Below are 55,611 nucleotides of genomic sequence, written 5' to 3' on the forward strand. Positions count from 1 at the left end.
ACGTCGCCGACCGCGAAGCCATGCACGCCTGGGCCGACCAGGTGGTGCTCGACCACGGCCGCGTCAACCTGATCTTCAACAACGCCGGCGTCGCCCACGCCGGCACTGTCGAAGGCAGCGACTACGCCGAGTACGAATGGATCATGAACATCAACTTCTGGGGCGTGATGCACGGCACCAAAGCCTTCCTGCCGCACATCAAGGCCACCGGCGAAGGCCACGTGGTCAACGTCTCCAGCGTGTTCGGCCTGTTCGCCCAGCCGGGCATGAGCGCCTACAACGCCACCAAGTTCGCCGTGCGCGGCTTCACCGAAGCCCTGCGCCAGGAGCTGGACATGGAAGGCTGCGGCGTCTCCGCCAGCTGCGTGCACCCCGGCGGCATCAAGACCAACATCGCCAAGACCGCGCGCATGAACGCCAGCCTCGCCCGCGTCACCGGCCAGGAGGCCGACCAGGCCCGCAAGCAGTTCAACGACCAGCTGCTGCGCACCACCCCCGACAAGGCCGCCTCGGTGATCCTGCGCGGCGTGCTGCGCGACAGCCGACGCATCCTCATCGGCGCCGACGCCTGGGCCCTGGACGGCATGCAGCGCCTGCTGCCGACCCTCTACCAGCGCCTGGTCACCACCTCCATGCGCCTGGCCGCCCGCTTCGCCCCCAAGCCCCGCAACCGCGAGCGGGAGGCGCAGAACCTGGCTGACTGATGCCCCACGGCTGCTGGGGCAGCAATGCCCTGAACGCCAAACGAGCGCCCACAAAAAAGGGAGGCCCAAGGCCTCCCTTCTTCATTCACCGCACGCTCAGAGGGCGGCGATGGCAGCCGCGTAGTTCGGCTCGTCGGCGATCTCGGCGACCAGCTCGCTGTGCAGCACCTTGTCGTTCTCGTCCAGCACCACCACGGCGCGGGCGGCGACGCCGGCCAGAGGGCCGTTGGAGATGGCCACGCCGTAGTCCTTGAGGAACTGGGCGCCGCGCATGGTGGACAGGTTGATCACGTTCTCCAGGCCTTCGGCACCGCAGAAGCGGCTCTGGGCGAACGGCAGGTCAGCGGAAATGCACAGCACCACAGTGTTGGCCAGCTTGCTGGCTTCCGCGTTGAACTTGCGCACGGAGGTGGCGCAGGTCGGGGTGTCCACGCTCGGGAAGATGTTCAGCACCTTGCGCTTGCCGGCCAGGCTGGCCAGGGTCACGTCGGCCAGGTTGCTGCCAACCAGGCTGAACGCCGGCGCCTGGGCGCCCTTGGCCGGCAGTTGGCCGTCGACGGAAACCGGGTTGCCCTTGAGGGTTACTTGAGCCATTTGGATTGTCCTTCTTAGTGATGGGTTGTACGGCACAGCAAGTTGGAGGCCGCAGGATAATGAATTCCGACCGGCAAGTCAGACTTTCGATCACCCACGGCCATGGCGCAGGCTCCCGCGCGGCTCAGGTGGCCTCGCGGAGCACATCCAGCAGCGGTTGCAGGGAGTAGCCCAGGCGCGGCGCCAGGGCTTCGGCGCGGGCCCGGAGGGCCACCTGGTCGAGGCGCTGGTCCAGGTCAGCCGGGATGATCAGCACCACGTTGCCCTCCTTCACCGGGCACTCCCAGTAATGACGGTGGAACAGCCCGCGCAGCAGCGCCGCCCCCAGCGGGCGGCCGTCGTCGCCGGCCCACTGGTTGATCACCAGCCAGCCGCCCGGGTTGAGGCGCTTCTGGCAGTCCTCCAGGAAGCGCCAGGCCAGGTGGCCGACGCCCGGGCCGGTGTCGGTGTAGAGGTCGACGAAGATCAGGTCGGCCGTCTCGGTCGTCGGCAGCAGCTCCAGGGCATCGCCGATCCGCACCGTCAGGCGCGGGTCGTCGTCCAGCCCCAGATACTCCATGGCCAGGCGCGGCACGTCCGGGCGCAGCTCCACCACTTCCACGTCGTCCAGCGGCAGGAACTTCATGCACGCCTGGGTCAGGGTGCCGGCGCCCAGGCCGAGGAACAGCGCGCTCTCCGGCGCCTCATGGCACAGCGCCCCCACCAGCATGGCGCGGGTGTAGTCGTACTCCAGCCAGCTGGGGTCGGCGGTGAAGACACAGCTCTGCTCCACCGCCTCGCCGAATTCGAGGAAGCGGTAGTCGCCCACTTCCAGTACCCGGATCACGCCGAAGGCATCGTGCACCTCGGCGAGCAATCGCTCCTCGCGCATCCCCTCTCCTCACGCCCCGTGACAATTCGCACCAGGGTCGCGCCACAACGGCGCCGTTTGCCATTGAAGCGAAGTGCACGCACCTCGCCATAATCCGTCCAGGCCAAGGCCCGGCAAAAAAGCCCGAGAAGAATACCAGCCAAGAGGTGCTTTCCCCATGTACGCCATCATCGGCGCCGGCCCCGCCGGCCTGAGCGCGGCCCGCCAGCTGCAACGCCACGGCATTCCCTTCGTCGGCTTCGAGCAGCACCAGGACGTCGGCGGGCTCTGGGACATCGACAACCCCCACAGCACGCTCTATGAGTCGGCGCACCTGATCTCCTCGAAGCGCACCACCGAGTTCAGCGAATTCCCCATGGCCGACGACGTGGCGCCCTACCCGCACCACCGCGAGATGCGCCGCTACTTCCATGACTACGCGCGGCACTTCGACCTGCATGGGCACTACCAGTTCGGCACCACGGTGGAACGCATCGAGCCCCAGGGCGAAGGCTGGCGCGTACGCACCCGCCAGGCGGGCCAGGCACGGGAGTGGCAGGTGGACGGGGTGCTGATCGCCAGCGGCACGCTGCACACCCCCAACCAGCCGCCGCTGCCGGGCCACTTCGCCGGCGAGCAGCTGCATTCGGCGCAGTACCGCTCGGCGGCGGTATTCGAGGGCAAGCGCGTGCTGGTGATCGGCTGCGGCAACTCCGCCTGCGACATCGCCGTGGACGCAGTGCACCGCGCCCGCTCGGTGGACCTCTCGGTACGCCGGGGCTACTACTTCCTGCCCAAATTCCTGCTCGGCCGGCCCATCGACACCTTCGGCGGCGCAGTGAAGCTGCCACGCCCGCTCAAGCAACGCCTCGACGCCGCCCTGGTGCGCGCGCTGATCGGCAAGCCCTCGGACTACGGCCTGCCCGACCCGGACTACCGGCTCTACGAGGCGCACCCGGTGGTGAACTCCCTGGTACTGCACCACCTCGGCCATGGCGACATCCGTGCGCGTCCCGACGTGCAGGCGGTCGAAGGCCACGGCGTCACCTTCAGCGACGGCCAGCGGGGCGACTACGACCTCATCCTGCAAGCCACCGGCTACCGCCTGGACTACCCCTTCATCAGCCGCGACGCGCTGAACTGGCGCGAGGACGCCGACGCGCCGGCGCTGTACCTGAACATCTTCCATCCCCGTTACGACAACCTGTTCATGCTCGGCATGGTCGAGGCCTCCGGCCTCGGCTGGCAGGGCCGCGCGGAGCAGGCCGAGCTGGTGGCGCTGTTCATCCGCCAGCGCCAGGCCGGCGCCGCCTCCGCCGAACACCTGGCCCGGACCAAGGCCGAGCGGGCCAGCCAGCGCGTGGACGGCGGCTACGCCTACCTGCCCCTGGCGCGCATGGCCTACTACGTACACAAGGACAGCTACCGCGCCGCCCTGCGCCAGCACATCGACGCCCTGCGCCGCGACCTGGCCGATGCCCCGCAAGGGCGACACGCCCCGGCCTGATCGCGGGCCGGCGGGGCTTTCGGTTACCATTCGCCATCGCCCCGCCCGCCCCTTTCGAGCCCTCGATGAACGACACCTCGCGCCACGCCCCCTGGAGCCCGGACAGCTGGAGAACCCGGCCCATCCTGCAACAACCCGTCTACCCCGATGCCACCCGCCTGGCCCAGGTCGAGCAGACCCTGGCCAGCTACCCGCCGCTGGTGTTCGCCGGCGAGGCCCGCGAACTGCGCCGGCAGTTCGCCGAGGTCACCGAAGGGCGCGCCTTCCTGCTGCAGGGTGGCGACTGCGCCGAGAGCTTCGCCGAGTTCTCCGCCGCGAAGATCCGCGACACCTTCAAGGTGCTGCTGCAGATGGCCATCGTCATGACCTTCGCCGCCGGCTGCCCGGTGGTGAAGGTGGGGCGCATGGCCGGCCAGTTCGCCAAGCCGCGCTCGGCCAATGACGAGACCATCGGTGGCGTCACCCTGCCCGCCTACCGGGGCGACATCGTCAACGGCATCGGCTTCGACGAAGCCAGCCGCATCCCCGACCCGGAACGCCTGCTGCAGGCCTACCACCAGTCCACCGCCAGCCTGAACCTGCTGCGCGCCTTCGCCCAGGGCGGCTTCGCCGATGTGCACCAGGTGCACCAGTGGAACCTCGACTTCATCGCCAACTCGGCGCTGACGGAGAAGTACAGCCAGCTCGCCGACCGCATCGACGAGACTCTCGCCTTCATGCGCGCCTGCGGCCTGGACAGCGCCCCGCAACTGCGCGAAGCGAGCTTCTTCACCGCCCACGAAGCACTGCTGCTGAACTACGAACAGGCCTTCGTGCGCCGCGACAGCCTCACCGGCGGCTGGTACGACTGCTCCGCCCACATGCTCTGGATCGGTGACCGCACCCGTCAGCTGGACGGTGCCCACGTCGAGTTCCTGCGCGGCGTCGGCAACCCCATCGGCGTCAAGGTCGGCCCGAGCATGCCGAGCGAAGACCTGATCCGCCTGATCGACATCCTCAACCCGGACAACGACCCAGGCCGCCTCAACCTCATCGTGCGCATGGGCGCCGAGAAGGTCGGCGAGCACCTGCCGCGGCTGATCCGCACCGTGCAGGCCGAAGGCCGCAAGGTGCTGTGGAGTTCGGATCCGATGCACGGCAACACCATCAAGGCCTCCAGCGGCTACAAGACCCGCGACTTCGCCATCATCCTTTCCGAGGTCAAGCAGTTCTTCCAGGTGCACCAGGCCGAAGGCAGCCATGCCGGCGGCATCCACATCGAGATGACCGGGCAGAACGTCACCGAGTGCATCGGCGGCGCCCGCCCCATCACCGAAGACGGCCTCTCCGACCGCTACCACACCCACTGCGACCCGCGCCTGAACGCCGACCAGTCCCTGGAACTGGCCTTCCTCATCGCCGAGACGCTGAAGCAGATCAGGCGGTAACGGCTGGCAGTCACCCATGAAAAAGCCCGGCCTGAGCCGGGCTTTTTCACATCAGCGCCTCGTGCCGGCTCAGGCCAGCTCGGCCACCACGGCGGCCAGGGCCTGGGCCGGGTCGGCGGCCTGGCTGATGGGGCGGCCGATCACCAGGTAGTCGGAACCGGCGTCCAGCGCCTGGCGCGGGGTGAGGATGCGACGCTGGTCGTCCTGGGCACTGCCCGCCGGGCGGATGCCGGGGGTGACCAGTTGCAGCGACGGGTGCGCCGCCTTGAGGGCCGGTGCCTCCTGGGCCGAGCAGACCAGGCCGTCCATGCCGGCCTTCTGCGCCAGGGCTGCCAGGCGCAGCACCTGCTCCTGGGGCTCGATGTCCAGGCCGATGCCGGCCAGGTCCTCGCGCTCCATGCTGGTCAGCACGGTGACGCCGATCAGCAGCGGGGTCGGGCCATTGAACTTGTCCAGGGTCTCGCGGCAGGCCGCCATCATGCGCAGGCCGCCGGAGCAGTGCACGTTGACCATCCACACGCCCATCTCGGCAGCGGCCTTGACGGCCATGGCGGTGGTGTTGGGGATGTCGTGGAACTTGAGGTCGAGGAACACCTCGAAGCCGCGCTCGCGCAGGGTGGCAACGATGTCCGAAGCGCAGCTGGTGAACAGCTCCTTGCCCACCTTCACACGGCACAGCGTCGGGTCGAGCTGGTCGGCCAGCTTCAACGCGGCTTCGCGGGTGGGGAAATCGAGGGCGACGATGATGGGCGTCTGGCAGGCGGACATGGGCGGGCTCTCTGGCAAGTCAAAACGGCGCGCATTGTAGCGGAAGCCCGTGCCCGCTGCTGCTCCGGTGATCGCCGTCGACTAGAGATGGTCGAGGGCGAAGGCGGTCATGAAGCCGGCCAGGGTGATCAGCCCGGTCCAGGCGTGGGTGCTCTCGAAGGCTTCGGGGATCAGCGTGTCCACCAGCATGCAGAGCACCGCACCAGCGGAGAACGCCAGGGCGAAGCCGAGCCAGACCGGCGACAGGTCACTCATCAGCCCTGGCCCAGCCATGGCCGCCAGGCCCGACAGCAGCACGATGCTGCCCCACAGGCCGAACACGAACCCCGCGCCGCGCTGCTCCTCGCGCAGGCCGGCGGCACTGGCCAGGCCCTCCGGCAGGTTGGAGAGGAAGATCGCCACCAGCATCAGCAGGCTGACCTGCCCGCCATCCAGCAGGCCAAGCCCGAGACCGAGGGATTCGGGAATGCCGTCGAGGAAGGCGCCCACCGCGATCAACAGCGCCGCCATGGAACTGGCGCCGCCGTTGCGGGCACGATGATGCGCCTCCCAGCGGTCCAGCCACTGGCTGGCCAGGACGAACAGCACGCCCCCCGCCACCATCCCGCCCAGGGTCGCACCCAGCCCGCCCAGGCGCTCGGCCTCGGGAATCTGCCCGAAGCACAGGGCGGCGATGAGCACCCCGCTGCCATAGGCCATGATCGACGCCGTCACCTTCGGCGGCAGGGTCACCCAGTAGCCGATGGCGGCGCCCAGCAACAGGCTGCTGGCGGCGAGCCAGCCCCAGAAGCCGGCGAGCAGGGTGGTTGAAAGCTCCATGGATCATCCTTCTATCGGAGTGCGGTAACGCGTGAGGCGCCCATAACTACCCCATCCGCCGCAGGAAAGCAGCCCACGGCGGAATGATTCGGCCTCGCGAGCGGCGCCTTTCGTATCAAGCCCGATACAAAGCCGACACGCCCAGGACACGCCACTGCGCGAGCCTCACGCCGCGTTGGCCGGCCCACGCCCGGCGGAGTAGCATGAGCGCCAGCCGACCCAGCCCCGAGCCGACGCCCCTCCCATAGCAACCGGGGCCCGGCGCCCCGCCAGATGGCAGCCCTTCCATGCACAACCCGCCCAACACACCTGCCGAGACCCGCCGCTGGAGCACCCGCGCCCTGCTGGTGGACGACGACGTGCCGATCCGCGACCTGCTCTGCGACTACCTGGCCCGCTTCAACATCGAAGCGGTGGGCGTGGCCGACGGCCAGGCCATGCGCGAGACGCTGGCCGCCGAACCGTTCGACGTGGTGGTGCTGGACCTGATGCTGCCCGGTGAAGACGGCCTCTCCCTGTGCCGCTGGCTGCGCAGCGAGTCGGACATCCCGATCCTCATGCTCACCGCCCGCTGCGAACCCACCGACCGCATCATCGGCCTGGAACTGGGCGCCGATGACTACATGGCCAAGCCGTTCGAGCCCCGCGAACTGGTGGCGCGCATCCAGACCGTCCTGCGCCGCGTGCGCGACGACCGCGAAGGCCTGCGCGCCGACCAGCGCGCCAGCATCCGCTTCGACGCCTGGCGCCTCAACGGCGTGCTGCGCCAGCTGCATTCCCCCGAGGGGCTGGTGGTGCCACTGTCCAACGCCGAATTCCGCCTGCTCTGGGTGTTCCTCGAACGTCCGCGCCGTGTGCTCAGCCGCGAACAACTGCTGGATGCCGCCCGGGGTCGTTCCATCGAGGCCTTCGACCGCAGCATCGACCTGCTGGTCTCGCGCCTGCGACAGAAGCTAGGGGATGACCCCAAGTCCCCGCGCCTGATCAAGACCGTACGCGGCGAAGGCTACCTGTTCGACGCCCGGGAGATCGGCTGATGCGCAAGGCCGACACGCTGTTCGCCCGGCTGTTCGGCCTGTTCCTGGCGGCCATCGTGCTCGCCCACCTGCTGGCCTTCCTCTGGTTCAGCCAGTACGGCAAGCCCCCCGGCCGCGACGGCCCGCCTCCCCCGCCGCCACCCGGTGCCACCCACACCCAAGGCCCGCCGCCACGCCCACCGATGTTCGGCGGCCCCTGGGTGCCGCTGACCTTCCAGTTCGTCTGCCTGATCGGCGCCGCCTGGTACGGCGCACGTCTGCTGTCACGCCCCATCCGCCGCCTGGCCAACGCCGCCGACCGCCTCAGCGAAGACCTGGAAAGCCCCGCGCTCTCCGAAAGCGGCCCCTGGGAAACCCGCCAGGCCGCCCACGCCTTCAACCGCATGCAGGCGCGCATCCGCGAACAGGTGGCCCAACGCAGCCGCATGCTCGCCGCGGTGTCCCACGACCTGCGCACGCCCATTGCACGGGTCAAGTTGCGGGTCGAACAGGTGGAGGATGCCAACCTGCGCGGGCGCATCGAGCAGGACCTGGGCGAGATGATCGCCATGCTCGACGCCACCCTCAGCTACCTGCACCAGCAACGCACCGACGAATCGCTGCAGATGTTCGACCTCCAGGCCCTGGTGGAATCCATGGCCGAGGATGCCCAGGACCGGGGCGCCGACGTGCGCGTCGAAGGCCGCTGCTCGCCCCTGCGTGCCCAGCCCATGGCCCTGCGCTCGTGCCTCAGCAACCTGGTGGAGAACGCCCTGCGCTACGCCGGCCACGCGGTCATCCGCCTGGAGGACAGCCCGGCCGAAGTCCGTGTGAAGGTCAGCGATCACGGCCCCGGCATCGCCCCCGAGCAGCGCGAGGCGGTGTTCGAACCCTTCTTCCGCCTGGAAGGCTCGCGCAACCGCAGCTCCGGGGGCGTCGGCCTGGGGCTGACCATCGCCCGCGAAGCCGCGCGTCGCCAGGGCGGCGAGCTGACCCTGGGGGAAAACCCCGGCGGCGGCCTGCTGGCCACCCTGCGCATCCCCCGTCACTGAGCCCAGCCGCGCTGTCGCAACGCCGATACAAAGCGCACACACCGCCGACACGCCCGCCCCTGAGCCTGGGAGAACCGGAGGACCCTCTTCCGGTCGTGCCATCCCTCTCACAGGAGTGATCCCATGATCAGTGGCGTCAGTGGTTACTCGGGCTACAGCAGCTACGGCAGCTATGGCTCGACGCTCAGCGCGCGGAGCACCGCCAGCGGCAACGCCGGCAGTTGCGCCCCGAGCCAGGGCAACAAGGTGCAGGAAAAGCTCTTCAGCCTGCTGGACAGCAACGGCGACGGCAGCGTCGCCAAGGACGAGCTGAACACGGCGCTGGACAGCGCCAAGGAAAGCGACAGCAGCCTCACCATCGACATCGATGACCTGTTCAGCCAGCTGGATGCCAACGGCGACGGCTCCATCAGCCAGGACGAGACCGCCGCCCTCGCCCCGCCACCTCCCCCGCCGGGCGGTGGTGGAGGCCCGATGGGCACCGGTGGCGGCAAGCCGGAAGACCTGTTCGGCGAGCTGGATACCGACGGCAACGGCAGCATCAGCCAGGACGAGCTGACCAGCGCCCTGGGCGAGAACAGCGATGTGGACAGCAGCGAACTGTTCGCCGCCCTGGACAGCGACGACGACGGCAGCCTGAGCGTCGAGGAAAGCGCCGCCCTGGCGCCCCCACCGCCGCCCCCGCCAGGCGGCATGGGTGGCCCGCGCGGTGCGGGCGGCGACAGCGAGGAACTGTTCGGCCAACTGGATGCCGACGGCAATGGCAGCGTCAGCCAGGATGAGCTCAACGCGCTGTTCGGCCAGTCCGGCAGCCGTCCCAGCGACAGCAGCGCCACCAGCAGCAGCGACCAGGATGTCTACGCCAAGCTGGTGGCCTCCCTGCTCAAGCAGTACGAGAGCAGCACCACCGCCTACACCACCCGCGTGGGCAGCCAGCTGTCCACGGCGGCCTGAGCCGGCGACAAAAAAGGCCGGCCCCTTTCGGGAGCCGGCCTTCTGGCACTGCAGCGTGGGTTACTCCTGCGGAGCGGCCTCTTCGGCCTCGCCTTCGCCCATGCCTTCCATACCCTCCATACCTTCCATGCCCTCCATGCCGCCCATCTCGGGCTGGGCACCCAGGGCACCGCCCAGGCCGCCTGCCATGGCCATGGCCATGCCGGCGAACTCTTCCACGGTCATCTTCTTGCCGTTGAAGTCCACCTGGCCGTCGGCGTAGTGCAGGCGGGAGCGGATGGTCTCGCCTTCCAGCGCCACCAGGTTGGTGGACAGCAGCATGCCGCTGGCCATCTCGGTGGTCATGGAGGCCTGCTGGGCGATCAGCTCCTGGTCTTCCTCGCCATCCAGCGCGGCTTTCAGGCTGACGATGTCGCTGATCATCGGTTTGGACAGGCTCAGTTCCATGTCCAGGCCCGTGACGATCTCGCGGGCCACCTGGTCAGGCGCCTGCTCGAAGGAGCTGGGCTTGGCCAGTTGCACGCCCAGGCTCAGGCGGCTTTCGCCGTTGGCGGTCTTGAAGCTGAACTTGTCCAGGGCGATGGCCGGCTTGGCGTCGAGCATGCGCACCAGGTCGGCCTGGGCCTGCTTCTGCTGGGCTTCGTCGAGGGCATCCAGGTTGGGCTCGGCGCCGGCGCCGGCCTTTTCCACCACGCTGGCGTACAGCTCGGACAGGGACTTGAGCGCGGCAGCGTCGATGTTCTTCACGCTCCACACCATCTCGGTGTTGCCCACCGGCTTGTCCTTGTAGCGAACGCCGGCGGCGAAGGTCAGGCTGCCTTCGATGTTGCTGCCGTTGGCACGGGTGTCCTGGCGCTGGGACAGGTCATCCAGGGTCACCGTCGGCTCGCCGTCGATGAGGATGCGGGTGGTCTTCAACACCAGATCACCCTTGCCGACGTACAGGCCGGACTCGGTGCGGGACTGGTCGCTGTCCAGACTCAGGCCCTTCATTTCCACCTGTACCGGCTGGCCGGTTTCGGAGGTGGAGTCGAAGCGCAGGCTGTCCATGCTGCCCACGGCGGCCACACGCTCGCCACCGGCGCTGCTGCGCAGGTCCAGGCGCAGGCCGGAGAAGGCCAGGTGGGTCTTCTCGTCGAGCTGGGTATCCAGCGGCTTGAGTTCGAGGCTGCCGGAAACGGCACGGTCGTAGCCGATGGCGGCGCTGCCGACCAGCGGCGAGGCGCCCTTGGCGGCGTCGAACCAGCCCTGCACCAGCGGGCTCGGGGCCAGCTCATAGGTGCTGGCGGCCATCACCGGGGCCAGCTCGAAGCGCTTGAGGCGGTTCAGCGGGAAGGGACCGTGGTCGATGTGGTCGACAAACAGCAGCTCGGACTCGCCGATGACCAGGCGGTAACGGGCAGTGCTGCTGAACAGGCCCTGCTCCAGGGAGACCAGCTCGGCACGGGCGCTGACGCCCAGGGACGGTGCGGCCTGCTGCAGCTGCTCGTTGGCTTCCTTGATGGAGGTGTCCAGCACGCCGGGCAGTTGCTTGCCGGTGTACCAGGCGCCAGCGGTGCTGACGACGGCAACGGCAACGGCCGCGCCAATTACGATTCCTGCGGATTTCTTCATGGTCGACTCGCGGATGATCCTTGTAGTGGGGCTGCTTCCCTGCATCCGCAAGCGGTGCCATGGACCGGCGGGGCGGAAAAAAGCGGCACAAGGCTATCACCTCGCGCCGCTTTCCTGGCAGTTCCCCCGTGATTCTGTGAGGTGGTGCTCAGCTCTCGGGGTCTCGCTCCGTGTGGGTCTGAGGCGCGCCGATCCAGTCGGAGATGAGGCTGTAGGCCACGGCCAGCAGGGTCGGCCCGAGGAAAAGGCCCATGAAGCCGAAGGCCAGGATGCCGCCGAACACCCCCAGCAGCACCACCACCAGCGGCAGATTGCCGCCCCGGCTGATCAGGTAGGGCTTGAGCACGTTGTCCACGCCGCTGATGACGAAGAAGCCCCAGATCGCCAGGAACACGCCATAACCGTACTCGCCGTGCCAGAACAGCCAGGCGGCGGCCGGCACCCAGACCAGCGGCGGCCCCATGGGAATGAGGCTGAGGGCGAAGGTCACCAGGCCCAGCACGATGGCCCCGGGCACACCGGCGATCCAGAAGCCGATCAGCGCCAGCAGGCCCTGGGCGGCGGCGGTGCCGATCACGCCGTTGACCACCCGCTGTACCGTGCCCGCCACCAGCTCCAGGTAGTGCGGCGCGCGATCACCGATCAGGCGCCCCAGGGCCTGCTCGGCGAACAGCGCCATGCGCGGGCCGTCGCGGTAGAAGAAGAACACCAGCACCAGGCTCAGGGCCAGTTCCAGCATGCCGCGGCCGATCTGCGCGCTGCGCGCCAGCAGCCAGTTCCCGGCCTCTCCCATGTAGGGCTTGAGGCTGCTGAAGAAGGCCGCGCCCTGCTCGTCCACCCGCGCCCACAGGGCCACCAGGCGGTCACCCACCATGGGCAATTGCCCCAGCCACTCCGGCGGCTGGGGCAGGCCCTCGACCTGCACGTTCTTGACGAACTCGGTGGCGTCGCGCACGTGGTCCGCGAGGTTGAAGCCCAGCCACACCAGCGGCACCGCCACCAGCACCATCCAGCCGGCACTGAGGATGGCGGCGGCCGTGGCGGTGCGGCCGTTCAGCAGACGGGTCAGCAGGCGCATCAGCGGCCAGCTGGCGAAGGCCAGCACGGCGGCCCAGAACAGCGCCGACCAGAACGGCGCCAGCACCCAGATACACGCAGCCAGCAAGGTGAGCAGGAGGATCTGCACCAGCAGGCGGTCGTTGTTCAGCATGAAGTCACTCCGATTGACGCGCGCGTGGCGCCGAGCCGGCGCCATGAACGAAGAAAAGCATGGACGGTGAAGCTCAGCGCAGCCACTCCAGGTGCAGGCCGGCCTCGCGGGACGCCCCCAGCTCCAGGCGAGCCGCACGCACGCCCTGTCCCACCAGCGCCTCGCGCCAGGCTTCCGCACCGGCCCCGCCGAGACTGACCCGCAGGGTGCTGTCCAGGTTCAATCCGCGGGCCAGCAACGTGGCCCAGGCCTCGCTGGGCACGGCCGGAAGCGTCGGCAAGTGCAGCTCGCCGCTGCTCTTCAGCTCGCGCAGCAGGGTCGCCGGCGTGGGCAGCAGCTCGCCCAGGGGGGCGGCGGCATCCAGTTGCTCGGCATGCAGGTAGGCGCGGCGGTTGCCACGGGTGATGGCGTACACCGCCAGCAGGCTGTCCTGGCTGGGCTCGACAAGGCGCACCAGCAGGTAGGCCTGCTGGTCGTCCGGCCCGTAGAGCCGGGCGTTGCCGAACACGGTGTTGGCCCACAGGCTGCTGGAGCCGCAGTCGCGGCCCTGGCACCAGTAGAGCGGGATGGCGCCCTTCTCCATCAGGTCGACACGGGCGCGGTCGAAGGCCTCGGCCGAGCTGTGCCCGCTGGGCAGCTGATAGGTCACCGAGGTCTGCCGGCCCTGGGCATCCACCCGCTGTTCCATGCGCAGCTGGTTGCTGATGCGGCGGATCGGCCCCTGGGGGTAGAAGCGCTCCTGATCGGGCGCTTCCTTGAAGTCGACGATCTCGGCATGGGGGAAGCGCGGCAGCGCCGTGAGGTCATGGCTCTCGGGCAGGTCGGCGGCCTGCAGCGGGGCCGCCAGGGCCAGGCCCAGGCACAAGGGAAGAAAACGCATGGGCGACCTCAGCGCATCAGCATCGACTGGGCGGATTTCACCACGTTTTCAGCCGAGGCCTGACGCGGCGGCACCGCCAGGCCGCGCTGCACCGCCGGGCGCGCCTCGATGGCGGCCAGCCAGCGCTGCAGGTGCACGAGCCCCTCCACCGACACGCCGGCCCAGTCGTGCAGGCGCACCCAGGGGAAGGTGGCGATGTCGGCGATGCTGTAGTCGCCGGCCAGGTACTCCACCAGCGCCAGGCGCGAGTCGAGCACCTCGTAGAGGCGGCGGGTCTCGTGCTGGTAGCGGTCGATGGCCGGCTGGATGACTTCGGGGAAGTAGCGGAAGAAGGCATTGGCCTGTCCCTGCATGGGACCGACGCCGCCCATCTGGAACATCAGCCACTGCATCACCAGGGAACGGCCCTTGGGGTCGGCGGGCATCAGCTGGCCGGTCTTCTCCGCCAGGTAGACGAGGATGGCGCCGGACTCGAAGACCGGGAAATCACCGTTGTCGCGGTCGACGATGGCCGGGATGCGGCCGTTGGGGTTGATCGCCAGGAAGTCCGGCGCCTTCTGCTCCTTGCGCTCGAAGGACAGCGCAGTCACCCGGTACGGCAGCCCCAGTTCCTCCAGGGCGATGGAGACCTTGTGGCCGTTGGGGGTGGCAGCAGTGTAGAGGTCGATCATCCGGTCTCTCCTTGAAAATGGGGCCCAGCCTTCCCGCTTGCCCCATTCAAGTCAAGGCGCGGCGAAGAAGGGATTGAAACAGTCTGCTACGGCCTGGGCACCGGCCTCGTCGTTGAGGTGCAGGTGATGGCCGCCCGGCCGATGGTGCACCTCGAAGGGTAGCCCTTGCAGCAACTGCGCGATGCGCGGCTCGGCAGCCATCTGCCCGCCCTCGGCCAGCACCAGGCAGGTGGGGCACTGCACGGCGCGGAGGAACTGCTGGGCATGGGCGAAGGTCAGGCGCATCGGCGATGGCAGGGTCAGGCGCATGTCGGTGCGCCAGGTGTAGCCGCCCGGCACCGGCATCAGGCCGCGTTCGGCCAGCAGCTCGGCAGCCTCGCGGCTCACCGCCACCACGCCCTTCATGCGGGCCTGCACGGCACGGTCGATGTCGGCGTAGACCGGCTTGCGCTTGCCCTGCAGAGCCAGCCGTGCCCGCAGCGCCTCGCCCAGGCGGGCCGGCGCGCCATCGGCTTCGCCGGTGTAGGGGATCAGGCCATCGATCAGCGCCAGGCGCTCCACCCGCTCCGGCAGCGATGCCGCCACCAGCATGGACACGATGGCCCCGAGGGAGTGGCCCATCAGCGAGAAACGCGCCCAGCCCAGTTGCTCGGCCACGTGCAGCACGTCCTCGGCGTACTCCCACATCTGGTAGCTGGAGCCGGCCGAGTAATGCCCGGAATGCCCGTGCCCGGCCAGGTCCAGGGCGACGATGCGCAGGCCCTTGAGCTTCGGTGCCAGGCGCGCATAGGTCATGGCGTTGTCCAGCCAGCCGTGCAGGGCCAGCACCGGCTGGCCATCCTCGGGGCCGAACAGGTGCGCGGCCAGTTCCACATGGGGCAGGCTCAGGCGGATTTCTTCGACGTGCGCGCTCATGCGGACTCCTGGCGGGCGGCCTGGCCGTCCCAGCGCTTGAACAGGGTACGGAGCAGCGTCGCCGTGTCGTGCGGGCGCTCCAGCGGGAACATGTGGCCGCCCGGCAGCGACAGGTACTCGCCCTTCGGCACCCGGCGCACCAGGCGCGCGTGGTGCGGCATCACCACCCGGCTGTGGCGCCCGCGCACCACCGCCAGCGGCACCTGCAGCTGCTGCGGCCGGCCGGGGCTGCTGTGGGGCACGCTGCGGTAGATGCGGATCTCGGTCTCCGGGTCGAACTTCAGCCGCAGCCCGCCGGCGGTCTCGGTGAAGCCGTGGCGCACGTAGGCGTCCAGGCAGTCCGGGTCGAAGTGGCGGAACAGCGTCTTGCCGGCGAAGTAGCGGCGCGCCTCCTCCGGGTCGGCGAATTCCTCGCGACGCCCGAGGGTGCGCCCGGCCGGGGTGATGCGGTCGATGAAGCCGAAGCGCTTGGCGGCGCGGATGACCATCCTGTCGGCCAGGGTCAGCACCGGCGAATCGAGCATCGCCACCCCGCGGTACAGCTCCGGCCGGCGCAGCGCCGCGTGGTAGTGCAGCACCCCGCCGAGGGAATGGCCGACGCCCCAGACCGGCTCGGCCTGGGCCTCCAGGTGGTGGATGAGTTCGTCCACCAGGTTTTCCCAGTTGTCGTTCACCGGGAAGCGCGGATCGTGCCCGTGCTGCTCCAGGTGCAGCACGCGGTAGTCCGGTGCCAGCGCGTCGAACAGCTTGGCGTAGGTGGCGGACGGAAAGCCGTTGGCATGGGCGAAGAAAAGGGTCTGGGTCATGGCGGCGGCTCGTGGCGGAACTGTCGGGGATTTTCCGGCAGGCCACCCCACCCGGCAATGACTCTCACGCACGGTGATGACGGCGCTATGGCCAGGGGCAAGGTGGTTTCAGCCACGCCCGCGCAGGCGGGCCGGCGGTGCGCCGTAGGTGCGGCGGAACAGGCGGGAGAAATGCGCCTGGTCATAGAAGCCCAGGCGCAGCGCCACGTCCGACAGCGGCTCCCCCGCCAGCACCAGCGGCAGGGCGCGGGCCAGACGCAACTGGGTCAGCCACTGCAGCGGCGGCAACCCGCAATGACGCTGGAAGCGCCGCAGCACCTGCCAGGGGCTCAGCCCGCAGAAGGCCGCCAATTCCTCCAGGGAGGGCGGCGCATCCAGCCGGGACTCCAGCCACTCCCGCAGGCGCCGCCAGGTATCCCCATCGAAGCCACCGGCCGGGTCCTCCACGCGCAGGCTCGAGCCCAGTTGCAGCAGGCAGGCCATGGCCTGCCACAGGGCTTGCTCCTGGGCCAGCCGCGAATCCCCGAGCAGGCTGTCATGGGCGGCCAGCAGGTGCGCCTGCAACGCCGGGTGGCGCAGGGTCGCGCCGAGCAGCCGGGGCGTGCCACGGCGGTCGTCGCTCAAGGCGCGGCTGGCCTGCTCCAGCCAATGCGGCTCGAAGGCCAGCACGCGAATGCGGTAGCCCTCCGCGTCCAGGCTGGCGCCGTCGTGGATCTGCTCCGGCGCCATCAGCAGCACATCGCCCTGCCCCGCCAGCTGGCGCTCGCCCTGGTAAACGAAGCGCTGCCGCCCCTCCAGCAGCAGGCCCACGTGGTACTCCAGGTGGAAATGCCGGGGGAAGGCGAAGCGGTGGTATTCGGCGTCGATCAGGCGGATGCCGGGCAGGCCGCCGACGATATGGCTGGTGCGTTCCATGCGCGCCACTCTAGCGCGCCGCCCCCTGTCCTGGCTTGGACGAAATTGCAGCCGCGCTCAATGCGCCGACGAGCCAGCCAGGCGCACACCGAAGGCGATCAGCACGCCCCCGGTGAGCCGGTCCAGCGCGCGGATCACCGCCGCCCGGCGCAGGAACCGCCCCAGCGGCACCGTGGCGGCGATGAGCACGGCGAACCAGATCAGCGTCAGCACCACGTGCAGCCCGGCGAGGAAGAAGGAATAGCCCGCCACGCTGGCGCCGGCGGGCACGAACTGCGGCAGGAAGGTGACGTAGAACACCCCGACCTTGGGGTTGAGCAGGTTGGTCAGGAAGCCCCGCCAGAACGCCGCCCCTTGGCCACCCGAGCCTGCATCCGTGTCCTCGTCCAGGGCCTGGCGCGGGCGCAGCAGCAGCCCGGCTCCCAGCCACAGCAGGTAGGCCGCCCCGGCCAGCTTGACCGCTGTGTAGGCCAGCTCCGAGGCCTGCAGCAGCGCCCCCAGCCCCAGGGACACCGCCGCGCCCCAGAGCAGGCAACCCAGGCCGATTCCCAGGGACGCCATCACCGCCGGGCGCCGGCCCTGGGCAGTGGCGGCACGCAACACGATGGCGGTGTCCACGCCGGGGGTGAGGGTCAGCAGGGTGGCGGCCGCGACGAAGGCGAGCAGCAGGGGCAGGTCGATCATGGTTCCGTGGCCTGGGCGGGAGTCGGAGGGCGGCTCGCCACTCTATGCCGGGCGACGAGACGCGGTCAAAACGGCCCGCCCGATACGACAACGCCGGCACCAGGCAGGGCCTGGCACCGGCGTGTCGGGGTTCGCCGGGCTCAGTCGGCCAGCGCGGCGCCGGCCAGGTTCGAGGCCGCACTGCGGCTGCGGGTGGCCAGGCAGTAGTACAGCGGGCAGGTCACCACCAGGCCCACCAGCCAGGAGAGGTCGGCGCCCTCCACCAGGTTGGCGTAGGGGCCGGCGTAGAGCGAGGTGTTGGCGAAGGGCAGCTGCACGATGATGCCGATGAAGTAGGCAATGATCGCGTGCGGGTTGAAGCGCCCGTAGATGCCACCGTCCGGGCTGAAGATCGAAGCGATGTCGTAGCGGCCGCGCTTGATCAGGTAGAAGTCGATCAGGTTGATCGACGCCCAGGGCACCAGCACCAGCAGCAGCGCCAGCACCAGGCCGATGAAGCGCGAGATGAAGTCGGCCGAGGCCCCCAGCGCCACCACGCAGCAGCCGGCGAGTATCACCGCCGACAGCGCCACACGCACCGGGATGCTCGGCGTCCAGCGGCCGGCGAAGGTCTGGATCGAGGTGACGATGGACAGCACCGCGCCATAAAGATTGAGGGCGTTGTGGCTGATGATGTTGAGCAGGAACAGCACCATCAGGATCGGCCCCAGCCAGCCGGTGGCCTGCTTCACCGCCGCCATCGCCTCGGTACCCTCGGGAGTGGCCAGTGCCGCCACCAGGCCGAAGGCGAACGACAGGATGGTGCCCAGGGTCGCCCCCAGGTAGGTGGCCATGAACGGCCGGGCGATGCCCACCTCCACCGGCAGGTAGCGGGAATAGTCCGAGGTGTAGGGCGAGAAGCTGATCTGCCAGATGATCCCCAGCGACAGGGTCGCGATCCAGCCGGCAAGGTTGAAGCCGCCACGGGTGAAGAAATCCGCCGGCAGGTCATGGGCAAAGATGTAGGCGAAGCCGGCCAGCAACGCCGAGCCCATCACCCAGGTACCGATGCGGTTGAGGGTGTGGATGAAGCGGTAGCCGATCACCCCGATGGCGGTGGCGCTCAGCGCACCGATCAGGATGCTGGCCGGCACCGGGACCGACGGGGCGATACCGACGATGGACTTGCCCGCCAGGACGATGTTGGAAATGAAGAAGCCGACGTAGATCAGCGCGGCGAAGAACACGATCAGCAGGGCCCCGTAGCGCCCGAACTGGCCGCGGCTCTGCACCATCTGCGGAATCCCCAGCTGCGGCCCCTGGGCCGAGGCCAGGGCGATCACCACGCCACCGATCAGGTGCCCGAGGACGACCGCGAGCATCCCCCAGAACAGGTTGAGGTGGAACACCTGGACCACCATGGCGCCGGTAACGATGGGCAACGGCGCGATGTTGGTGCTGAACCACAGGGTGAACAGATCGCGCGCCTTCCCGTGGCGCTCCGCAAGGGGGACGTAGTCCACCGTGTGGTTTTCGATCAGGGGGTCTTGCCGGGACATCTGGGACATGGAAATGAACTCGAGTTTGTCTGTTCTTATCGTTGTTTGAAGCCAAACCGGAGGCGCTCTGCGTCGCCCCTCAGATGAACACCATATTATGGTATTCCAAACTTTTGACAAGCCTGAGCCGCTTTTCTACGACGCATCTGATCCGCCATCCTGACGCAACGCCAGGTCCCGCCGCCAGAGCCAAAGCCCCGTTATTCGAGGCTTTCCGACGAAAGTAGAAAGCCGGCGGGGCGCCCATGAAAGCGCTTGCAAATTGCGTATTACGGTATACCATCAGACCTAATTGATTCAGCCTGCCGTACACCACCGAGGTTCCACCGATGATCGATGCCGCCCTCTACAAGAAAGCCATGGCCTCCTTCCCGTCCGGGGTCACCGTGATCACCACCCTGGATGACGACGGACAGGTGGTCGGCCTCACCGCCAGCGCCTTCAGCTCGCTGTCCATGGACCCGGCCCTGGTGCTGTTCTGCCCCAACTACAGCTCCGACTCCTACCCGGTGCTGATCCGCAACAAGCGCTTCGCCATCCACGTCCTGTCCGACGCCCAGCAGAAGGAAGCCTATGCCTTCGCCCGCAAAGGCAAGGACAAGGCGCAAGGCATCGAATGGACCCTGAGCGAACGGGGCAACCCGCTGCTGGCCGGCGCCAGCGCGATCATCGAGTGCGAACTGTGGCGGGAGTACGAAGGCGGCGACCACGCCATCATGGTGGGCGCCGTGAAGAACCTGGTCCTGCCCCAGGAAGAGGCCGCCCCCCTGCTCTATTGCCACGGCAAGATGGGTGCCCTCCCCGCCCTGGCCTGACACCTGACTACCGTGCGTTCTTCAGCCCCCGCCATGGGGGCTTTTTTTCGGCTATGCCCGACTCTTCCACTGCCACGCTCGAGCACCTGCCACCACCTGGCGCTCTCTATAAGAGCGCACGACGAAATCGGCCCTGGCTCAGAGGGTGAGGCGGGGAATATGCCCCTTCAGGAGGCCGAGCGCAGTCGTTGTGCAGGGGAGCGAGCGGCATGGATGCCGCGAGAGGCGCGCCAGGCCATGGATGGCCCATCGCGCCGGCCCCTGGAGCAACGATGGAGCGAGGGAAGTCCCGCGCAGCGGGACCCGGATGTAGGGGCGAGCCTTTTTGGTTTCTTTTTTGTGGGCGGCATTCCGACGATTGAAAAAAGAAACTTGTAAGTTGTTCCACACCTGCTTCAGACCGCCAGAAACTAGATCTCCAGATCGTGGGCGAGCGAGGGTCGGAGCAGGTTCTTCTTGATTAACCCGAACGGTTGCCTGAGCTCAAAGCTCGTTTCTGCAAGTCAGGGTGAGAGAGGAATGCCATGAACCAAGAACTCCTCGTTGTCGGAATCGATATCTCGAAGAACTTTCTCGATGTCTTCGTCAGTGGCAGCGCCACGCTCCAGCGCTATGCCAACGACGCTTCAGGTAGGGCCCAACTGGCCACCGATATGCTGGCCTTGGCACCCAACCTCATCGTGGCTGAGGCAACGGGTGGCCTGGAGCGTCTCCTGATTGCGGAGCTGGCTGCACAGCAATTGCCGTTGGTACTGGCCAATCCAAGGCAGGTCCGTGACTTTGCCAAGGCATCGGGCCAACTGGCCAAGACTGACGCGTTGGATGCTCGGGTTCTCGCCACATTCGGGATTGCCATTCGTCCCACCGTACGGCCGCTACCCGAGGAGCAAGCGCTCGAACTGGCGGATCTAGTTGGGCGTCGGCGTCAATTGGTCGACATGATGGTCGCCGAGAAGCTGCGCTTGCAGCAGGCAGCAGGCAAGGCCTTGCGGCGTGACATCAAGCTGCATATCCAGTGGCTGGAAAAGCGCCTCAGAGCCAGCGATGCAGGGTTGAATGATGCCATTCAAAAATCAGAGATCTGGCGGGCCAAGGATGACTTGCTGGCTGAAGTGAAAGGTATTGGGCCCGTATGTCGAATCACGTTGCTGGCTCTACTACCAGAGCTGGGCCACCTGAACCGCAAGCAGATTGCGGCATTGGTGGGTGTCGCGCCCTTCAACCGGGACAGCGGCTACTACCGGGGTACCCGGCGAGTTTGGGGTGGGCGATCCGAAGTCAGGAAGGTGCTCTACATGGCCACGCTGTCGGCCATTCGCAGCCGCAACGAGGTCGTGCACAGCTTCTATCGGAGACTAAAAGAACAGGGGAAACCCGGCAAAGTAGCGGTCGTCGCCTGCATGCGGAAACTGCTCACCATCCTCAATGCGATGCTCCGTGATCAGGCACATTTCAGGCCTCAAGTGGCTTGACGCTGAACACGGTTGCTCGCCCGGCAAGGCGAAACAGGTGACATCAATAGAACTCGATAATCAGCAACACGCTTTTGGGCATAGCTTTTCAGACGGTGCCCTGCCCAGGCATCTCTCGACAGCCCCCCGGCAATGGCCGTTGCTCAGGCCGGCTTCCGCCACACGCTCGCCAGCCAGGGCTGCTGCTCGCGGGGCAGCCCCGCCGGCCGGTAATAGTGCTCCAGCGCCTGGAAGCCCGCCGCCTCCAGCAACTCACGCCAGCGCGCGTAGTCGTGCCAGGCGCCGTAGCGCTGGCCGTTCCAGCCCTCCTCGTTCTGCCCCCGTGGATTGGAGCTGAACAACACGCCACCCGGCCGCAGGGTGGCGTGCAACTGGCCGAGTACACGCGGCAACTCCTGCAGCGGCACGTGGAACAGGCTGGCATTGGCGAACACCCCATCGAAGCGCTCGGCGGGCAGCTCCAGCGCCAGGAAGTTCTGCTGCCAAACCTCGCAACCGGCATCGGTGCGGGCCATTTCGACGAAGCGCGCCGTACCGTCCAGCCCCACCGGGCGATGGCCGAGGCGGCGGAAGGTCTGCAGGTCGCGCCCCGGGCCGCAGCCGAAGTCGAGGATGTCGAACGGCCCGCCCGGCCCCAGATGGCGCAGCAGCGCCTCGATGTTCTGGCTCACGTCGTGGTCGCGGGTGCCCTCGCGGAAGCCCTCGGCATTGCGCTGGTAGTCATCCAGGGTGATGGCGCTGATGGCATCGAGATCGTGGGGTTCCAGGCTCATGGGGCCTCCGGGCAGTGAACGGCGGCGGGCATTCTACCGGCTGCGATGGGAACGGCCATGGCCGGCCGACAGGGCGAATGATTCCCGACAACGGTTGACGCCACCCCGTGCCAGTGGTCAGATGCGCGCCGTTCCAGGTGCCTCACGCCGCCGCGCGTGAGGTGAAACGGGAAGCCGGTGCGTCCATCAGGACCAGTCCGGCGCTGCCCCCGCAACGGTAAGCGAGCGCTGCATTCGGTACGCCACTGTGCCCACGGCATGGGAAGGCGAATGCGGCGTGATCCTCGCAAGCCCGGAGACCGGCCTGGAGCATCGATAGGCAAACCCGCGGTGGGCGGGCACGGGCCGGTTTCTCGCACGGGTGCACGCGCCCGCGCGCGCCTTTGCATTCCCTCCGGGCTCCATTCATTCCTGACGTGATAGGAACGACATGTCCCGTACCTTCAGCTCCAACGCTCCGGCGAGCGCCGCCTTCGGCCTGCTCGCGCTATCCATTTCCTTCTCCCTGCACGCCGAAGACGGCACCCTGGCGCTACCGGCCACCGCCGTCACCGACCAGGCGGACGACACCGCCATCCGCCTCGACACGCCCGTGCCCGCCGGCTCGCGCCTGGGCCTGTCCGCCCTGGAAACCCCGGCCAGCACCAGCGCCATCAGCGGTGACGAGGTGCGCGCACGCAACAACGCCACCGTGCAGGACGCCGTGACCCGCAGCCCCGGCATCACCCACATCGGCACCCCCGGCAACGGCGGCACCGCCCTCTCGGCCCGGGGCTTCACCGGCCACGCCTCGGTGATGCAGCTGTACGACGGCACGCGCTTCTACACCGGCATGGGCACCACCACCTTCCCCACCGACCCGTGGATGGTCGAGCGCATCGACGTGATCCGTGGCCCGGCCTCGGTGCTCTACGGCGAAGGCGCCACCGGCGCGGTGATCAACGTGGTGCCGAAGAAGCCTTTCGACGGCGAGATCCGCAACCGCCTGCGCCTGGGCTACGGCTCCGACGACCGCCAGCAGATGGCCCTGGACAGCGGCGGCTCGCTCACCGACACCCTCAGCTACCGCCTCAACCTCAACCGCGAGGCCAGCCACGGCTGGATCGACCGGGGCGACTCGAAGAACCTCGGCCTCAGCGCCGCCCTGCGCTGGCAGGCCAGCGACGCCCTGGCCTTCACCCTCGCCCACGACCAGGGCGACCTGCAGCCGATGAACTATTTCGGCACGCCGCTGATCGACGGCCACCTGCGGGACAGCCTGAAAGACAAGAACTACAACCTGCACAACGCCGAGCTGCACTACAACGACCAGTGGACCCGGCTCGTCACCGACTGGACGCCCAGCGAAGGCTTCAGCGCCAGCAACCAGCTCTACCACATCAAGAGCCGCCGCTACTGGCGCAACGCCGAGGCCTACACCTGGGACGCCGGCCGGGGCCAGCTGAAGCGCGCCGAGCAGCTGCGCATCAAGCACGAGCAGGAGCAGATCGGCGACCGCCAGACCTTCACCTTCGACCACTCACTGTTCGGCCTCGACAGCCGCACGCTGGTCGGCGGCGAGTTCAACCGCATCCGCTTCGACCTGCTGAACAACGCGCCCTACACCGACATCGACGGCGACTACGTCGACCCGTGGAACCCCGCCCCCGGCTACTTCCAGAGCGCCTCGGCCTACCGCCCGCACTCGCGCAGCGAAACCCACACCGCCGCCCTGTTCGCCGAGAACCGCACCCAACTGAGCGAGCGCTGGTCCGTGGTCACCGGCCTGCGTCGCGACCAGAACCACATCGACCGCACCGATCTTCCCAACGAGAACCGCGCACAACCATTGCGCAGCGACCGCAGCATCCAGGGCGGCAACTGGCGCGCCGGCCTGGTGTTCGCCGCCACCCCGCAGCTGTCCTTCTACGGCCAGTACTCCACCAGCGAGGACGGCGTCAGCAACCTCATCACCCTCAATTCTGGCCAGCAGAATATGGACCTGACCGAGTCGAAGCAGACCGAGTTCGGCCTCAAGCAGCAGTTCTGGGACGGGCGCGGCGAGTGGACCCTGGCCGCCTACCACATCGTCAAGAAGAAGTTGCTCTCCCGCGAATCAGCAAAAGGTCAGGCCCAGCAGATCGGCCAGCAGTCCTCCGACGGCCTGGAGGCGACCCTGGAACTGGCTCTGGAGCAGGGCTGGCACGTCTCGGCCAACGCCTCGCTGCTGCGCGCCGAGTACGACGAATTCAATGAGGCCAAGGACGATCTTCTCGTCTCCCGGTCCGGCAACCGCCCCACCGACGTGCCACGGCGCACCGCCAACCTCTGGGTCAGCAAGGCGCTCGGCCATGACCTGGACGCTGGCCTCGGCGCGCGCTACGTCGACGCCCGTTACGCCGACGCCGCCAACACCGTCAAAGTACCCGGCTACACCGTGCTCGACGCCAACCTCGGCTGGCAGGTGCTGCCCGACACGCGCCTGGGGCTGGAGCTGAACAACCTGCTGGACCGCCGCTACGCCGTCACCCAGCAGAACGGCGGCCAGCAGTGGCTGCTGGGCCAGCCGCGCTCGTTCTTCGTCACCGCCGACTACAGCTTCTGAGGGTTACGCCATGTCCCGCCTGAACCTCCATGACCTGCGCTGGGCCCCTGACGGCGCCCTCGCCGGCTGGTCCCTGGACGGCATCGGGCTGGACGTGGCGGAAGGCGAGTTCGTCGGCCTCATCGGCCCCAACGGCAGCGGCAAGAGCAGCCTGCTGCGCTGCATCTACCGCGCCGCCCGCCCCCACGGCGGCACGGTGCGGGTGGACGACGAGGACATCTGGCGCCAGCCGCCGCGCTGGTGCGCACAGCGGGTCGCCGTGGTGCTGCAGGAGTTCCCCAGCGACTTCGGCCTCAGCGTCGCCGAGGTCGCCGCCATGGGCCGCTCGCCCCACCAGGGGCCGTTCGACGGCGACACCGCCGCCGACCGCGCCCGGGTCGGCGAAGCGCTGCGCCAGGTGGCCCTGGAGGCCCACCGCGACACCCCGTTCGCCCGGCTCTCCGGCGGCGAAAAACAACGCGCCCTGCTGGCCCGCGCCCTGGTGCAAGCCCCCGGCCTGCTGCTGCTCGACGAACCCACCAACCACCTCGACCCGCGCTACCAGCTGGAGCTGCTGGCCCTGCTGCGCCGCCTGCGGCTGAGCACCCTGGCCAGCTTCCACGACCTCAACCTCGCCGCCGCCTTCTGCGACCGCCTGCTGGTGCTCGATGGCGGCCGCCTGGTAGCCAGCGGCACCCCCGAAGCCGTGCTCACGCCGCAACGCCTGCTGGAGGTGTTCGGCACCCCAGCGCTGGTGGACCGCCACCCCATCGGCGGCCACCCACGCATCACCTGGATCACTCCCCCATGAAAAGCCGCTCCCTCGCCCTCGCCGCCCTGCTGCTCGCCGGCAGCGCCCAGGCCACCCAGTACCCGGTGACCATCACCAGCTGCAACCGCCAGGTGGTGTTCGAGCACGCCCCCACCCACGCCGTCAGCCAGGACGTGAACCTCACCGGCATGCTGATCGCCCTCGGCCTGCGCGAGCGCATGGCCGGCTACAGCGGCGTCAGCGGCTGGAAGACCCTCGACCCGAGCCTGCGCGAGGCCCTCGCCGGCCTGCCGGAACTGGCCCGCAAGTACCCCTCGGTGGAAACCCTGCTGGCCGCCGACACCGACTTCTTCTTCGCCGGCTGGAACTACGGCATGCACGTGGGTGGCGACGTCACCCCCGCCACCCTCGCGCCGCTGGGCATCCCGGTGTACGAACTGAGCGAGTCCTGCGCCCACGTCATGCCCCGCGAGGCGGCCAGCCTCGATGACCTCTACCGCGACCTGGAGAACCTCGGCCGCATCTTCGACGTCGAGCCCCGCGCCCAGGCCCTGGTGACCGGCCTCAAGGCCCGCGTGGCGGCCGTGGGCGAACGCCTGGCCGGCGTCGCCGAGCGGCCCCGGGTGTTCCTCTACGACAGCGGCGAAGACCGCCCCTTCAGCAGCGGCCGCCTCGGCATGCCCCAGGCCCTGATCGAAGCCGCCGGCGGGCATAACCTGCTCAGCGACCTGGCCGCCAGCTGGACCCAGGTCAACTGGGAAACCGTGGTGGAGCGCGACCCGCAGGTGATCGTCATCGTCGACTACGGCGAGCGCAGCTGGCAGCAGAAGCGCGACTTCCTGCTGGCCCAGCCGGCCCTGGCCGGGGTCACCGCCATCCGCGAGCGGCGCTTTCTGGTGCTGCCCTACCTGGACGCCACGCCCTCGGTGGAGAACGCCGCCGCCATCGAAGCCCTCGCCGCCGGGCTGCACCCGCAGGTGTTCGCCGGGGTCGCCCGGTGAGGCCGTTGCGTTCGGCCGGTGCCTTCCGCCTGCTGCTGGTGGGGCTGGCCGCGCTGCTGGCGCTGTCGCTGGTGGCCGCCCTCGGCTTCGGCCCGGCGCGGCTGCCCCAGGAGCAGGTCTGGGCCATCGTCGGCGAACGCCTGGGGCTGCTGCAGCGGGGCGACTGGAGCGACGGCCAGGCCAGCATCGTCTGGCTGATCCGCGCCCCACGGGTGTTGCTCGGCGCCTTGGTGGGCGCCGGCCTCGCCCTGGTGGGCAGCGCCCTGCAGGCCACCACCCGCAACCCCCTGGCCGACCCGCACCTGCTGGGCGTCAGTTCCGGCGCCGCCCTCGGCGCGGTGCTGGTGGTGCTCTACCTGGGCGAGTTCGCCGGCCACCTGAGCCTGCCCCTGGCAGCCTTCGTCGGCGCCCTGGCGAGCACCGCCCTGGTGCTCGCTATCGCCAGCCGCCACGGCCGCCTGGAGAGCGACCGCCTGTTGCTGGCGGGCGTGGCGGTGTCCTTCCTGTGCATGGCGCTGGTCAACCTGCTGCTGTTCCTCGGTGACCCGCATGCCGCCAGCTCGGTGCTGTTCTGGATGCTCGGCGGGCTCGGCCTCGCCCGCTGGGAGCTGCTGGCCCTGCCAGCCGTCAGCCTGGCCCTCGGCCTGGCGCTGCTGATGGCCCAGGCCCGCGGCCTGAACGCACTGATGAGCGGCGAAGACACCGCCGCCAGCCTCGGCTTCGAACCCCGCCGGGTGCGCCTCTGGGTGTTCCTCTGCGCCTCGCTGCTGACCGGCGTGCTGGTGGCCCTGAGCGGTGCTATCGGCTTCGTCGGGCTGATGCTGCCGCACCTGGCGCGCCGTCTGGTGGGCGCCGAGCACCGCCGCCTGCTGCCCACCAGCGCACTGCTCGGCGCGCTGTTTCTGATCTGGGTGGACGTCGGCGCCCGCACCCTCGCCGCCCCCCAGGACCTGCCCATCGGCATCGCCACCGCCGCCATCGGCGGGCTGTTCTTCGTCGGCCTGCTGCGCCGCCGCTGACGCACCCTCCCCGTAGCCCGGACTTCAGTCCGGGAGCAGGCAGCACACAATCCCGGGCTGAAGCACGGGCTGCGGACGGCACCCATATACCCGGAAACGACAACGCCGGCCCCGGGGCCGGCGTTGTCGTGGGTGCGGGTGTCAGAGGTGTTCGCTGCGGGCGTTCACCAGCAGGTTGCGCCCGGCGCCCAGGCCGAAGGCGGTGGCCGCCAGGCTGACGCCGACGAAGATGAAGCCCACCGCGCTCCAGCCGTGGGTCAGGTCGTGCACCACGCCCACCGCCAGCGGGCCCATGGCGGCCAGGGTGTAGCCCACGCCCTGGGCCATGCCGGAGAGGTTGGCGGCCACATGGGCGTCCCGCGAGCGCAGGACGATCAGCGCCAACGCGATGCTGAAGGTGCCGCCCTGCCCCAGGCCGAGCACCACCGCCCAGCCCCAGATGCCGCCCAGGGGCGCATAGAGCATTCCCATCAGTCCCGCCAGGGTCATGCCCATCACCAGCACCACGGCCAGGCGCTGGTCCCGCGCGCGGGTGGCCAGCCAGGGGGCGCCGAGGGCGCTGACCAGCTGGGTCATCACCGAACCGGACATCACCAGCCCGGCCTCCACGGCGGACAGCCCGCGGTCGATCAGGATCGACGGCAGCCAGCCAAACACGATGTAGGCCAGGGAGGATTGCAGCCCCATGTACAGGGTCACCTGCCAGGCCAACGGGTCACGCCAGAGGCCGCTCACCCGGTAGGCCTGGCGGCCGGCATGGGCGGACTGCCGCGCCTGGGGCAGCCACACCAGCGCCGCGAGGATCGCCGGCAGCGCCCAGAAGGCCAGGGCCGGTTGCCAGGCGCCGTCCAGCACACCGGCCAGGGGCACGGTGGCCCCGGCGGCCAGCGCTGCCCCCAGGCACAGGGCCATGGTGTAGACGCCGGTCATGAGCCCGGCGATGTGGGGGAAATCGCGCTTGACGATACCCGGCAGCAGCACGCCGATGATGCCGATGCTGGCACCGGCCATGACGCTGCCGAGGAACAGCCCGACCAGGGGGAACAGGCTGCGCAGGACGATGCCGCCGGCCAATACGAGGAGGATGAGCAGCACCGTGCGCTCGCTGCCCAGGCGCCGCGCCAGGATCGGCGCCAGCGGGGCGAACAGGCCGAGGCAGAGCACCGGCAGGGTGGTCAGCAGACCGGCCCCGGAGGCGGAGAGCCCGGTGGCCTCGCGCACCATGTTGAGCATCGGCGCCAGGCTGGACAGCGCCGGGCGCAGGTTCAGGGCCACCAGCACCAGCCCCACCAGCAGCAGGGCGGCGCCTCCGGCGATGGCAGGGGGCGCGGGCTCGTCGTCGGCCTCGGCGTCGATCAGCAATTCCTCCGGCGGGCAGGCCGGCGGCGTGTGGGAGGGTGAATCGTGGGCAGGCATGGCAAGGCAACTCCAGAAAAGGGCAAACGTCAGATCAGCAACGCACGGTTGGCCGCAGCGGCGGCGTCCGCGTCTTGTCGTTCGATGGCGTCCAGCAACTCGCGGTGCAGGTCGAAGCACGGCTGCGCGCGGTCGGGATCGGAAATGGTGCGCTCCAGGCCCACGCGGATGACCTGGGAGAAGTAGCGGTACAGCTCGCTCAGCACCGGGTTGTGGGCGCTGTCCACCACCCGCTGGTGGAACACCAGGTCGTGGTCGATGTAATCCTGCAGGTCTTCGTAGCTGGAGCGTGCGGCGGAGGCCGCCAGGGCTTCGCGCAGGGCGATGAGGTCTGCCTCGGTGCGGCGCAGGGCCGCCAGGCGCGAGGCCTCGATCTCGATCATCCCCCGTGCCTCCAGGGCCTGCTCCACCGAGCTGCGGGCCAGGGCCTGCATGGTGGAGAGCGGGTCGGCGCAGGCGCGCACGTAGGTGCCGTCGCCCTGGCGCACTTCCAGCACGCCGGAGAAGGTCAGCACCCGCACCGCTTCGCGCACGGTGTTGCGGCTGATGCCGATGATCTCCGCCAGCTCGGGTTCGGGCGGCAGGCGCTGGCCGAGCAACCAGGTGCCGTCGTCGATGCGCTGGCGGATCTGCTCCAGGGCGATATCCACCAGGGAACGCTTGAGGGCCGGTGCGGACATGGCAGACATCCAATCATCCGATGAATTTCAGGGGTGCGCAGGCTAACGGCCCCGGGGCGGGTTCGCAACCCCGGATATCCTTGCGATCCAGGCAATACTCATTATCTACAACGGTGATTTTTCGCCTCCGGGGGGCATTGGTAGCCTGCTCAGCATCCCGTCACCACTGCCCCGGGGGCATCATGAAACCCACTCACATGCTGGCGCTGGCCCTTGCGGTCCTCGTCCTCAGCGGTTGTGCCAGCCAGCCGGAACCGCGCCCCTATACCGACGCCGAGATCAAGCAGTTCTCCCTGGAGATGCTCAACCGCGCCGGGTTGCCCTACGAGGACTACGAGAAGGTCCGCCAGGCGCTGATGAACCCCAACCCGCGCGTCTCCAGCGCCCGTCGCGACTACGAGCCGGCCTTCATCCGCAGCACCGAGGGCTGAGCCCGTCAGGCCGGCACGCCGCGTACCTGGAAGGTCTTGCGGTAGGCCGCCGGCGGCATGCCGATGCGCTGCTGGAACAGCCGGCGAAATGAATTGCTGTCCTCGTACCCCACCTGGAAGGTGATGCGCTCCAGGCTCAGGCGGGTGGTCTCCAGCAGGTGCTTGGCCTGCTCCAGGCGCAGGGTCTGCAGGTACGCCAGCGGCGAGTAGCCGGTGGCCTCCTTGAAGCGCCGCTTGAAGTTGCGCGTGCCGAAACCGAAGCGCTGCGCCAGTTCGTCGATCAACACCGGCTCGGTGTAGTGCGCCTCCAGCCAGTTCTGCACCTGCAGCACCTTGGCGTCCCCATGTCCCTTGGGCGTCGACCACATGACATAGGCCGACTGCCCGGTGCGCACGCTGTCGATCAGCAGGTAGCGGCCGCAGGTCTGCGCCAGCTCCAGGGAGGCGAAGCGCCGGACCACGTGCAGCAACAGGTCCATCGCCGCGCTGGCGCCGCCACTGGTCATCACGTTGCTGTCCTCGCAGAGGATCAGCGTCTCGTCCAGCAACACCTCGGGGTAGCGCCGCCGGAACAAGCCGGCAAAGGCCCAGTGGGTGGTGGCCCGCCGCCCTTCCAGCAACCCTGCCTCCGCCAGCAGGAAGGCCGCCGTGCACATCGAGGCCACCGTCGCGCCTTCGGCATGCCGGGCCTGCAGCCAGGGCACGTAGCGGTCGAAGCCGGGCAAGGCCTCGCGCAGGGTGAAGATGAAGCCCGGCACCAGCACCAGGTCGGTCCGCTCGATGCTGCCCAGCGCCGCCTGCACCGCGACCCGATGCCCGCCGAGGGTGGTCACCTCCCCGCCATCCAGGGACACGCTCACCACTTCGAACGGCGGCTCGCCTTCAGCCAGCAGGTTGGCAGCGCGCAGCACCTCCAGGGCGAGGAAGGTGCTGGCGGCAGAACAGTAATCGGTGACGAGCAGGGTGACGTGCATGGCGGTGCTCTTGCAGGTTTCGCATGGAATATGTCATTTGCGCACCTGTCCGAACAGGGGGCATGGCTCTAGATTGCGCGGGTCTTCCCCAATCGGTCCGACCTGCCATGAATCTCTGGTTCCGCCTGCTCCTTATGCTCCTCCGCCGCCCCTGGCGCAAAGCCGTCCACGGCCTCGACACCACCGTCATCCGCATGCGGGTCTGGCCGTTGGACCTGGACTTCAACCGTCACGTCAACAACGGCCGCTACTTCACTCTCGCCGACGTCGGGCGCATGGACTTCGTGCTGCGCAGCGGCGCCTTCCGGGTCGCCCTGCGCCACCGTGCGCTGCCGGTGGTGGGCGACATCTGGGGCAAGTTCCGCCGCGAGCTGCGGCTGTTCGAAGCCTTCGAGGTCCACACCCGCCTGCTGGGCTGGGACGAGAAGTGGACCTTCATGGAGCACCGCTTCGTCAAGGACGGCCGGGTGCTGGGCGTGGTGATCATGCGCGGCCTGTTCCGCAGCCCCAAGGGGCCGGTCGCCCCCGGTGAGTTCGTGCAGGAGCTGGGCGTTTCCGCTGAGTCCCCCACCCTGCCCGACTGGCTGGCGGACTGGTCCACCAGTTGCGATGGCCTCAGCCAGGGCCTGCGCCAGGAGGAAGGGCGGGAGGGCTAAGGCTCAACCCCGCGCCATGCAGCATGGCGAGGCGCTCCCCCGCCTCGCCGCCCCCCGCTCAGCCGCGCGGCACCAGCAGAGGCGCAAGCACCCGCTCGGCCAGGGTCCGCAGGTAGTCGTCGCTGATGGCGCCCTGGCTGAGGAAGTGGCGGATGTAGAGCGGCCCCACCAGCATCTCCACCACCACTTCCGGATCGACCTCCCCATGCAGTTCACCCCGCGCCACGGCACGTTCGAAGACGGCCCGGTGGGCGGCGGCGCGCTTGCTCCAGTACAGCCGGATCAACGCGCGGTTGGCGCCTTCCCCGCTCAGGCTGAAGGCCTGGCCCACCAGGGTGGCTCCGAGGGGATCGCAGAGGAAGGCGCGGGTGCCCTGCAACAGCAGGCTCACGTCCCCCATCAGCGAGCCGCTGTCGGGCACCGGCACCAACTGGTCCACGTAGCGATTGGCGGTGAAGGCGATCAGTTCGTTCACGTCCGGCCAGCGCCGGTACACCGAGGCCACGTGAACGCCGGCGCGCTTGGCTACGCGGGGAATGGAAAAAGCGATGGCGCCGTGCTCACGCAGCTCGTCCCGCGCGGCGGCCACGACCTGCTCCAGCACACGGGCACTGCGCCCGCCGGTGCGAATGCGCTTGGGAGGCGCACCAGGGGGCTCCTCGACATGGGGAGGGGGTTCTTTCATCGGGTGGTCCATTCGGTCTTCTCTGGGCAGCGGATGAAGGGTGGTCCGGGGCGGAGCGGATTTCAAACAGCGAGCCCTGCCTTGTCCCTGGCTTTTTCGGGCGCGCAGGCGGGCACCCCGCCCCGCAGGGCCAGGCACCATGCTGGCGGGACCTCGCCCAAACACTGCCTTGGGTCAAGGAAAGGCGAAGTAGCGTCAGGAAATGTCAGTAAAACAATGTGAGATATGTCGCACAAATTAAGGCGAATTCATATGCTTTACGCACAAGACCAACACCCCTAGGCGCTCTGTGAAGAGTTGTCAGACGCTCGGGCACCGCTACCCCGCCGCACAGACGGCAGCACAGGAACCTGTGCAGAAGGAGCCGCCGCTTCACTGAAATTCCGTTTCATCCACAGGGCAGGCCGAAGGGGGCCAGAACGTGTCGCCCGACACACCACCTTTGCATTATCTGGGGAAACACCATGTGGATTAGACAAATACGGATCGGCCTTCGCTCGGCTCTCGCCTTCTCGACGCTGGGGCTGCTGCTGGTACTGCTGGGGCTGATTGCGCTGTACCAGATGAACCGAATGGATGACATGAGCGCCGAGGTCGACACCAACTGGCTGCCCTCGATCATGGCGGTCAATGACATGAGCGCCGCCAGCTCCCGTATCCGTGCCATGACCTTGCGCTACGCCATCGTCCAGGGCGACTTCCGTGGGACCACCCTGACCAGCCTGCAGAAGGCCGAGAGCGCCCTGGAGACGGCCGAGCGTCGGTACGAACCGATGATCGCCTCGCCCGACGAGCGCCGGCTGTATGACGCCTACAAGGTCGCCAGGGACCGCTACATGGAGCAGTCACGCCTGACCGTCTCCCAAACCCAGGCCGGCAACAGCGAGGAGGCACGCCACACCGTGGAGCAAAAGCTCGGGGACTACGCCGAAGAGCTGGCCAATGCCCTTGGTGAACTGGCCCGCATCAACAGCGAAGGAGCCAAGCGTGCCTCCGCGAAAAGCGACGCCACCTTCGACAATGCCGTGACCCTGGTGATCGTGGTGATCGCCATTGCCGTGGTGCTGACCATCCTACTGGCGGTGATCTTCACCCGCAGCATCATCCTCCCGCTGGCCCAGGCCGTGGACGTGGCGCGCGTGGTCGCCTCCGGCAACCTGACCCACCGCATCGAGGCCCAGGGCCAGGACGAGCCGGCCCACCTGCTGCGCTCCCTGCAAGAGATGCAGACCAGCCTGCGCAGCACCATCCAGCACATCGCCGACTCCTCCAGCCAACTCGCCTCGGCCTCGGAAGAACTGCACGCGGTGACCGAGGACTCGACCCGAGGCCTTCACCAGCAGAACACCGAGATCGAGCAGGCCGCCACCGCCGTCAACGAGATGACCACGGCCGTGGAAGAAGTGGCGCGCAACGCCGTCAGCACCTCGGAAGCCTCCAAGCAGGCCGACCACACCGCTCGCAGCGGCCGTGAGCAGGTGGGCCAGGCGGTCAACTCCATCGCCCAACTCGCCGGGGACGTGGCCAACACCTCCAGCAAGGTGGAAGAACTGGCCGACAACGTGCGCGACATCAGCCAGGTGCTGGCGGTGATCCGCTCCATTGCCGAGCAGACCAACCTGCTGGCGCTCAACGCCGCCATCGAGGCTGCCCGCGCGGGCGAGCAGGGTCGCGGCTTCGCCGTGGTGGCTGACGAAGTACGGGCCCTGGCCCACCGCACCCAGCAGTCGACCCAGGAAATCGAGCAGATGATCAACACCATCCAGCAGGGCACCAGCCAGGCGGTCACCTCGATGCAGTCCAGCCGCGAGCGGGTCGACTTCACCCTGGAAGTCGCCCGCGCCGCCGGTGCCGCCCTGGACGAGATCGCTCTGGCCATCTCTTCCATCAACGAACGCAACCTGGTGATCGCCAGCGCCTCCGAGGAGCAGGCCCACGTGGCACGGGAAGTGGACCGCAACCTGGTGAACATCCGCGACCTCTCGCTGCAGACCTCCGCCGGCGCCGATCAGACCAGCGCCGCCAGCCAGGAGCTGTCGCGCCTGGCCATCGACCTCAACGGCGTGGTGCAACGCTTCCAGCTCTGAAGCCGCAACAAGGGGGGCGTGCAGCCCCCCTGACAACCACCGGTCGGAAACTCAATTCAGCGATTTAATGGCGCCGGAAAAACGCCACCCAAGAGCTATACAGAGAGCAGGCTTGTACAACCCTGATGCAGGCCGCCCTCCCTCGCCGAGCGTGCCCGTCAATCCAGCCCCATCATTTGATCCGGGCCCAACTGACGGTTTCAGTGATGACCGACACGAGCCATTGAAGGCCCAGCAGGACGTTCTCGCTGAGGCAAAGTGACATGACGTCGTCTAGTTTTTCTCGGCGTATGCAACGCCAAGGAGAAGACAGCATGTGGCTCAACCGCAAGAAGGAACCCACTGAAGGCTTGGTCACAGAAGCGCTTGAGCTCGCTTCGATCCGCCGAGCCATGGCCATGATCGAATTCACCCCCGACGGCATCATCCTGGACGCAACGCCGGCCTTCCTCGATGTGGTCGGCTACCGTCTCGACGAGGTGGTCGGGCAGCACCACCGACTTTTCTGCACTCGCGAGGTCGCGCAAAGCAGCGCCTATCAGCAGTTCTGGGAGCGCCTGCGCAAAGGCGAGCGCTTCAGCGACCGCTTCTCCCGACGGGCTCGGGACGGGCACGAAATCTGGCTGGAAGCCACCTACATGCCGATCCAGGACGCCTTCGGGCGCACCCTCAAGGTGCTGAAGATCGCCACTGATATCACTGCCCAGATCGAGGCAGAGCATCGCCACGAGAGCTACATCAATGCCATCGGCCGCTCCATGGCGGTGATCGAATTCAACCTCGCCGGCGAGGTGGTATCCGCCAACCGCAACTTCCTCGAACTCATGGGCTACCGGCTGGAGGACATCCTCGGCAAGCACCACCGCATGTTCTGCGTCGACGAAGACACCCGGGGTGATGAGTACCGGCAGTTCTGGGCCCGCCTCAACCAGGGTGAATTCCTCTCCGACCGCTATCGCCGGGTCACCCGTGACGGCCGCGTGGTCTGGTTGCGCGCCACCTACAACCCGTTGTACGACGCCAACGGGCGCCTCTACGGCGTGGTCAAGTTCGCCAGCGACATCACTGCCCAGGTGGAGCGCCGCGACGCCGAGGCCGCCGCCGCCCAACTGGCCCACGACATCGCCATGGAGACCGACGTCACTGCCGCCCAGGGCACAGAGACCGTGGCCCGCACCGTCGACGTGGTCACCGAGATCGCCACCAACCTGGGGACGGTCGCCGACCAGATCGAGGGGCTGAACAAGCAGTCCGAGCAGATCACCAGCATCGTCCAGGTCATTCGCGGCATCGCCGACCAGACCAACCTGCTGGCCCTCAACGCCGCCATCGAAGCCGCCCGCGCTGGTGAGCAGGGCCGTGGCTTCGCCGTGGTGGCCGACGAGGTGCGCCAGCTCGCCTCCCGCACCAGCCAGGCCACGGTGGAGATCAACAGCGTGGTGCAGCAGAACCAGAACCTGGCCCGCAGCGCGGTGAGCAGCATGAGCACCACCCAGGACCGCGCCCGGGAAGGGGTCCAGCTCGCCAACCAGGCCGGCGAAGTGATCCGCGAAATCCGCAGCGAGTCCCACCGGGTGGTGGATGCCGTCGCGCAGTTCTCGGTGACCTTCACCGACTGAGCCGCACGCGCCGGTCGGTGCTTGCCATGGCCAGTGCACGGGTGCAGAGTCGCGATCGCCCCAGGAGCGACACCATGATGAATACACCCGACCTGCCGCTGACCCTCTACGTCGACCTCGCCTGCCCGCTCTGCGCCCGCGAGGCCCATTGGCTGGCGCGCCACGCCGACCCGGCACGGTTGCGCCTGGTGGACATCAGCGCCGTCGACTTCGACGAACAAGGAGCCGGCCTCAGCCGCCAGGAGCTGGGAGATCGCCTGCACGCCCGCAGCGCCTCGGGGCAGTGGTACACGGGCGTCGATGCCACGCTCTGGAGCTGGCGTGCCGCCGGCCTGTACCGCTGGGCCGCACCGCTGGCCTGGCGGCCCCTGCGGCCGCTGTTCAAGTTCGGCTATGGCCTGTTCCGCCGCCTCCGTCCGCACCTCGCCTGGCTGCCGCACCCGGATGGCAGCCGGCGCTGTGCCGGCCAGTGCGAGCTGCCCCCGATCCCCCACGACAAGCCCTGAAGCCCCTTCCACAGGGAGCCCGCCTTCACCCAGCAGGGCCCAACCGAAACACCCGACGGCACTGAATCGCGCAAAAAAAGAGCCGCCAGGAGGTGGCGGCTCGAAGCATGTCCGGTTGTCCCGTATGGCACCGGACACGTGGTGGAACAGCGATCAGGAGAGGAGCCGGAGGCCCAGGAGAGGGAGGCCGCCTTTTCCGCATCCTTGGGGCCAAGACTAGGGCCCGCAATGTCAAAACGATGTCACACCTGCGTGAAGAATTCGTCGGCCACTATTTTTTTTCAGCAGAGCCCTCGTGGCGCAGCTCCAGCACCCGATTGCGACCCTGCTCGGCCAGCAGGTAGCGGCCGGGTGCGACTTCCACCAGGGTCTGCGCCGAGCGCAGGTGATCCAGCACCACGCGCGGTTCATTCTTGCGGTCCCAGAGCAGCAGGCGCGCCTGGTGGGTAGCGTCTTCGCTGACCCACAGCCCCTCGCCATTGCACAGCAGGTAGCCCGGCTGGCGCAGCTGGTCGAGCACCACCGGGTCGCTCGCCTGCTCCAGGCGCAGGGCATGGACGATGCCTTTCTGCTTTTCGGAGTAGTACACCTGCCCGTCCGGGCACACCGCCACGCCCTCGCCCTCTTCCAGGCCATCGCGCAGGGTGCTCACCTCGCCGGTGGTGGGCGCGTAGCGCAGCAGCCGCCCGTCGCCATTGCGATCCTCGATGGCATAGAGGTGGTGGCCATCGGTGGCCAGGCCTTCCACGTTGATGGCCGTGAACAACACGTGAACCACACCGTCGGCCAGCCACAATACCGGGTGCTCGCCCTCCTCCTGGCTGAAGGCGATCCCGCCGCGGTACTGCACCATGCCGTCGGGCTTCGACAACCCCTCCTCCAGCTCCAGGCTGGTACCGCCGGAGAGGCTGCGCAGGAGACGTCCCTGCCCGTTTCCCAACTCCTCGCTGAGGTAGGCGCCACCTGCGCCATCGGGTAGCAAGGCGCTCACCTTCTCCAGCCCCGAGAGGCTGACGCGGAAGGTCCAGCCCTCGGCAGCCGTGACCGGGTAGAAATGCCGCCAGGCCGGAATGCACAGGCCGACCAGCAACACCAGCGCCACGCCCGCGAACAGCGCGCGTCCGTAGCGGTTCCAGGATTCAGCCATGGCCATGGGCCTCCTTGTCGGTTGCCGGGATCAGCCCTCGAGGCTGACCGTGAAACAGCTCCCTCGCCGAGGTTCTGACCGGACGTCAACCCGCCACCCCTGCTGCTCGCAAATGCGCCGCACCAGGGACAGCCCCAGACCGAGCCCCTCACCCCGCGCCCGCTCGCCCCGCACGAAGCTCTGGAAGATGCGTTCCTGCTCGGACTCGGCGATGCCTTCCCCGGTGTCCTCCACGCGAAACCCGGACGCCACCAGCACCAGGCGCACGCGGCCCTTCTCGGTGTAGTGCAGGGCATTGCGCAACAGGTTGGACATCACCGTCCTTAGCAGGGGCGCCTCGTAGCGTCCAGCCGGCAGCCCCTCCTCCACCACCTCGAAGGCCAGGCCCTTGGCGGAGAACTGCACAGTCCATTGCCGTGCCTGCTCGGCCGCCAGGGCATCCAGCGCCACGCTCTCGCCGGTGCGGCAACCGTCCTCGCGGTTGCGCGCCAGGCGCAGGAAGGTCTGCACCAGGTCGTTCATCTCGCCGCTGGCCCGGGCAATGCGGGCCACCTGGCTTCGCTCGGCGCGGCTCAGGTGCTCGGTGGCCTGCAGCAGTTCGCAGGAGGTGATGATGATCATCAGGCCGGTGCGCAGCTCATGGCTCACGTCACTGGTGAACAGCCGCTCGCGCTCCAGGGTCTCGCGCAGTTGCCCAAGGGTCTCGTCGAAGGCCGCCGCCAACCGCCCCACCTCGTCGTCGGGGTAGTCCGGCGCCAAGCGCGGTGCCAACGGCAACAGCAGGTCGCGGTGACGCACCTGCCGGGCCAGGCGCCGCACCGGCGACATCACCCGTCGCGCCAGCAGCCGGCCCAGGCCCCAGGCGCCCAGCACGCTCAGGGCGAACCCGGCGGCCACCACGGCGAACAGCATGTGCTCGCGAGCCTCGAACTCGTGCTGCTCCTCCACCAGCATGTCCACATGGTCGGCGTGGGCACGCTTGAACACGTAGTAGGCCTCGTCACCGGCCACCCATTCGGAGAAGCCTTCCGGCAGGTCGACGAAGCGCGCCGGCAGGCTGCCGTGCCCGCCCTCGGAGCTGTAGAAGCGGGTGCTGGCGTCGATGCGCGCTGCCTGGTCATAGCTGACCTCGCGGCGCATGGCGAAATCCAGCTCGCGGCTCATTTCCTCGGAGACCAGGTTCTCTTCGAGGCAGTGCACGATGCCGACGATACCCAGGGAGAACAGGCCGCTGACGAGCAGCGTCATCACCACGAAGGCCAGGACGATGCGCCGCTCCAGCGGCTGCTTGCTGGGGGCCGGCATGGATCAGCCGGCCCGCGCGCGAAGTGCCACGATCACGACCCTGTGCCCGCCAACGTCGAGCCGGCCTGGCGGACCCGGCAGCCGGCGAACAGGTCCAGCCCGTCGTTGTAGGCCGTGGTCTGCAGCTGCAGCAGGCCGAGCAGGGAATGGAACAGGTTGTCCTGGCTCAGCGGCTTCTCGCGGTCCTTGGCCAGGCAGCCGGTGTCCAGGCCGAAGTCCTGGGTGTAGCTGTCGGAGAACCAGGCCAGCAGCGGCACATGCTTCTGCTGGTCCGGTGCCAGCACATAGGGCGTGCCGTGGAGGAACAGGTTGTACTCGCCCAGGGACTCGCCGTGGTCGGAGAGGTAGATCATCGCGGTGTCGAGGCGATCCTGGTTGCGGCGCAGGATATCGATCAGGCTCGCCAGCACGTGGTCGGTGTAGACCAGTGTGTTGTCGTAGGCATTGACGATGCTCTCCTGGCTGCAGTCGTTCAGCGCGTTGCTGCGGCACACCGGGGTGAAGGCCTCGAACCCCTGCGGGTAGCGCTTGTAGTACTCCGGCCCATGGCTGCCGGCCTGGTGCAGCACCAGCACGGTGTCGCCCTTGAGCTGGTCGATGTAGGCCTGCAGGTCGCGCAGCAGGATCTCGTCGCGGCACTCGCCGTCGCGACACAGGTCAGGGTCCTGGCGGTGGCTCAGATCCACCTGGTCGACGCGGTCGCAGGCGCCCTTGCAGCCGGACTGGTTGTCCCACCAGCTCACCGTCAGACCAGAGCGCTTGAGCACGTCCAGCAGGCCTTCCTGGGTGCGTGCCTGGGTGGCGTCATAGCCGGCCCGCCCGAGGTTGGAGAACATGCAAGGCACCGACACGGCAGTCTCGGTCCCGCAGGAGTGCACATTGGTGAAGCCCAGCAGACCGCTTTCGGCACGCAGCTTCGGCGTGGTGTCACGGGCGTAGCCCAGCACCCCGAAGTTGTCGGCCCGGGCGCTCTCGCCCACCACCAGCACGGTGAGGGACTTGCGCTGGTGCCCCACCCAGGCCGAAGACTTGAGGGCGTCGGTGGCAATGCTGCGCAGCGGCTCCTGGGCGGTGGCCAGTTGCTCGCGCACGTAGCCGAAGGACGCATTCAGGTAATTGCTCGGCACCACCAGCAGGCGCAACTCGTGGTGGTTGCGGAACAGCGAGGCCAGGCCCTGGTAATTGACCAGCGCCACCCCGCCCAGCACCGCCACCGACCCCACCGCCAGCACCACCTTGCCCACCAGCTCGCGGCGCAGCGAGCGGTGCCGCACCGGCACCTTCCACAGCAGCCAGCTGGGCAGCACGCCCAACAGCAGGATGTGCAGCAGCAGGCTCAGGGACATCAGCCCGTGCACTTCCTTGATGTCGGTCTCGGCCACGTTGCGCAGCATGTTGGCGTCGATCATCACGCCGTACTGGCCCATGAAATAGGCGACCCCCGAGCTGACCATGAACAGCACGATCAGCACCGGTTTGAATACCCAGCGGAACGACAGCAATGCCAGCACGAAGCTGAACACGGCCAGCACCATGATCCCGAAGGCGACCCGCAGGCCGATGCCACCGGCACCCGCAGGAACGATGCTGGAGAGGTGGGACCAGAGGGGGTAGTTGTACAGCGCCAGCAGCAGCACGCTCGCCAGCAGGGCCAGGCTTTCGGGGCGGAAGGAGAGGTTCTTGAACATCGGTAGGCTCACGCAGCGAAGGGATCGTCCCTGTCGATTCGCCAGCGAGAGTAGAAAGCGCGATATCAAAAGTTCGTGAATTAAACCTTGGCAAATTGTCGAGGACGCCCTGCCAGCCAGCGCCCTTCACGCTTTTTTCAGGATTGCTTGACCCGCGCTTGACGCAATGACCCGCAACATCGCCTCGCACCCTGCCATTCGCAGGCCCCTTCGCGAGGACACCACGCCGATGAACAAGCTTCCCCAGATCACCCTGGCCTTCTGGGTGATGAAGATCTGCGCCACCACACTCGGCGAAACCGCCGGCGACCTGCTGTCGATGACACTGGACGTCGGCTACGCCATCAGTTCGATGATCCTCATCAGCCTGTTCCTCGTCTCACTGGTCACCCAGCTCCGCGCCCGCACCTACAACCCGGCCCTGTACTGGACGGTGATCCTCACCACCAGCACCGCCGGCACCACCATGTCCGATTTCATGGACCGCACCCTCGGCCTCGGCTACGCCAGCGGCTCGGCGATCCTCATCTCGCTGCTGCTTGGCGTCCTGGCAGTGTGGCGGTTCAGCGAGAAATCCCTGTCGGTGGACCACATCGACAGCCGTCGCGGCGAGCTTTTCTACTGGATCGCCATCCTCGTCTCCAACACCCTCGGCACCGCCCTGGGCGATTACCTGGCCGACGACTCCGGCCTCGGCTTCGCCGGCGGTGCCCTGCTGATCGGCAGCCTGATCGCCGCCGTGGCGCTGGCCTACTACTTCACCCGCCTGTCCCATGTGCTGCTGTTCTGGCTGGCCTTCGTCCTCACCCGCCCGTTCGGCGCCACCCTCGGCGACGTCCTCACCAAACCCCACGCCAAGGGCGGCCTGGACTTCGGCACGGTCGGTTCCTCGGCGATCCTCGCCGGCGTGCTGGTGGTGCTGGTGGTCATCGCCATCCGCGCGCAACGGCAGCAGCCCCTGCTGCAGGCCATCCCCCTGCAGGACAGCCCGCCTCGTTGAGGGCGGTCGCCCACTCGCAACAAGGCGTGCCGCTGACTGGCGACACGCCATCCGCAAGCAGCCGCTCCGCTCGCGCAAGGCTCACCCCAGGGTGGGCCTTGTGTCGTTCATCAGACGTTGTAGTCCGCCGGCGGCGGTGGCAGTTGGCTGAGGAGTTCGTGCAGGCCGGCGGCCCAGTCGCGGCGGATGCCCTGGTAGTACTCGTCGTCTTCGGTGACGCGGTAGCCCACCGGGTGGATGAGGCTGTCGGTGTGGTAGACCAAGAGGTCCAGCGGCATGCCGACGGAGAGGTTGCTTCGGATGGTGGAGTCGAACGACACCAGGGCGCAGCGCAGGGCCTCTTCCAGGCCGGTGCGGTAGGTGAGGTTGCGGTCGAGGATGGGCTTGCCGTACTTGCTCTCGCCCAGTTGCAGGAAGGGGGTGTCCTCGGTGGCCTGAATGAAGTTGCCCTGGGGGTAGATGCTGTACAGCGCCGGCGGCTGGCCGGCGATCTGCCCGCCGACGAGGAAGGAGCAGGTCAGGTCGGTGTTGCCCGCCAGCGGTGCGCCGTCCCGGGCCACCACCTCGCGGATGGTCTCGGCGACCAGGGCGGTGGCGTCGTACAGGGTCGGCACGCTGTCGAGGTTCACCAGGGTGCTGCCCAGGCGCTGCTTGAGCAGGTTGACCACCGACTGCGAGGTGGCCAGGTTGCCGGCGCTCTGCAGCACGATCAGCCGCTCGCCCGGCACGCCGAAGGTGAACAGCTTGCGGAAGGTGGCGATGTGGTCGATGCCCGCGTTGGTGCGGGAATCGGAGACGAACACCAGGCCATCGGCGAGGTGCATGGCGACGCAGTAGGTCATGTCAGGCTCCTGTTGTTGTAGGCGCCCCGCCCTGCCCATGTTCGGGCGGCATTCCCGGCTGGTGGCCTGCCGGGTGGCAGGCGGGCAGTCAAAAGCCGGGGTGCGGCGGAGCGTCGGGGGACCGCGTTACTGCTGTTCCTGGACCATCAGCAGCGGCGGCGGGTCGAGGTCGACCCGCGCGTGCATCTGCTCCCCGCCGCCCCGGCGCATCCCGCGCACGGGGCAGGCGTCGAGGTAGTCCAGCCCCACCGCCAGCTTCAGGTGGCGTTCGGGGCGGGACAGCCGGTTGGTGACGTCGAAGCTGTACCAGGCCCCCTCCAGCCAGGCCTCCGCCCAGGCATGGCTGACCAGTTGGCTGTCGCCGTCGCGGTACAGGTAGCCGGAGACGAAGCGGGCCGGCACGCCGAGGGTGCGGGCGCAGGCGAGGAAGGCGTGGGTGTGGTCCTGGCAGACGCCGGCACGCCCGGCGAAGGCTTCGGCAGCGGTGCTGTCGACGGCGGTGACGCCGGCCTTGTAGGGCATGTGTTCGTGCAGGGCCTCCATCAGGGTGATGAGCCCGTCGCGCCCGGTGTTGGCCGGGCAGCGCTGGTGGGCGAAGGCACGCAGGGCCTCGTCCGCTGCGGTCAGCCGGGTGCTGCGCAGGAACGGCAGCGCGGACTGGGGGTCGTGCTCGGCTTCGCGGCTCTCGTCGATCTCCACCTGGCCACGGGCACCGATGACGATGGCTTCATGGGGCTCGTCCAGGGTCAGCACGTGGAGGATGTTGCCGTACGGGTCCAGCTGCGCGCGCACCGGGCGCGGCAGGTCCAGCTCCCAGCTCAGCACGTGCTGTCGCTCGCTGTCGTGGGGGGTCAGGCGCAGGTACTGGATGCTCGCGCGAACCTGGTCGTCGTAGCGATAGGTGGTTTCGTGGCGGATGGACAGTTTCATACGGCCTCCAGGTAGGAACTGTGGATGGCTCTGGCCAGCTGGCGAACCAGCAGGATGAAGTCGGTGAGCCAGCCGTGCAGGCCCTCACCGAGGATTTCGTCGATGCTCGTGTAGCGCAGGCGGGCGTCCAGCTCGGCGGCGAGCCGCTGGGCCGGGCGGCCGTTCTCGCCGGGCAGCCCGGAGAGGATCAGGTTCAGCTCCTCCATGCAGGCCCGCAGCGAGCGCGGTACGTCGGGGCGCAGCAGCAGCAGCTCGGAGACCTGGCGGGTGCCCGGGGAACCCCGGTAGACCTCGTTGTAGGCCTCGAAGGAGGACAGCGCCCGCAGCAGCGCACTCCACTGGTAGTAGCCACGGGCGGAGGTGTCGCTGACCTGCTCGGCGTCCTCGCCGAGCATTTCGTAGCGGGCATCGAGCAGGCGCAGGGTGTTGTCGGCCCGTTCGATGAAGGTGCCCAGGCGAATGAAGCGGTAGGCGTCGTGACGCATGATGGTGCCGAAGGTGGCCCCCCGGAACAGGTGGGAACGCTCCTTCACCCAGTCGCAGAAACGCTTGATGCCGTAGCGGCCGAGGCCTTCGGCGGCGATGCCGCGCATCTCCAGCCAGGTAGCGTTGATGTTTTCCCACATGTCGGCGGTGATGCGCCCGCGCACGGCGTGGGCGTTGGTTCGCGCGGCACGCAGGCAGCTGTAGATGCTGGCCGGGTTGTCGGCATCGAGGGCGAAGAAGTGCAGCATGCGCTCGGCGTGCAGTTGCCCGTGGCGGGTCAGATAGGCGTCCAGCGTGCCGGTGATCAGCAGCGGCATGGCCAGTTCTTCCAGCCCGTCGCCACGGCCATCCTGGGGCATCAGCGACAGCGAGTAGCTGACGTCCAGCATGCGGGCGAGGTTCTCGGCGCGCTCCAGGTAGCGCGACATCCAGTACAGGTCGGAGGCAGTACGGCTCAGCACGGTCAGTCCTCCACGATCCAGGTGTCCTTGGTACCACCGCCCTGTGACGAGTTGACGACCAGGGAGCCCTCACGCAGCGCCACCCGGGTCAGCCCGCCGGGCACCAGCCGGGTTTCACGGCCGGAGAGCACGAAGGGGCGCAGGTCGATGTGGCGCGGAGCGATGCCCTTCTCGACGAAGGTCGGGCAGGTGGACAGGCACAGGGTGGGCTGGGCGATGTAGGCGTCGGGACGGGCCTTGAGGCGCTCGCGGAAGGCCTCGATCTCGGCCGCCGTGGCGGCCGGCCCGACGAGCATGCCGTAGCCGCCGGAGCCCTGGGTTTCCTTGACCACCAGCTCGGGCAGGTGGGCGAGGACGTGGGACAGCTCCTCCGGCTTGCGGCATTGCCAGGTGGGCACGTTGCGCAGGATGGGCTCCTCGTCGAGATAGAAGCGGATCATGTCGCCGACATAGGGGTACACCGACTTGTCGTCGGCGACGCCGGTGCCGATGGCGTTGGCCAGCACCACATTGCCGGAGCGGTACGCCGCCAGCAGGCCAGGCACGCCGAGCATGGACTCGGGGTTGAAGGCCAGGGGGTCGAGGAAGGCGTCGTCCAGGCGACGGTAGATCACGTCCACCGGCTGCGGGCCGGAGGTGGTGCGCATGAACACGCGGTCGTCACGCACGAACAGGTCGGCCCCCTCCACCAGCTCGACGCCCATCTCGCGTGCCAGGAAGGCGTGCTCGAAGTAGGCGCTGTTGAAGCGGCCTGGGGTGAGCACCACCACGCTGGGGTTGTCCAGCGGGCTGGAGCTCTTGAGCGTTTCCAGCAGCAGGTTCGGGTAGTGGTCGATGGGGGCGACGCGCTGGGCGGCGAACAGCTCGGGGAACAGCCGCATCATCATCTTGCGGTCTTCGAGCATGTAGCTCACGCCGCTGGGGGTGCGCAGGTTGTCTTCCAGCACGTAGTAGGTGCCGTCGCCGTCGCGCACCAGGTCGACCCCGGCGATGTGGGCGTAGATGTCGCGGTGCAGGTCCAGGCCCTGCATGGCGATCTGGTAGCCCTCGTTGGCCAGCACCTGCTCGGCGGGGATGATCCCGGCCTTGATGATGCGCTGCTCGTGGTAGAGGTCGGCGAGGAACAGGTTCAGCGCCTTGACGCGCTGGATGCAGCCGCGCTCGACCACGCGCCATTCGCTCATGGGGATGGCGCGGGGGATGGTGTCGAAGGGAATCAGGCGCTCGGTGCCCTGCTCGTCCCCATAGAGGGTGAAGGTGATACCGGCCCGGTGGAACAGCAGGTCGGCTTCGCGCCGCCGCTGGGCAAGCAGTTCTTCGGGGGTTTCGGCCAACCAGCGGGCGAACTCCCGGTAGTGCGGACGGCAATTGCCGCTCGCGTCGTACATCTCGTCATAAAAGGTGCGGGCCATGCCGGACTCCTTGTCGCTACCGACCACCGAGCCGTCGCAAGCGCCGTGCCAGCGACGAAAATCCTTCCCGATCAAGCAGTTGCAACCAGGCTGAAAATTCACTGCACCACAGCGGTGCAGCCCTGGGAGCGGATCGGGACGCCGCGCCCCGTTTGGCGGCGGCTTGAAGCTAGGACGGTGGGGATCGCCGCTGCGTTCCGTCTTTTTGCGCGGCAGAAAGGAGTCTAGGTCACGCCCGCCGGGCTGCCCGGGGAGAGGACGGAAGGTGGCTGCGCCACCCTGTCGCAGGGAGCGGGGCGGCGAGCCGCCCCGTGGGCATCAGGCGCGTTCGGGGAAGGCCAGGTCGAGCCAGTGGCGGTAGAAGCCCTCGGCCACCTGGTTCAGCTCGGCGACGCGCCGGGGCAGGTCATCCAGCATCACCTGGCGGGGTTGCTGGCTGGGCTGGGTCTCGTCCAGCAGGTGGGCCCAGTCGGTGAGCCAGAGGCGTACCAACTCCTCGGTCATCTCCGGGTGCCCCTGCAGGGCGAGGATCTTTTCCCCCCAGGAGAACCCCTGGTTGGGGCACCAGGGGCTGTCGAACAGCCAGCGCGCGCCCTCGGGCAGGTCGAAGGTGTCGCTGTGCCACTGGTAGACCGGGAACTCCGCCGGCAGGTGCGCCGTCCAGGGGCTGCCCTGGGCATCGGCGCGTTGCTCCAGTGGCTGCCAGCCGATCTCGGTGTAGGGCATGCGGTGCACGGCGGCGCCCAGGGCACGGGCCAGCAACTGGCCGCCCAGGCAGTGGCCGATGATGGGGATGTCGCGGGTGATGAAATGGCGCAGGGCGGCCAGCTCGGTGTCGATCCAGGGCAGCGGGTCGTTGACGCTCATCGGGCCGCCCATCACCGCGACGGCCCGGGGCCGGTCGAGGTCGATGCCGTCCAGCTCGCCATGGTCGGCACGCAGGACGCTGTAGGCGATGCCTTCGCGCTCCAGCACGGTGGCCAGGTGGCCGGGGGAACAGAAATCAGCGTGGGTGAGAATCAGGATATCGGTCATGGGGTTGCCTCCGTCGGCGGAGTCTGAGGCAAAGCCCCCGGCCCGGTCGAGGGGACGGAGGGCGCCACGGCCCTCCGCCCTGCCCGCTCACTCCCGGCTCAGCACCTTCATGACCCAGCGGTTGACCCAGGCCGGTGAGAGCTGCCCGGCCAGGTACAGCAGGCGGAAGGCGACGCTGATGGGACGGTGCACGGCCGCGCCCTGGGCCTGTTGCCAGCAGGCTTCGGCCACGTCCTCGGCCTGGAGGTTGACGCCGAGGCGACGCAGGGCCGGCGGCTCGAAGGTCTGCCGGCTGACCATGGGCGTGCGCACGAACGGTGGCATCAGGTCGCCGACGCGGATGCCATGGCGCCGCCACTCCAGTTCCAGCGCCTCGGTGAAACCACGCACGGCGAACTTGGAGGCGGAGTAGCTGGCCATGTGCGGCGTGCCGTAGACCCCCGACGCCGACCCCATGTTGATGACCTGCGCGCCCGGCGTGGCCTTGAGGTAGGGAAAGGCGGCGTGAGTCATCTGCACCACGCCCTGCACGTTGATGGCGAGGATGCGCGCATGCTCGGCCATGTCGATCTGCTCGAAATAGCCGAAGCGCAGGATGCCAGCGCAGTTGAACAGCAGGCGCAGCTGCCCGCCGTGCTGCCCGCAGAAGTCGGCCAGGGCCTGCTGCACGGCGCCCAGGTCGGTCACGTCCAGCGCGCGGTGCCAGACGTTGCCAAGGGCCGCGGCCTGGGTGGCGAGGGCCTCGGCGTCGCGGTCCAGCAGGCCCACCTGCCAGCCACGCTCGTGGAACAGCCGGGCGGTGGCGGCGCCGATGCCGGAGGCTGCGCCGGTGATGAGGAGGGTGGTCATCTCAGCCCTCCTGCGGGTGGTCGAGCCAGTGGCGGATGAACCCGGCGGTGCTCGCCAGGGCCTCATCGGCGCTGCGCAGCAGGCCGGCGTGGGCCTGGAACACATGCCAGAGCCCAGGGTAGCGCTCCAGGCGGACCCAGCCACCCGCCTCGCGGAGCCTGGCCACCAGGCGCAGGCTATCGTCGCGCAGCAGTTCATCCTCGGCCACCTGCACCAGCAGCGGCGGCAGGTGCCCGAGGTCATCGAACAGCGGCGACAGGGCCGGGTCCCGGCGCTCCATGCCCGGTGGGCAATAGAGGTCGGCGGCCAGCTCCATCCACTTCGGGTGGATCAGCGGGTCGCCGGCCGGTGGCTGGTGCAGGGCGTTGCCGCTGAGGTCGGTGACCGGCGAGTAGCACACCAGGGCGGCCGGTGCCGGCAGGCCGAGCTGGCGCAGGCGCAGGGCGGTGACCAGGGTGAGGTTGCCGCCGGCGGAGTCGCCGCCGATGACGATGCGCGAGGCGGCATGGCCGCTCTCCAGCAGGGCCCGGTAGGCCGCCACGGCGTCGTCCCGGCCGGCGGGGAACGGGTGTTCCGGTGCCAGGCGGTAGTCCAGCGCGCAGACGTCAAGCCCGGCGCGCTTGGCCAGGTTGCCGGCGATGGCACGGTGGGTGGCGGGCGAGCCGGTGATGAAGGCACCGCCGTGCAGGTACAGCAGCACGGCATCGCCATCGCCCGGTGGGCGGTGCCATTCGCAAGGTCGGCCGGCGAGCTGCGCCGCCTCGCGGGTGACGCCCCGGGGCGCCAGGGTGCTGGCGGTGAGTCCGCGCAGAATGGCGCGCTGCAGCGGAACCGGCAGCGGCGGGCGCATCAACCCGCGGAACAGCAGCGTCAGGGCACCCCGCAGGATGCCGCGCAGGGCCGCCTGACCGGGCTCGGGGGCGGTGAAATCAACGGACGCAGTCATAGTGTTCCAGCTCCAGGCGGCGGGTCTGCCGGCGGTAGGTGAAGGTGAAACCGGGCCAGTTGTTGGTGTTGCGCCCATCGGCAGTCTTGTACCAGCTCTGGCAACCCTGCTCCCACACGGTGTGGCGCACGGCCTGCTGCAGGCGCTGGTTGAAGCGGTGCTGCACGTCGGGCTTGAGGTCCAGGTAGCGCAGGCCATCGAGGGCGCGGATGCCGTCGAGCACATAGCGGAACTGGCTTTCCAGCATGTAGAGGATGGAGTTGTGCCCGAGGTTGGTGTTCGGCCCGTAGAGCATGAACAGGTTGGGGAAGCCGCTGACGCTGATGCCGAGGAAGGCCTCGGCGCCGTCGCGCCAGGCTTCGTTGAGGTCGCGTCCGCCTCGGCCGCGCAGGGTCATGGGGGCGAGGAAATCGGTGGCGGTGAAGCCGGTGCCGAGGATGATGGCGTCCACATCGATGCGCCGGCCGTCACGGGCGATCACGGCATCCTCGGTGACTTCGCTGATGCCGCAGTCCACCACTTCGACGTTGTCGCGATCCAGGGCCGGGTAGAAGTCGTTGGAGATGAGGATGCGCTTGCAGCCCAGGGGGTAGTCCGGCACCAGGCGCTGGCGCAGCACGGGGTCGGCGATGCCGCGTGCGAGGTGCCGGTGGAAGCGTGCACGCATCAGTTTCATCAGCGGCGGGAACACCGAGAAGGCCAGCACCCGTGACTCGTGCTGCACGTACTTGAGCAGCCGGTCGACCTTCTGCAAAGCCGGCAGGCGACGCATCAGCGCCAGCTCCCAGGGCCGGTAGGCGCGGTCGGGCTTGTGGATCACATAGGCCGCCGAGCGCTGGAACAGGCTCAGCCGGGCGACCTTGGGGGCGATCTGCGGGACGAACTGGATGGCACTGGCGCCGGTGCCGATCACCGCTACCCGCTTGCCTTCCAGGGAGTAGCCGTGGTCCCAGCGGGCGGAGTGGAACAACGCCCCCCGGAAGCGTTCCAGCCCCGGCACCTTGGGCCAGGCCGGACGATTCAGCTGGCCGCAGGCACTCACCAGGGCGCGGGCACGGAAGGTCTCGCCAGCGGTGCTGCGCACCTGCCAGGTGCCGTCGCCTTCGTCGAAGGTTGCCTCGGCCACTTCACAGCCGAAGCGGATGTGGGGTCGCAGGCCGTACTTGTCGGCGCAGTGGCGCTGGTAGGCGAAGATCTCGGCCTGGGGCGCGAACTTGCGCGACCAGTCGGCCTTGGGCTCGAAGGAGTAGGAATACAGGTGCGAAGGCACGTCGCAGGCGGCGCCGGGGTAGCTGTTGTCGCGCCAGGTGCCGCCGACGTCATCGCCTTTTTCCAGGATCTGGAAATCGCGGATGCCCGCCTTCAACAGCTGGATCGCCAGGCCGATGCCACCGAAACCGGCGCCAATGATGAGTACGCGCAGGGGCGCGCCACTCGGGGAAGTGTTGGTCATTGTTATCTCCCGTTGGCTGGAACCGCGCGGCAGGTCCTGTCCGCGAGGCTGCATGCATCCTAGTTCCGCCCCCGGGTTCGGGTTATGGCATAGTCGGACACCTGATTGTGAGTTCCGGACAACCTGCTCAAGCCACCATGACCTGCCCTGCTCCCACATCCCACCGTCGCAGCGCCACCAGCGTGCAGCTGATGATCCAGTTCGGCCTCGACCACGGCCTGAGCCTGGAGCACTGCCTGGCCGGTACCGGGCTCGACTGGCAGCTGCTGGGCGACCCCGGCTCGGAGGTGAACGCGGCCCAGGAACTGAGCCTGCTGCGCAACATCGCCCGGGGGCTGGGGGATCGTCCGGGCATCGGCCTCGACGCCGGCCGGCGCTACCGTCTGAACACATACGGCATCTGGGGCTATGCGCTGCTCAGCAGCAGCACCTACCGCAGCGCGGTGGAGCTGGGCCTGCGCTACCAGGACCTGACCTATGCCTTCCATGGCCTGCGTATCGACGAGGTGGGGGACGAAGCGCAGCTGCACCTGATCCCCTCGTCGCTTCCCGAGGACCTGCGCGGCTTCGTGCTGGAACGCGACGTATCCGGCGCGCTCAGCGTGCACCGTGACCTGGCCGGCGGCGGCCTGCCGGTGCGCCGGGCCTGCTTCGCCCTCCCCGCTCCGGCCGACACCACGCCCTGGCGTGCGCTGCTGGGCGTGGAGCCGACCTTCGGCGCGGCGCACAACTGCATCACCTTCGAGCGCGCCCTGCTGGACCTGCCCCTGCCCGGTGCCAACCCCCAGGCGGCCGCCTATTGCGAGGCCCAGTGCCGCGCCCTGCTGGACCGCCGCCGCCAACGCGACGGTTTCGCCAGCCGCATCCGCGACCTGCTGCTGGGCCGACCGGGCCAGCGGGTGGACATGGAAAGCCTGGCCGTCCAGCTGCACATGACTTCGCGCACCCTCAGGCGCCGCCTGGATGCCGAAGGCACCAGCTTCCGCCAGTTGCAGGACGAGGTGCTGGGCACCCTGGCCGAGGAGCTGCTGCGCTCCACCGCCCTGCGCCTGGAGGAGATCGCCGAGCGCCTGGGCTACGGCGAGGTGTCCAACTTCATCCACGCCTTCAAGCGCTGGAAGGGCGTCTCGCCCGGGCAGTTCCGCCGGGAGGCTCACGCCCCTCGCTGAGCCGGTATCGAATGGATGGCCCGCGCCCAGGCCTGCAGCGCGATGCAGGCGTCGTGAATGATCGCTTCGTCACTACGACCGACGTAGATCCGCTCCACGGCATCGGCGGCAATCAGTCCAACTACCGTGGGTACGCCCGCCTGGTCGGTCAGGTCGAGCCACTCTCCCCATGTGCTGGGCACGTCATACCAACGCAGATAGCCGGAGGGGGAAACGGGCCACCAGCGTCGCTCGAACTGCAACACCACTTTCTCCAGGCGCCCCATGCCCAGGTGGGCCAAGGCACGCTGCTGGGGTTCGGGCAGCGCGGGTACGAAGTCCAGGGTTTTCAGCACGCCCAGCGGTACGGTGCAGATGCAGAAGTCAGCATCCAGGCCGTTGACCCGGACGGTCGGACCGGACCAGTCGATCCGTTTCACCAGCTGCCCCAGGCGAATGTCCAGACCCTCGGCAAGCGAGGCGATAAGGGCGCTGTAGCCGCCGGGCAGGAAGCGATCCCCATGGCCGACGCCTTCCTCATCCAACGCATCCACCGACAGTTGCTCCAGCGGCAGGCAGGCTTCCTGTACCAGGTGGCTATCCAGCGCAAAACGTGTGGCGCGCGCCTGCTCGGCTTCGAGCCCGGCGAGATAGCGCGCAACCCCCTCTGCCAGTGGCAGGCAACGATCGAGATTGCGCAGCAGCGCCAGCCAGGCCGCATCAACATCCCCCGGTGCTCCGTCATGGGCGGCAGCAAGGGGGTGTCCAAAGTCGGTCTCCACCGTCACCCGCCCCTGCTGCTCGGCAAGTCGGCCCAGGGCGTTATGGGCAAACTGCTGCAGCCAGGCGGCACCCAGATCGACCGTCACGCCGCCTACCGATTGGCTGAAGGTCCGCCCACCGATGCGCTCACGCCCTTCGAGCACGCAGCATTCGACGCCGGCCTCGCGCAGGCGCCTGGCGGCGGCAAGCCCGGCGCATCCGGCGCCGATGACGATCACCTGCCGAGCCCCAGCCGCCAGAGCCAGCCCAGCAGCCCGCACGCCGTCGTCCCAGGCGCCATGGGTCATCGCGGGTGCATGCGGGTTGCAGGCTTCACCGGCCAGTACCAGACGATTCCCCAGGCATTGGCCCAATGTGCGTCGGTCCTCGGGGGAGCCGCCAGGCAACAGCGTGCTGTAGGCCCCCAGGCTGAAAGGGTCGTCGTACCAACGGGTGACATATCCACCCAGAAAACCGTCCACGGGCAGCTCCTTGCTCCGGAAAATGCGTCGGGGACTCTAAAAGCCACCAACAGCCGGAACAAGAAAACCATCATCAGCCGGCCTGAAAGCCAGCCATCTCCCAAGCCAGAGCCCCAAAACGAAACCGGCCAACCCGAAGGTTGGCCGGCATGGGCAAGGAAACAGGGCTCAGCGCGGCTGCGCCGGGACCTCCTGGGTGACCCCCCAGCCGTCGAGGACTCCGCCCAGAGGAACCACCAGTTCCTCCAGGTCATGCTCGAAGTCGCCGATGCCGGCGTGGGTGGCGTACATCACCTTGCTCACCTGCAGGTGCCAGGCCCCGTCATCCCGTGGGGAGACCTGGGCGTTGAGCGATTCACCACGGAAATTGCGTGCGGCCATCCGGGCCCGGTCCTCATCGGGAAAGATGGCGTAGAACTCGATGGGGTGAACGCGGGCGAAATCGAAACCGCCCTCTTTCATACGGCGCAAGACATTGCTGCTGACGTCATCGTGGAAGGTGGTGCTCATGTTCAAGACCTCCTCTCTGGCGATGGATGAGTGTGACGCTGGGGTCGAGGGACTCGACCTGCGGCGCCTGGCGGCGCCGCCCCACCCGTGCCCACGGACGCGGGCTCCGGGTGTGGCCGGGCCCGAGGGGCCGGCCACGGCTTGGCTTGTACACAACGATCGACTGCATCGGTTTTCAGGGTAGCGCCCAGCGCGCAGCTCTGCCGGGGAGTATGGATGGAAGCCACCGGTCGGACGACGGGCGGCATCCCTGCAGCACTGAATGGGGGGCGGCTCAGCGTAGGCTCGACGCCGACACGCTGACCATCCGGAGCCTCTGACGAAGCGCACCAAAAACGCTGAAACCCTCGTTTTAGAGCACCGGAATGTGCATGGATCGACATTTATCGCGCCTGGTTCCCCGTCTGCTGGGTGGCCAGCATTTCACCTCGCCCCGTCCTGTGCTTCGCTGGCAACCGGTCAGAAGAAACTGACCGCCTCATCAAGGAAAAGGACTGATAGATGAACAAGCAAGCAAAACTGTTGCTGTCCGGCCTGGCACTGCTGGGCACCCAGGCACTCATTCCCCAGGCACAGGCAGCCGACCTGCTCGGTCGTTGGGATCTGGATGGTGATGGCACGCCGGAAAGCGTGTTCCGCGAATCCGGAAAGATCCAGGTGAAAAGCGCCGGCGGCTCCCTGCTGCGGACCTACGACCTGGGCAATACCACCTGGGAACTGCGCTTCGCCGCCAATACCGACTCAAGGCCCGGCGCGGAGTTGATCGTCAAGGCCGGCCCCGACCTCGCCATCATCAGCATGGTGGAGAACGCCGTCCGCAAGTACCCGGTCGGCAACAAGGTCTGGAACGTGGTGGGCACTGCACAGCTGGACAATAACCCGGGCGAGGAAGTGATCGCGCTGACCGGCGCCGAAGCCATCATCGTCAGCCACCACCTGAAGGAACAGGTCACCCTCAGTGACTTCATGGTGGGCGGCTGGCACTACTACGGCCCGTTCAACATCGGTGGCCTGCCCTACGGCACGCTGTCCTTCACCACCGGCAACGGCATCCTGCTGTACGACTTCCAGACGCGCCTCAAGCGCACCACCTTCACCAATGGCGCCACTGCCACCATCGCCGCGGCAGAGGTGAACGGCGTGCCGGGCAACGAGCTCATCGCTCGCGACAACAACGACCTGATCATCTACACCGGCACAGTCGCCGCCGGCCAGTTCCAGAACTACACCCAGGGCAGCGGCTCGAACTGGGCAACATACGCTGGCTTCGTCGACACCAACGGCAAGCCGGGAGCTGACGTCATCATCAACAAGCTGGACAGGATCACCATCCTCCACCCGGCGGATAACACCCAGAAGGACTACCCGATCAACTCGACCGAGTACTCGATCCTCTCCGTCAGCGACCAGGACGGCCAGCCGGGCGCCGAGATCACCCTGATCGACAAGAGCAACCGCACCTACGTCATCAACGACCGCCTCGGCACCATCAAACCGCTCTGACCCCCTCAGCTCCCGGCTCCTGCCGGGAGCACCCTTCCCTAGTACGGATGTACTAGCCCACCGCCAAGCGTGAGCCGGTTGGCGTACCGTGACGGGCACCGTCGCTATGCTCGGCGACCTCGATCCCTGCCCGCCCAGCCCGGCGGGATTCCAGGCCCGCCTCCAGAAGGAACGCCCATGAAGAACGGACTCCCCTGCCTCAGTCTCCTTGCCCTCTCGCTCGCTCTGCTCGGCGGCTGCGTGGCGCCGCCATCGCTGATGGACCAGCAGCGTCAGTACGAACAGGAAGTGGTCAGCCAGGCCCGCCAGCTGCACGCCGCCACCGACGACCTGTTCGAGGCGGCGCTGGCCTCCGGCATGGCGGTGGTGGTGACCACCACCATCAACCTCGACAGCCAGCAGTACGACTTCGAGAACAATGACGACGCGGTGCGCTTCGAGAAGCTGCGTACCGGCACCGCCGTATGGCGCAACCGCGCCAACCCCAAGCGGGTGCTCCATGTTGGCAACAACATGAAGGCCGAGAAGATCGGCGTGCACGGCTCTCACTACCAGACCGTGTTCGGCCGCACCCTGTACCAGGTCTACATCGTCGAACCCGGCCAGTACGACCTGATGGGTAGCGTCTACAACTCTCCGCGCACCACCGCGCCCAACCCCCAGGCCAATCGCGACATCACCCCCTCCCCCCTGGGCATGGTGACGCTGGTGGAGAAGGCGTTCAGCGAGTTCGACCGGGGCCAGCGCTGGCAAGACCCGCAGTACCAGACCGAGACGGTGAACCAGAGCTATTGCGCAGCCGTACGAGTGGTCAGCGGCGAATGCGTGAGCTGGGGCAACAACGCCTACGACGTCACCCGGCAGACCTCGGCGGGTGGCTGGGTGGCGGACATCAAGGAACGCAAGGTGGCCAGCATCGAGGCCTACAGCGACCTGAAGAAGCCCTTCGCCACCTTCGAGGTGGCCCCAGGCGAGGCGGTGCTGGTGGACGGCTTCTACCCGGAGGCCCCCAACGTCGGCTTCGAGCAGAGCGACTGCCGGCGCGTGGCCAATGACAAGCTCGACTGCCAGCTCTCGGCGCTCTACATGGTGCGCATCCCCACCGGCCTGCAGGAGTTCCGCAGCGCCAGTGACCCGTCCAAGTACGGCTACATGAAGATGAGCAAGGCCCTGGCGAACCTGCAGTACCGCCCGGTCAAGCTCAACGCCAAGCCGGTCAAGGACGATTCCATCTGGGGCGAAACCTACGTGCTCGAGCG

Annotated in this window: 52 protein-coding genes and 1 riboswitch (2 of these 53 running past the window's edge); of the genes, 21 read left to right on the forward strand and 31 right to left on the reverse strand. The window is 68.2% G+C overall.

Features of this window, described 5'->3' with window-relative positions:
- On the forward strand, positions 1–704 hold the 3' portion of the coding sequence (locus PotMrB4_RS17370) for an SDR family NAD(P)-dependent oxidoreductase (protein ID WP_069560295.1). 187 nt of this gene lie to the left of the window's left edge; the window shows 704 of its 891 coding nt (coding positions 188–891); the start codon falls outside the window, past its left edge; the stop codon is at positions 702–704.
- 96 nt (positions 705–800) lie between these two features.
- Here PotMrB4_RS17370 and tpx read toward each other — a convergent pair whose 3' ends face one another.
- Both tpx and PotMrB4_RS17380 read right to left on the reverse strand, forming a co-directional pair.
- Complete coding sequence (gene tpx / locus PotMrB4_RS17375) at positions 801–1,298, reverse strand: thiol peroxidase (protein WP_160483195.1); 498 nt, start codon at positions 1,296–1,298, stop codon at positions 801–803.
- Positions 1,299–1,422: 124 nt separating this feature from the next.
- Entirely contained in the window at positions 1,423–2,169 is a 747-nt protein-coding gene (locus PotMrB4_RS17380) for a spermidine synthase (RefSeq protein WP_165675265.1), read from the reverse strand.
- A gap of 157 nt (positions 2,170–2,326) precedes the next feature.
- Between PotMrB4_RS17380 and PotMrB4_RS17385 the strand changes: the two genes are divergently transcribed.
- Both PotMrB4_RS17385 and PotMrB4_RS17390 read left to right on the forward strand, forming a co-directional pair.
- Positions 2,327–3,655, forward strand: coding sequence for a flavin-containing monooxygenase (locus PotMrB4_RS17385; protein WP_172434056.1), 1,329 nt, complete (start codon positions 2,327–2,329; stop codon positions 3,653–3,655).
- A 65-nt stretch (positions 3,656–3,720) separates the two neighbouring features.
- On the forward strand, positions 3,721–5,082 hold the full coding sequence (locus PotMrB4_RS17390; protein WP_172434057.1) for a class II 3-deoxy-7-phosphoheptulonate synthase: 1,362 nt from the start codon (positions 3,721–3,723) through the stop codon (positions 5,080–5,082).
- Between the two features lie 69 nt (positions 5,083–5,151).
- On the opposite strand, the gene pyrF is transcribed toward PotMrB4_RS17390, so the two are convergent.
- Together pyrF and PotMrB4_RS17400 are read right to left on the reverse strand one after the other, a co-directional pair.
- Positions 5,152–5,850 (reverse strand): orotidine-5'-phosphate decarboxylase, encoded by a 699-nt coding sequence (gene pyrF, locus PotMrB4_RS17395; protein ID WP_044400388.1) that lies wholly within the window; start codon positions 5,848–5,850, stop codon positions 5,152–5,154.
- Between the two features lie 81 nt (positions 5,851–5,931).
- Complete coding sequence (locus PotMrB4_RS17400; RefSeq protein ID WP_172434058.1) at positions 5,932–6,669, reverse strand: ZIP family metal transporter; 738 nt, start codon at positions 6,667–6,669, stop codon at positions 5,932–5,934.
- 287 nt (positions 6,670–6,956) lie between these two features.
- Between PotMrB4_RS17400 and PotMrB4_RS17405 the strand changes: the two genes are divergently transcribed.
- The 3 genes from PotMrB4_RS17405 (at position 6,957) to xopAW (ending at position 9,691) form a co-directional block, all read left to right on the forward strand.
- The gene (locus PotMrB4_RS17405) at positions 6,957–7,706 is read left to right on the forward strand and encodes a response regulator (protein WP_044400382.1); all 750 of its coding nucleotides are present in this window, start codon (positions 6,957–6,959) and stop codon (positions 7,704–7,706) included.
- Positions 7,703–8,737, forward strand: a complete 1,035-nt coding sequence (locus tag PotMrB4_RS17410; RefSeq protein WP_172435109.1) for an ATP-binding protein — start codon at positions 7,703–7,705, stop codon at positions 8,735–8,737. Before PotMrB4_RS17405 ends, PotMrB4_RS17410 begins: the two co-directional genes overlap by 4 nt.
- Before the next feature lie 123 nt (positions 8,738–8,860).
- Positions 8,861–9,691: a XopAW family type III secretion system calcium-binding effector gene (xopAW, locus tag PotMrB4_RS17415; protein ID WP_232060731.1), complete on the forward strand. Its 831-nt coding sequence runs from the start codon at positions 8,861–8,863 to the stop codon at positions 9,689–9,691.
- Between the two features lie 60 nt (positions 9,692–9,751).
- On the opposite strand, the gene PotMrB4_RS17420 is transcribed toward xopAW, so the two are convergent.
- From PotMrB4_RS17420 to PotMrB4_RS17460, 9 genes are all read right to left on the reverse strand, one after another.
- Complete coding sequence (locus PotMrB4_RS17420; RefSeq protein ID WP_172434059.1) at positions 9,752–11,305, reverse strand: YdgA family protein; 1,554 nt, start codon at positions 11,303–11,305, stop codon at positions 9,752–9,754.
- A 148-nt stretch (positions 11,306–11,453) separates the two neighbouring features.
- Positions 11,454–12,515, reverse strand: a complete 1,062-nt coding sequence (locus PotMrB4_RS17425) for an AI-2E family transporter (RefSeq protein ID WP_172434060.1) — start codon at positions 12,513–12,515, stop codon at positions 11,454–11,456.
- Positions 12,516–12,588: 73 nt separating this feature from the next.
- Positions 12,589–13,395, reverse strand: a complete 807-nt coding sequence (locus PotMrB4_RS17430; RefSeq protein WP_172434061.1) for a DUF4892 domain-containing protein — start codon at positions 13,393–13,395, stop codon at positions 12,589–12,591.
- Positions 13,396–13,403: 8 nt separating this feature from the next.
- Entirely contained in the window at positions 13,404–14,066 is a 663-nt protein-coding gene (locus PotMrB4_RS17435) for a glutathione S-transferase family protein (protein WP_172434062.1), read from the reverse strand.
- Positions 14,067–14,117: 51 nt separating this feature from the next.
- The gene (locus PotMrB4_RS17440; RefSeq protein ID WP_172434063.1) at positions 14,118–14,981 is read right to left on the reverse strand and encodes an alpha/beta fold hydrolase; all 864 of its coding nucleotides are present in this window, start codon (positions 14,979–14,981) and stop codon (positions 14,118–14,120) included.
- Entirely contained in the window at positions 14,978–15,787 is an 810-nt protein-coding gene (locus PotMrB4_RS17445; RefSeq protein ID WP_107331463.1) for an alpha/beta fold hydrolase, read from the reverse strand. The genes PotMrB4_RS17440 and PotMrB4_RS17445 overlap by 4 nt, the downstream gene beginning before the upstream one ends.
- 108 nt (positions 15,788–15,895) lie before the next feature.
- Positions 15,896–16,702 carry an AraC family transcriptional regulator gene (locus PotMrB4_RS17450; protein WP_172434064.1) on the reverse strand — a complete coding sequence of 269 codons (807 nt, stop codon included), beginning with the start codon at positions 16,700–16,702 and terminating at the stop codon, positions 15,896–15,898.
- Between the two features lie 57 nt (positions 16,703–16,759).
- A complete protein-coding gene (locus tag PotMrB4_RS17455) occupies positions 16,760–17,386 on the reverse strand; it encodes a LysE family translocator (protein WP_142008168.1) in 627 nt (208 codons plus the stop codon).
- Between the two features lie 140 nt (positions 17,387–17,526).
- Positions 17,527–18,933, reverse strand: a complete 1,407-nt coding sequence (locus tag PotMrB4_RS17460; RefSeq protein WP_172434065.1) for a purine-cytosine permease family protein — start codon at positions 18,931–18,933, stop codon at positions 17,527–17,529.
- A gap of 320 nt (positions 18,934–19,253) precedes the next feature.
- Here PotMrB4_RS17460 and PotMrB4_RS17465 point away from each other — a divergent pair, with 320 nt between their 5' ends.
- The gene (locus PotMrB4_RS17465) at positions 19,254–19,739 is read left to right on the forward strand and encodes a flavin reductase family protein (protein WP_142008163.1); all 486 of its coding nucleotides are present in this window, start codon (positions 19,254–19,256) and stop codon (positions 19,737–19,739) included.
- A gap of 524 nt (positions 19,740–20,263) precedes the next feature.
- Positions 20,264–21,211, forward strand: a complete 948-nt coding sequence (locus PotMrB4_RS17470) for an IS110 family RNA-guided transposase (protein ID WP_172432356.1) — start codon at positions 20,264–20,266, stop codon at positions 21,209–21,211.
- 143 nt (positions 21,212–21,354) lie between these two features.
- On the opposite strand, the gene PotMrB4_RS17475 is transcribed toward PotMrB4_RS17470, so the two are convergent.
- A complete protein-coding gene (locus tag PotMrB4_RS17475; protein WP_044400347.1) occupies positions 21,355–21,984 on the reverse strand; it encodes a class I SAM-dependent methyltransferase in 630 nt (209 codons plus the stop codon).
- 118 nt (positions 21,985–22,102) lie between these two features.
- A riboswitch (cobalamin riboswitch) is annotated at positions 22,103–22,306 on the forward strand.
- Between the two features lie 108 nt (positions 22,307–22,414).
- On the opposite strand from PotMrB4_RS17475, the gene PotMrB4_RS17480 reads away from it, so the two are divergent.
- The 4 genes from PotMrB4_RS17480 to PotMrB4_RS17495 are packed head-to-tail and all read left to right on the forward strand — an operon-like array spanning position 22,415 to position 27,339.
- Positions 22,415–24,568: a TonB-dependent receptor gene (locus PotMrB4_RS17480; protein ID WP_172434066.1), complete on the forward strand. Its 2,154-nt coding sequence runs from the start codon at positions 22,415–22,417 to the stop codon at positions 24,566–24,568.
- Positions 24,569–24,578: 10 nt separating this feature from the next.
- A complete protein-coding gene (locus PotMrB4_RS17485) occupies positions 24,579–25,358 on the forward strand; it encodes an ABC transporter ATP-binding protein (protein ID WP_172434067.1) in 780 nt (259 codons plus the stop codon).
- Positions 25,355–26,320, forward strand: coding sequence for an ABC transporter substrate-binding protein (locus PotMrB4_RS17490; protein ID WP_044400338.1), 966 nt, complete (start codon positions 25,355–25,357; stop codon positions 26,318–26,320). The genes PotMrB4_RS17485 and PotMrB4_RS17490 overlap by 4 nt, the downstream gene beginning before the upstream one ends.
- Entirely contained in the window at positions 26,317–27,339 is a 1,023-nt protein-coding gene (locus PotMrB4_RS17495; RefSeq protein ID WP_172434068.1) for a FecCD family ABC transporter permease, read from the forward strand. The genes PotMrB4_RS17490 and PotMrB4_RS17495 overlap by 4 nt, the downstream gene beginning before the upstream one ends.
- A 141-nt stretch (positions 27,340–27,480) precedes the next feature.
- Here the strand turns inward: PotMrB4_RS17495 and PotMrB4_RS17500 are convergent, their stop codons facing one another.
- Positions 27,481–28,755: a CynX/NimT family MFS transporter gene (locus tag PotMrB4_RS17500; protein ID WP_172434069.1), complete on the reverse strand. Its 1,275-nt coding sequence runs from the start codon at positions 28,753–28,755 to the stop codon at positions 27,481–27,483.
- Between the two features lie 29 nt (positions 28,756–28,784).
- The gene (locus tag PotMrB4_RS17505) at positions 28,785–29,435 is read right to left on the reverse strand and encodes a FadR/GntR family transcriptional regulator (RefSeq protein ID WP_069565353.1); all 651 of its coding nucleotides are present in this window, start codon (positions 29,433–29,435) and stop codon (positions 28,785–28,787) included.
- Positions 29,436–29,617: 182 nt separating this feature from the next.
- Between PotMrB4_RS17505 and PotMrB4_RS17510 the strand changes: the two genes are divergently transcribed.
- On the forward strand, positions 29,618–29,866 hold the full coding sequence (locus PotMrB4_RS17510; RefSeq protein WP_172434070.1) for a hypothetical protein: 249 nt from the start codon (positions 29,618–29,620) through the stop codon (positions 29,864–29,866).
- A gap of 5 nt (positions 29,867–29,871) precedes the next feature.
- Here the strand turns inward: PotMrB4_RS17510 and PotMrB4_RS17515 are convergent, their stop codons facing one another.
- A complete protein-coding gene (locus PotMrB4_RS17515) occupies positions 29,872–30,840 on the reverse strand; it encodes a GlxA family transcriptional regulator (protein ID WP_044400324.1) in 969 nt (322 codons plus the stop codon).
- Positions 30,841–30,947: 107 nt separating this feature from the next.
- On the opposite strand from PotMrB4_RS17515, the gene PotMrB4_RS17520 reads away from it, so the two are divergent.
- On the forward strand, positions 30,948–31,496 hold the full coding sequence (locus PotMrB4_RS17520; protein ID WP_044400321.1) for a thioesterase family protein: 549 nt from the start codon (positions 30,948–30,950) through the stop codon (positions 31,494–31,496).
- A gap of 58 nt (positions 31,497–31,554) precedes the next feature.
- Here PotMrB4_RS17520 and PotMrB4_RS17525 read toward each other — a convergent pair whose 3' ends face one another.
- A complete protein-coding gene (locus PotMrB4_RS17525) occupies positions 31,555–32,181 on the reverse strand; it encodes a TetR/AcrR family transcriptional regulator (RefSeq protein ID WP_172434071.1) in 627 nt (208 codons plus the stop codon).
- Between the two features lie 464 nt (positions 32,182–32,645).
- Between PotMrB4_RS17525 and PotMrB4_RS17530 the strand changes: the two genes are divergently transcribed.
- From PotMrB4_RS17530 to PotMrB4_RS17540, 3 genes are all read left to right on the forward strand, one after another.
- Positions 32,646–34,268 (forward strand): methyl-accepting chemotaxis protein, encoded by a 1,623-nt coding sequence (locus PotMrB4_RS17530; protein ID WP_172434072.1) that lies wholly within the window; start codon positions 32,646–32,648, stop codon positions 34,266–34,268.
- Between the two features lie 314 nt (positions 34,269–34,582).
- Complete coding sequence (locus tag PotMrB4_RS28420) at positions 34,583–35,887, forward strand: methyl-accepting chemotaxis protein (RefSeq protein WP_394353998.1); 1,305 nt, start codon at positions 34,583–34,585, stop codon at positions 35,885–35,887.
- Positions 35,888–35,964: 77 nt separating this feature from the next.
- The gene (locus tag PotMrB4_RS17540) at positions 35,965–36,393 is read left to right on the forward strand and encodes a thiol-disulfide oxidoreductase DCC family protein (protein WP_172435111.1); all 429 of its coding nucleotides are present in this window, start codon (positions 35,965–35,967) and stop codon (positions 36,391–36,393) included.
- A 271-nt stretch (positions 36,394–36,664) separates the two neighbouring features.
- Here PotMrB4_RS17540 and PotMrB4_RS17545 read toward each other — a convergent pair whose 3' ends face one another.
- The 3 genes from PotMrB4_RS17545 to PotMrB4_RS17555 are packed head-to-tail and all read right to left on the reverse strand — an operon-like array spanning position 36,665 to position 40,533.
- Positions 36,665–37,540 (reverse strand): hypothetical protein, encoded by an 876-nt coding sequence (locus tag PotMrB4_RS17545; protein ID WP_232060732.1) that lies wholly within the window; start codon positions 37,538–37,540, stop codon positions 36,665–36,667.
- A 30-nt stretch (positions 37,541–37,570) separates the two neighbouring features.
- The gene (locus PotMrB4_RS17550) at positions 37,571–38,845 is read right to left on the reverse strand and encodes a sensor histidine kinase (protein WP_172434075.1); all 1,275 of its coding nucleotides are present in this window, start codon (positions 38,843–38,845) and stop codon (positions 37,571–37,573) included.
- A 32-nt stretch (positions 38,846–38,877) separates the two neighbouring features.
- Complete coding sequence (locus PotMrB4_RS17555; protein WP_172434076.1) at positions 38,878–40,533, reverse strand: phosphoethanolamine transferase; 1,656 nt, start codon at positions 40,531–40,533, stop codon at positions 38,878–38,880.
- A gap of 229 nt (positions 40,534–40,762) precedes the next feature.
- On the opposite strand from PotMrB4_RS17555, the gene PotMrB4_RS17560 reads away from it, so the two are divergent.
- A complete protein-coding gene (locus tag PotMrB4_RS17560) occupies positions 40,763–41,533 on the forward strand; it encodes a COG4705 family protein (RefSeq protein ID WP_044400299.1) in 771 nt (256 codons plus the stop codon).
- A 110-nt stretch (positions 41,534–41,643) separates the two neighbouring features.
- On the opposite strand, the gene PotMrB4_RS17565 is transcribed toward PotMrB4_RS17560, so the two are convergent.
- The 8 genes from PotMrB4_RS17565 to PotMrB4_RS17600 all read right to left on the reverse strand — a co-directional run bounded on the left by PotMrB4_RS17565 (position 41,644) and on the right by PotMrB4_RS17600 (position 49,947).
- Positions 41,644–42,375, reverse strand: coding sequence for a proteasome-type protease (locus PotMrB4_RS17565; protein ID WP_044400296.1), 732 nt, complete (start codon positions 42,373–42,375; stop codon positions 41,644–41,646).
- Positions 42,376–42,501: 126 nt separating this feature from the next.
- The gene (locus PotMrB4_RS17570) at positions 42,502–43,305 is read right to left on the reverse strand and encodes a transglutaminase family protein (protein ID WP_044400293.1); all 804 of its coding nucleotides are present in this window, start codon (positions 43,303–43,305) and stop codon (positions 42,502–42,504) included.
- Entirely contained in the window at positions 43,302–44,252 is a 951-nt protein-coding gene (locus PotMrB4_RS17575; protein ID WP_044400290.1) for an alpha-E domain-containing protein, read from the reverse strand. Before PotMrB4_RS17575 ends, PotMrB4_RS17570 begins: the two co-directional genes overlap by 4 nt.
- A 2-nt stretch (positions 44,253–44,254) precedes the next feature.
- Positions 44,255–45,664: a circularly permuted type 2 ATP-grasp protein gene (locus PotMrB4_RS17580; protein ID WP_044400287.1), complete on the reverse strand. Its 1,410-nt coding sequence runs from the start codon at positions 45,662–45,664 to the stop codon at positions 44,255–44,257.
- A 318-nt stretch (positions 45,665–45,982) separates the two neighbouring features.
- On the reverse strand, positions 45,983–46,699 hold the full coding sequence (locus PotMrB4_RS17585) for a type 1 glutamine amidotransferase (protein WP_172434077.1): 717 nt from the start codon (positions 46,697–46,699) through the stop codon (positions 45,983–45,985).
- 87 nt (positions 46,700–46,786) lie between these two features.
- The gene (locus PotMrB4_RS17590; protein ID WP_172434078.1) at positions 46,787–47,548 is read right to left on the reverse strand and encodes an SDR family oxidoreductase; all 762 of its coding nucleotides are present in this window, start codon (positions 47,546–47,548) and stop codon (positions 46,787–46,789) included.
- A gap of 1 nt (position 47,549) precedes the next feature.
- On the reverse strand, positions 47,550–48,494 hold the full coding sequence (locus PotMrB4_RS17595; RefSeq protein WP_172434079.1) for an alpha/beta hydrolase: 945 nt from the start codon (positions 48,492–48,494) through the stop codon (positions 47,550–47,552).
- Positions 48,478–49,947: a flavin-containing monooxygenase gene (locus tag PotMrB4_RS17600; RefSeq protein WP_172434080.1), complete on the reverse strand. Its 1,470-nt coding sequence runs from the start codon at positions 49,945–49,947 to the stop codon at positions 48,478–48,480. The genes PotMrB4_RS17595 and PotMrB4_RS17600 overlap by 17 nt, the downstream gene beginning before the upstream one ends.
- A 137-nt stretch (positions 49,948–50,084) precedes the next feature.
- On the opposite strand from PotMrB4_RS17600, the gene PotMrB4_RS17605 reads away from it, so the two are divergent.
- Positions 50,085–51,116, forward strand: a complete 1,032-nt coding sequence (locus PotMrB4_RS17605) for an AraC family transcriptional regulator (RefSeq protein WP_172434081.1) — start codon at positions 50,085–50,087, stop codon at positions 51,114–51,116.
- Here the strand turns inward: PotMrB4_RS17605 and PotMrB4_RS17610 are convergent.
- Positions 51,101–52,339, reverse strand: coding sequence for a flavin monoamine oxidase family protein (locus PotMrB4_RS17610; RefSeq protein ID WP_232060733.1), 1,239 nt, complete (start codon positions 52,337–52,339; stop codon positions 51,101–51,103). The two genes, PotMrB4_RS17605 and PotMrB4_RS17610, sit on opposite strands and share 16 nt — an antisense overlap.
- 168 nt (positions 52,340–52,507) lie before the next feature.
- Entirely contained in the window at positions 52,508–52,849 is a 342-nt protein-coding gene (locus tag PotMrB4_RS17615) for a ribonuclease E inhibitor RraB (protein ID WP_069561933.1), read from the reverse strand.
- Positions 52,850–53,350: 501 nt separating this feature from the next.
- Between PotMrB4_RS17615 and PotMrB4_RS17620 the strand changes: the two genes are divergently transcribed.
- The gene (locus tag PotMrB4_RS17620; protein ID WP_172434082.1) at positions 53,351–54,352 is read left to right on the forward strand and encodes a PA5033 family protein; all 1,002 of its coding nucleotides are present in this window, start codon (positions 53,351–53,353) and stop codon (positions 54,350–54,352) included.
- A 177-nt stretch (positions 54,353–54,529) separates the two neighbouring features.
- Positions 54,530–55,611: the 5' portion of a hypothetical protein gene (locus PotMrB4_RS17625; protein ID WP_172434083.1), read on the forward strand. The gene runs 4 nt beyond the window's last position; the window shows 1,082 of its 1,086 coding nt (coding positions 1–1,082); its start codon is at positions 54,530–54,532; the stop codon falls past the right edge of the window.

Origin of the sequence: Metapseudomonas otitidis (assembly GCF_011397855.1) — a bacterium.
GTDB lineage: Bacteria > Pseudomonadota > Gammaproteobacteria > Pseudomonadales > Pseudomonadaceae > Metapseudomonas > Metapseudomonas otitidis.

Bases quoted from the DNA above. Each gene is read 5' to 3' on its own strand.
- PotMrB4_RS17460 (WP_172434065.1), bottom strand. From the start codon at position 18,933: ATGTCCCAGATGTCCCGGCAAGACCCCCTGATCGAAAACCACACGGTG.
- PotMrB4_RS17400 (WP_172434058.1), bottom strand. From the start codon at position 6,669: ATGGAGCTTTCAACCACCCTGCTCGCCGGCTTCTGGGGCTGGCTCGCC.
- PotMrB4_RS17615 (WP_069561933.1), bottom strand. From the start codon at position 52,849: ATGAGCACCACCTTCCACGATGACGTCAGCAGCAATGTCTTGCGCCGT.
- PotMrB4_RS17545 (WP_232060732.1), bottom strand. From the start codon at position 37,540: ATGGCTGAATCCTGGAACCGCTACGGACGCGCGCTGTTCGCGGGCGTG.
- PotMrB4_RS17520 (WP_044400321.1), top strand. From the start codon at position 30,948: ATGAATCTCTGGTTCCGCCTGCTCCTTATGCTCCTCCGCCGCCCCTGG.
- PotMrB4_RS17485 (WP_172434067.1), top strand. From the start codon at position 24,579: ATGTCCCGCCTGAACCTCCATGACCTGCGCTGGGCCCCTGACGGCGCC.
- PotMrB4_RS17600 (WP_172434080.1), bottom strand. From the start codon at position 49,947: ATGACCAACACTTCCCCGAGTGGCGCGCCCCTGCGCGTACTCATCATT.
- PotMrB4_RS28420 (WP_394353998.1), top strand. From the start codon at position 34,583: ATGTGGCTCAACCGCAAGAAGGAACCCACTGAAGGCTTGGTCACAGAA.
- PotMrB4_RS17620 (WP_172434082.1), top strand. From the start codon at position 53,351: ATGAACAAGCAAGCAAAACTGTTGCTGTCCGGCCTGGCACTGCTGGGC.
- PotMrB4_RS17440 (WP_172434063.1), bottom strand. From the start codon at position 14,981: ATGAGCGCGCACGTCGAAGAAATCCGCCTGAGCCTGCCCCATGTGGAA.
- PotMrB4_RS17455 (WP_142008168.1), bottom strand. From the start codon at position 17,386: ATGATCGACCTGCCCCTGCTGCTCGCCTTCGTCGCGGCCGCCACCCTG.
- PotMrB4_RS17580 (WP_044400287.1), bottom strand. From the start codon at position 45,664: ATGGCCCGCACCTTTTATGACGAGATGTACGACGCGAGCGGCAATTGC.
- PotMrB4_RS17445 (WP_107331463.1), bottom strand. From the start codon at position 15,787: ATGACCCAGACCCTTTTCTTCGCCCATGCCAACGGCTTTCCGTCCGCC.
- PotMrB4_RS17505 (WP_069565353.1), bottom strand. From the start codon at position 29,435: ATGTCCGCACCGGCCCTCAAGCGTTCCCTGGTGGATATCGCCCTGGAG.
- PotMrB4_RS17475 (WP_044400347.1), bottom strand. From the start codon at position 21,984: ATGAGCCTGGAACCCCACGATCTCGATGCCATCAGCGCCATCACCCTG.
- PotMrB4_RS17595 (WP_172434079.1), bottom strand. From the start codon at position 48,494: ATGACTGCGTCCGTTGATTTCACCGCCCCCGAGCCCGGTCAGGCGGCC.
- PotMrB4_RS17450 (WP_172434064.1), bottom strand. From the start codon at position 16,702: ATGGAACGCACCAGCCATATCGTCGGCGGCCTGCCCGGCATCCGCCTG.
- PotMrB4_RS17525 (WP_172434071.1), bottom strand. From the start codon at position 32,181: ATGAAAGAACCCCCTCCCCATGTCGAGGAGCCCCCTGGTGCGCCTCCC.
- PotMrB4_RS17435 (WP_172434062.1), bottom strand. From the start codon at position 14,066: ATGATCGACCTCTACACTGCTGCCACCCCCAACGGCCACAAGGTCTCC.
- PotMrB4_RS17490 (WP_044400338.1), top strand. From the start codon at position 25,355: ATGAAAAGCCGCTCCCTCGCCCTCGCCGCCCTGCTGCTCGCCGGCAGC.
- PotMrB4_RS17605 (WP_172434081.1), top strand. From the start codon at position 50,085: ATGACCTGCCCTGCTCCCACATCCCACCGTCGCAGCGCCACCAGCGTG.
- PotMrB4_RS17565 (WP_044400296.1), bottom strand. From the start codon at position 42,375: ATGACCTACTGCGTCGCCATGCACCTCGCCGATGGCCTGGTGTTCGTC.
- PotMrB4_RS17560 (WP_044400299.1), top strand. From the start codon at position 40,763: ATGAACAAGCTTCCCCAGATCACCCTGGCCTTCTGGGTGATGAAGATC.
- PotMrB4_RS17540 (WP_172435111.1), top strand. From the start codon at position 35,965: ATGAATACACCCGACCTGCCGCTGACCCTCTACGTCGACCTCGCCTGC.
- PotMrB4_RS17555 (WP_172434076.1), bottom strand. From the start codon at position 40,533: ATGTTCAAGAACCTCTCCTTCCGCCCCGAAAGCCTGGCCCTGCTGGCG.
- PotMrB4_RS17470 (WP_172432356.1), top strand. From the start codon at position 20,264: ATGAACCAAGAACTCCTCGTTGTCGGAATCGATATCTCGAAGAACTTT.
- PotMrB4_RS17510 (WP_172434070.1), top strand. From the start codon at position 29,618: ATGAAACCCACTCACATGCTGGCGCTGGCCCTTGCGGTCCTCGTCCTC.
- PotMrB4_RS17530 (WP_172434072.1), top strand. From the start codon at position 32,646: ATGTGGATTAGACAAATACGGATCGGCCTTCGCTCGGCTCTCGCCTTC.
- PotMrB4_RS17515 (WP_044400324.1), bottom strand. From the start codon at position 30,840: ATGCACGTCACCCTGCTCGTCACCGATTACTGTTCTGCCGCCAGCACC.
- PotMrB4_RS17500 (WP_172434069.1), bottom strand. From the start codon at position 28,755: ATGCCTGCCCACGATTCACCCTCCCACACGCCGCCGGCCTGCCCGCCG.
- PotMrB4_RS17590 (WP_172434078.1), bottom strand. From the start codon at position 47,548: ATGACCACCCTCCTCATCACCGGCGCAGCCTCCGGCATCGGCGCCGCC.
- xopAW (WP_232060731.1), top strand. From the start codon at position 8,861: ATGATCAGTGGCGTCAGTGGTTACTCGGGCTACAGCAGCTACGGCAGC.
- PotMrB4_RS17390 (WP_172434057.1), top strand. From the start codon at position 3,721: ATGAACGACACCTCGCGCCACGCCCCCTGGAGCCCGGACAGCTGGAGA.
- pyrF (WP_044400388.1), bottom strand. From the start codon at position 5,850: ATGTCCGCCTGCCAGACGCCCATCATCGTCGCCCTCGATTTCCCCACC.
- PotMrB4_RS17425 (WP_172434060.1), bottom strand. From the start codon at position 12,515: ATGCTGAACAACGACCGCCTGCTGGTGCAGATCCTCCTGCTCACCTTG.
- PotMrB4_RS17570 (WP_044400293.1), bottom strand. From the start codon at position 43,305: ATGAAACTGTCCATCCGCCACGAAACCACCTATCGCTACGACGACCAG.
- PotMrB4_RS17480 (WP_172434066.1), top strand. From the start codon at position 22,415: ATGTCCCGTACCTTCAGCTCCAACGCTCCGGCGAGCGCCGCCTTCGGC.
- PotMrB4_RS17550 (WP_172434075.1), bottom strand. From the start codon at position 38,845: ATGCCGGCCCCCAGCAAGCAGCCGCTGGAGCGGCGCATCGTCCTGGCC.
- PotMrB4_RS17385 (WP_172434056.1), top strand. From the start codon at position 2,327: ATGTACGCCATCATCGGCGCCGGCCCCGCCGGCCTGAGCGCGGCCCGC.
- PotMrB4_RS17420 (WP_172434059.1), bottom strand. From the start codon at position 11,305: ATGAAGAAATCCGCAGGAATCGTAATTGGCGCGGCCGTTGCCGTTGCC.
- tpx (WP_160483195.1), bottom strand. From the start codon at position 1,298: ATGGCTCAAGTAACCCTCAAGGGCAACCCGGTTTCCGTCGACGGCCAA.
- PotMrB4_RS17405 (WP_044400382.1), top strand. From the start codon at position 6,957: ATGCACAACCCGCCCAACACACCTGCCGAGACCCGCCGCTGGAGCACC.
- PotMrB4_RS17585 (WP_172434077.1), bottom strand. From the start codon at position 46,699: ATGACCGATATCCTGATTCTCACCCACGCTGATTTCTGTTCCCCCGGC.
- PotMrB4_RS17465 (WP_142008163.1), top strand. From the start codon at position 19,254: ATGATCGATGCCGCCCTCTACAAGAAAGCCATGGCCTCCTTCCCGTCC.
- PotMrB4_RS17380 (WP_165675265.1), bottom strand. From the start codon at position 2,169: ATGCGCGAGGAGCGATTGCTCGCCGAGGTGCACGATGCCTTCGGCGTG.
- PotMrB4_RS17430 (WP_172434061.1), bottom strand. From the start codon at position 13,395: ATGCGTTTTCTTCCCTTGTGCCTGGGCCTGGCCCTGGCGGCCCCGCTG.